41 protein-coding genes, 1 tRNA gene and 1 rRNA gene are annotated in these 53,426 nt (G+C 72.8%); 18 read left to right on the top strand and 25 right to left on the bottom strand.

Annotation, left to right across the window (positions count from 1 at the left end; translation table 11 throughout):
• Positions 1-61 precede the first annotated feature (61 nt).
• Positions 62-769 carry a class III extradiol dioxygenase subunit B-like domain-containing protein gene (locus ACS04_RS17405; protein ID WP_048477547.1) on the bottom strand — a complete coding sequence of 236 codons (708 nt, stop codon included), beginning with the start codon at positions 767-769 and terminating at the stop codon, positions 62-64.
• Between the two features lie 49 nt (positions 770-818).
• Positions 819-2,345 carry a tRNA (N6-isopentenyl adenosine(37)-C2)-methylthiotransferase MiaB gene (miaB, locus tag ACS04_RS17400; RefSeq protein ID WP_048477546.1) on the bottom strand — a complete coding sequence of 509 codons (1,527 nt, stop codon included), beginning with the start codon at positions 2,343-2,345 and terminating at the stop codon, positions 819-821.
• A gap of 93 nt (positions 2,346-2,438) precedes the next feature.
• Between miaB and ACS04_RS17395 the strand changes: the two genes are divergently transcribed.
• Complete coding sequence (locus tag ACS04_RS17395; RefSeq protein ID WP_048477545.1) at positions 2,439-3,434, top strand: TAXI family TRAP transporter solute-binding subunit; 996 nt, start codon at positions 2,439-2,441, stop codon at positions 3,432-3,434.
• 13 nt (positions 3,435-3,447) lie between these two features.
• Here the strand turns inward: ACS04_RS17395 and ACS04_RS17390 are convergent, their stop codons facing one another.
• Both ACS04_RS17390 and ACS04_RS17385 read right to left on the bottom strand, forming a co-directional pair.
• Complete coding sequence (locus ACS04_RS17390) at positions 3,448-4,389, bottom strand: ROK family protein (protein ID WP_048477718.1); 942 nt, start codon at positions 4,387-4,389, stop codon at positions 3,448-3,450.
• A 90-nt stretch (positions 4,390-4,479) separates the two neighbouring features.
• Entirely contained in the window at positions 4,480-5,538 is a 1,059-nt protein-coding gene (locus tag ACS04_RS17385; protein ID WP_107438629.1) for a LacI family DNA-binding transcriptional regulator, read from the bottom strand.
• A 212-nt stretch (positions 5,539-5,750) separates the two neighbouring features.
• Here ACS04_RS17385 and ACS04_RS17380 point away from each other — a divergent pair, with 212 nt between their 5' ends.
• Both ACS04_RS17380 and ACS04_RS17375 read left to right on the top strand, forming a co-directional pair.
• On the top strand, positions 5,751-7,031 hold the full coding sequence (locus ACS04_RS17380; RefSeq protein ID WP_048477543.1) for a glycoside hydrolase 5 family protein: 1,281 nt from the start codon (positions 5,751-5,753) through the stop codon (positions 7,029-7,031).
• Between the two features lie 47 nt (positions 7,032-7,078).
• Positions 7,079-9,232, top strand: a complete 2,154-nt coding sequence (locus tag ACS04_RS17375; RefSeq protein WP_048477542.1) for an endo-beta-N-acetylglucosaminidase — start codon at positions 7,079-7,081, stop codon at positions 9,230-9,232.
• A 33-nt stretch (positions 9,233-9,265) separates the two neighbouring features.
• Here ACS04_RS17375 and ACS04_RS17370 read toward each other — a convergent pair whose 3' ends face one another.
• A complete protein-coding gene (locus ACS04_RS17370) occupies positions 9,266-10,678 on the bottom strand; it encodes a sensor histidine kinase (RefSeq protein WP_048477541.1) in 1,413 nt (470 codons plus the stop codon).
• Between the two features lie 12 nt (positions 10,679-10,690).
• Positions 10,691-11,395, bottom strand: a complete 705-nt coding sequence (locus ACS04_RS17365; RefSeq protein ID WP_048477540.1) for a response regulator transcription factor — start codon at positions 11,393-11,395, stop codon at positions 10,691-10,693.
• Between the two features lie 279 nt (positions 11,396-11,674).
• Between ACS04_RS17365 and ACS04_RS17360 the strand changes: the two genes are divergently transcribed.
• The 8 genes from ACS04_RS17360 (at position 11,675) to ACS04_RS17330 (ending at position 17,983) form a co-directional block, all read left to right on the top strand.
• Positions 11,675-12,460 (top strand): amino acid ABC transporter ATP-binding protein, encoded by a 786-nt coding sequence (locus ACS04_RS17360; RefSeq protein ID WP_030859665.1) that lies wholly within the window; start codon positions 11,675-11,677, stop codon positions 12,458-12,460.
• Positions 12,461-12,549: 89 nt separating this feature from the next.
• Positions 12,550-13,404, top strand: coding sequence for a glutamate ABC transporter substrate-binding protein (locus tag ACS04_RS17355; protein ID WP_048477539.1), 855 nt, complete (start codon positions 12,550-12,552; stop codon positions 13,402-13,404).
• Between the two features lie 83 nt (positions 13,405-13,487).
• Entirely contained in the window at positions 13,488-14,162 is a 675-nt protein-coding gene (locus ACS04_RS17350) for an amino acid ABC transporter permease (protein ID WP_048477538.1), read from the top strand.
• Complete coding sequence (locus tag ACS04_RS17345) at positions 14,159-15,052, top strand: amino acid ABC transporter permease (protein ID WP_048477537.1); 894 nt, start codon at positions 14,159-14,161, stop codon at positions 15,050-15,052. The genes ACS04_RS17350 and ACS04_RS17345 overlap by 4 nt, the downstream gene beginning before the upstream one ends.
• Before the next feature lie 180 nt (positions 15,053-15,232).
• Positions 15,233-16,840: an FAD-dependent monooxygenase gene (locus ACS04_RS17340; protein ID WP_048477536.1), complete on the top strand. Its 1,608-nt coding sequence runs from the start codon at positions 15,233-15,235 to the stop codon at positions 16,838-16,840.
• A gap of 33 nt (positions 16,841-16,873) precedes the next feature.
• Entirely contained in the window at positions 16,874-16,960 is an 87-nt protein-coding gene (locus tag ACS04_RS40430; RefSeq protein WP_311318651.1) for a putative leader peptide, read from the top strand.
• A gap of 61 nt (positions 16,961-17,021) precedes the next feature.
• Positions 17,022-17,591, top strand: coding sequence for a cupin domain-containing protein (locus ACS04_RS17335; protein ID WP_048477535.1), 570 nt, complete (start codon positions 17,022-17,024; stop codon positions 17,589-17,591).
• Positions 17,582-17,983 (top strand): rhodanese-like domain-containing protein, encoded by a 402-nt coding sequence (locus ACS04_RS17330; protein ID WP_078864887.1) that lies wholly within the window; start codon positions 17,582-17,584, stop codon positions 17,981-17,983. The genes ACS04_RS17335 and ACS04_RS17330 overlap by 10 nt, the downstream gene beginning before the upstream one ends.
• Before the next feature lie 63 nt (positions 17,984-18,046).
• Here the strand turns inward: ACS04_RS17330 and ACS04_RS17325 are convergent, their stop codons facing one another.
• From ACS04_RS17325 to recA, 3 genes are all read right to left on the bottom strand, one after another.
• Positions 18,047-20,617 (bottom strand): FtsX-like permease family protein, encoded by a 2,571-nt coding sequence (locus ACS04_RS17325; RefSeq protein WP_048477533.1) that lies wholly within the window; start codon positions 20,615-20,617, stop codon positions 18,047-18,049.
• A gap of 148 nt (positions 20,618-20,765) precedes the next feature.
• On the bottom strand, positions 20,766-21,431 hold the full coding sequence (gene recX / locus ACS04_RS17320; protein WP_078864885.1) for a recombination regulator RecX: 666 nt from the start codon (positions 21,429-21,431) through the stop codon (positions 20,766-20,768).
• Positions 21,432-21,434: 3 nt separating this feature from the next.
• The gene (gene recA / locus ACS04_RS17315) at positions 21,435-22,544 is read right to left on the bottom strand and encodes a recombinase RecA (RefSeq protein WP_048477531.1); all 1,110 of its coding nucleotides are present in this window, start codon (positions 22,542-22,544) and stop codon (positions 21,435-21,437) included.
• Between the two features lie 202 nt (positions 22,545-22,746).
• Here recA and ACS04_RS17310 point away from each other — a divergent pair, with 202 nt between their 5' ends.
• Positions 22,747-23,511 (top strand): Clp protease N-terminal domain-containing protein, encoded by a 765-nt coding sequence (locus tag ACS04_RS17310; RefSeq protein ID WP_078864881.1) that lies wholly within the window; start codon positions 22,747-22,749, stop codon positions 23,509-23,511.
• Here ACS04_RS17310 and ACS04_RS17305 read toward each other — a convergent pair.
• Together ACS04_RS17305 and ACS04_RS17300 are read right to left on the bottom strand one after the other, a co-directional pair.
• Positions 23,459-24,559 carry an AI-2E family transporter gene (locus tag ACS04_RS17305; RefSeq protein ID WP_107438635.1) on the bottom strand — a complete coding sequence of 367 codons (1,101 nt, stop codon included), beginning with the start codon at positions 24,557-24,559 and terminating at the stop codon, positions 23,459-23,461. The genes ACS04_RS17310 and ACS04_RS17305 overlap by 53 nt on opposite strands.
• A 246-nt stretch (positions 24,560-24,805) precedes the next feature.
• The gene (locus ACS04_RS17300) at positions 24,806-25,000 is read right to left on the bottom strand and encodes a DUF3046 domain-containing protein (protein WP_048477528.1); all 195 of its coding nucleotides are present in this window, start codon (positions 24,998-25,000) and stop codon (positions 24,806-24,808) included.
• Positions 25,001-25,082: 82 nt separating this feature from the next.
• On the opposite strand from ACS04_RS17300, the gene ACS04_RS17295 reads away from it, so the two are divergent.
• Positions 25,083-26,057, top strand: a complete 975-nt coding sequence (locus ACS04_RS17295; protein WP_048477527.1) for a hypothetical protein — start codon at positions 25,083-25,085, stop codon at positions 26,055-26,057.
• Here ACS04_RS17295 and ACS04_RS17290 read toward each other — a convergent pair.
• The 3 genes from ACS04_RS17290 to ACS04_RS17280 form a co-directional block, all read right to left on the bottom strand.
• A complete protein-coding gene (locus tag ACS04_RS17290) occupies positions 26,054-26,362 on the bottom strand; it encodes an AzlD domain-containing protein (RefSeq protein WP_048477526.1) in 309 nt (102 codons plus the stop codon). The genes ACS04_RS17295 and ACS04_RS17290 overlap by 4 nt on opposite strands.
• The gene (locus ACS04_RS17285) at positions 26,359-27,057 is read right to left on the bottom strand and encodes an AzlC family ABC transporter permease (RefSeq protein WP_048477525.1); all 699 of its coding nucleotides are present in this window, start codon (positions 27,055-27,057) and stop codon (positions 26,359-26,361) included. Before ACS04_RS17285 ends, ACS04_RS17290 begins: the two co-directional genes overlap by 4 nt.
• A 125-nt stretch (positions 27,058-27,182) precedes the next feature.
• Positions 27,183-28,046, bottom strand: coding sequence for a helix-turn-helix transcriptional regulator (locus ACS04_RS17280; RefSeq protein WP_048477524.1), 864 nt, complete (start codon positions 28,044-28,046; stop codon positions 27,183-27,185).
• 80 nt (positions 28,047-28,126) lie between these two features.
• Here ACS04_RS17280 and ACS04_RS17275 point away from each other — a divergent pair, with 80 nt between their 5' ends.
• From ACS04_RS17275 to ACS04_RS17260, 4 genes are all read left to right on the top strand, one after another.
• Positions 28,127-32,743 carry an ATP-dependent helicase gene (locus ACS04_RS17275; protein ID WP_048477523.1) on the top strand — a complete coding sequence of 1,539 codons (4,617 nt, stop codon included), beginning with the start codon at positions 28,127-28,129 and terminating at the stop codon, positions 32,741-32,743.
• Between the two features lie 196 nt (positions 32,744-32,939).
• Entirely contained in the window at positions 32,940-33,623 is a 684-nt protein-coding gene (locus tag ACS04_RS17270) for a PDZ domain-containing protein (RefSeq protein ID WP_053080805.1), read from the top strand.
• Between the two features lie 111 nt (positions 33,624-33,734).
• Positions 33,735-34,586 carry an Fpg/Nei family DNA glycosylase gene (locus ACS04_RS17265; protein WP_048477522.1) on the top strand — a complete coding sequence of 284 codons (852 nt, stop codon included), beginning with the start codon at positions 33,735-33,737 and terminating at the stop codon, positions 34,584-34,586.
• Positions 34,587-34,618: 32 nt separating this feature from the next.
• Positions 34,619-35,389 carry an SDR family NAD(P)-dependent oxidoreductase gene (locus ACS04_RS17260; RefSeq protein ID WP_209441714.1) on the top strand — a complete coding sequence of 257 codons (771 nt, stop codon included), beginning with the start codon at positions 34,619-34,621 and terminating at the stop codon, positions 35,387-35,389.
• A 482-nt stretch (positions 35,390-35,871) separates the two neighbouring features.
• On the opposite strand, the gene ACS04_RS17255 is transcribed toward ACS04_RS17260, so the two are convergent.
• The 8 genes from ACS04_RS17255 to ACS04_RS17220 form a co-directional block, all read right to left on the bottom strand.
• A complete protein-coding gene (locus tag ACS04_RS17255; protein WP_048477521.1) occupies positions 35,872-36,252 on the bottom strand; it encodes a helix-turn-helix domain-containing protein in 381 nt (126 codons plus the stop codon).
• A gap of 109 nt (positions 36,253-36,361) precedes the next feature.
• Positions 36,362-36,862, bottom strand: a complete 501-nt coding sequence (locus ACS04_RS17250) for a CinA family protein (protein WP_048477715.1) — start codon at positions 36,860-36,862, stop codon at positions 36,362-36,364.
• Positions 36,863-36,948: 86 nt separating this feature from the next.
• On the bottom strand, positions 36,949-37,605 hold the full coding sequence (gene pgsA, locus ACS04_RS17245) for a CDP-diacylglycerol--glycerol-3-phosphate 3-phosphatidyltransferase (RefSeq protein WP_048477520.1): 657 nt from the start codon (positions 37,603-37,605) through the stop codon (positions 36,949-36,951).
• Positions 37,602-39,089: a 30S ribosomal protein S12 methylthiotransferase RimO gene (gene rimO, locus ACS04_RS17240; RefSeq protein ID WP_048477519.1), complete on the bottom strand. Its 1,488-nt coding sequence runs from the start codon at positions 39,087-39,089 to the stop codon at positions 37,602-37,604. The genes pgsA and rimO overlap by 4 nt, the downstream gene beginning before the upstream one ends.
• 115 nt (positions 39,090-39,204) lie before the next feature.
• Positions 39,205-40,101, bottom strand: coding sequence for a helix-turn-helix domain-containing protein (locus ACS04_RS17235; RefSeq protein WP_048477518.1), 897 nt, complete (start codon positions 40,099-40,101; stop codon positions 39,205-39,207).
• Positions 40,102-40,318: 217 nt separating this feature from the next.
• Entirely contained in the window at positions 40,319-43,153 is a 2,835-nt protein-coding gene (locus ACS04_RS17230) for a DNA translocase FtsK (protein WP_048477517.1), read from the bottom strand.
• A gap of 143 nt (positions 43,154-43,296) precedes the next feature.
• Positions 43,297-43,977 carry a response regulator gene (locus tag ACS04_RS17225; protein WP_048477516.1) on the bottom strand — a complete coding sequence of 227 codons (681 nt, stop codon included), beginning with the start codon at positions 43,975-43,977 and terminating at the stop codon, positions 43,297-43,299.
• A gap of 277 nt (positions 43,978-44,254) precedes the next feature.
• The gene (locus tag ACS04_RS17220) at positions 44,255-49,780 is read right to left on the bottom strand and encodes a HAMP domain-containing protein (RefSeq protein WP_209441713.1); all 5,526 of its coding nucleotides are present in this window, start codon (positions 49,778-49,780) and stop codon (positions 44,255-44,257) included.
• A gap of 168 nt (positions 49,781-49,948) precedes the next feature.
• Between ACS04_RS17220 and ACS04_RS17215 the strand changes: the two genes are divergently transcribed.
• Positions 49,949-52,534, top strand: coding sequence for a SpoIIE family protein phosphatase (locus tag ACS04_RS17215; protein ID WP_063839281.1), 2,586 nt, complete (start codon positions 49,949-49,951; stop codon positions 52,532-52,534).
• On the opposite strand, the gene ACS04_RS17210 is transcribed toward ACS04_RS17215, so the two are convergent.
• From ACS04_RS17210 to rrf, 3 genes are all read right to left on the bottom strand, one after another.
• Positions 52,531-53,130: an HdeD family acid-resistance protein gene (locus ACS04_RS17210; protein WP_048477514.1), complete on the bottom strand. Its 600-nt coding sequence runs from the start codon at positions 53,128-53,130 to the stop codon at positions 52,531-52,533. The genes ACS04_RS17215 and ACS04_RS17210 overlap by 4 nt on opposite strands.
• A gap of 129 nt (positions 53,131-53,259) precedes the next feature.
• Positions 53,260-53,335: transfer RNA gene (locus ACS04_RS17205), tRNA-Thr, on the bottom strand.
• A 5-nt stretch (positions 53,336-53,340) separates the two neighbouring features.
• Positions 53,341-53,426 (bottom strand): 5S ribosomal RNA (gene rrf / locus ACS04_RS17200); the annotation flags it as partial.

The following is a 53,426-nucleotide window of genomic DNA, read 5'->3' as shown; positions in this document are numbered from 1 at the left end:
CCCCGTGCCCGCCGGGGGGCCCGCCGACGGACCCGCCGATGGTTCGCCCGGGGTCCCGCCGTCAGGACCAGGCGGCCACGAAGTAGCCGACCCCGTACGGGGCGTCCTCGTACAGCAGCCGCCCGTCGAGCCCCGCCCCCTCGGCGGCCCCGGCCAGCACCTGCCAGGGCGCCCGGCCGGCGGCCTTGAGCTCGTACGCGAGCTCGGTGTCGAGGGCGGCGAGCGCGGCCACGTCGGCGGCGCCCAGCGCGCGGCCCGCCGCGGCGTCGAAGGCGACGGCGCGGTCGTCGAGGTAACCGGGGGCCTTCAGCGTGCGGCAGGCGCTGCCGTCGCCCATGACGAGGAGCGCGACGCGCTCCTCGCGCGCGGCGAGCCCCCGGCCGGCCTCCAGGCACCGCGCGGCTTCGAGGGGCTCCCCCACCCCGAGGCCCTCGACGGGGGAGGCGCCCCAGCGGGCGTGCCGCAGCAGCCAGGCGCCGACGGCCAGGGACGGCGGCAGCAGGCGCGGCCCCTCCTCGCCGTCCCCGAGCTGTACGCCGGCCTCGACGCCGAAGCCGTGGAAGCTGCCGCGGGACCCCTGGGGATAGGGCCCGCGGTGGTCCTCGTCGGCGGCACCGACGACGACGAGCAGGTCGGGTCGCGAGGCGGCGAGCACCGCGAGCGCGTCCGAGCAGGCGGTACGGGCGTCCGCAAGCTCGGGGGCGGCGCCCGCGGCGACCTCGGGCACGAGCAGGGGCGGGGCGGGACACACGGCGGCGGCTACAAGCATGATCCGACCCTAGCCCCCGCACCCCGCGGGCGGGGTCCCTGCCGGCCCGTCAGGAAGACGCGGGCAGCGCGCAGCCCGCGGCCGCCTCGGGGAGCGGGGCCGGGACGCCCAGGGTGGGGATGCCCAGCATGACGCCCTGCGGCTGCGCCGGGGCCGCGTTGCGCTTCTCCCAGGCGTCGCCCGCGCGGGTGCGGCGCACGGACAGGGTCGGGCCCTCCGCCAGGAGGTGGTGCGGGGCGGCGTACGTGATGTCCACGGTCACCACGTCGCCGGGACGGACCTCGTCCGCCGGCTTCGTGAAGTGCACCAGGCGGTTGTCGGGCGCCCGCCCGGACAGCCGGTGCGTCGCACCGTCCTTGCGGCCCTCGCCCTCGGCGACCATGACCTCCAGCGTCCGGCCGACCTGCTTCTTGTTCTCCTCCCAGGAGATCTCCTCCTGGAGGGCGACCAGGCGCATGTACCGCTCCTGGACGACCTCCTTGGGGATCTGCCCCTCCATGTCGGCCGCCGGCGTGCCGGGGCGCTTGGAGTACTGGAAGGTGAAGGCGTTGGCGAAGCGGGCCTCGCGGACGGCGTGCATGGTCTGCTCGAAGTCCTCCTCCGTCTCGCCGGGGAAGCCCACGATGATGTCGGTGGAGATCGCGGCGTGCGGAATCGCGGCGCGGACCTTCTCGATGATGCCGAGGAAGCGCTCCTGGCGGTACGAGCGGCGCATCGCGCGCAGGATGGTGTCCGAACCGGACTGCATCGGCATGTGCAGCTGCGGCATCACGTTGGGCGTCTCGGCCATCGCCGCGATGACGTCGTCCGTGAAGTCCCGGGGGTGCGGGGAGGTGAAGCGGACCCGCTCCAGCCCCTCGATCTGACCGCAGGCGCGCAGCAGCTTGCTGAAGGCCTCGCGGTCGCCCAGGTCGGACCCGTACGCGTTCACGTTCTGGCCGAGCAGGGTGATCTCGGATACGCCCTCGGCGACCAGCGCCTCCACCTCGGCGAGGATGTCGCCGGGCCGGCGGTCCTCCTCCTTGCCGCGCAGGGCCGGGACGATGCAGAAGGTGCAGGTGTTGTTGCAGCCGACGGAGATGGAGACCCACGCGGCGTACGCGGACTCGCGCCGGGTCGGCAGCGTGGAGGGGAACGCCTCCAGCGACTCGGCGATCTCGACCTGCGCCTCTTCCCGGACGCGGGCGCGCTCCAGCAGGACCGGCAGCTTGCCGATGTTGTGCGTGCCGAAGACCACATCGACCCAGGGGGCCCGCTTGACGATCGTGTCCCGGTCCTTCTGGGCGAGGCAGCCGCCGACGGCGATCTGCATGCCGGGGCGCTTCGTCTTCATCGGGGCGAGCCGGCCGAGGTTGCCGTACAGCTTGTTGTCGGCGTTCTCCCGCACGGCGCAGGTGTTGAACACCACGACGTCGGCGTCACCGTCGGACCCCTCGGGCGCCCGCGTGTAGCCCGCGCCCTCCAGCAGACCGGACAGCCGCTCGGAGTCGTGCACGTTCATCTGGCACCCGTAGGTGCGCACCTCGTATGTTCCCTTGACGTCCACTGCCGTGCTCCGGTCGCTGCTGCTGGTCATACGACAAGGGTAGGCGGTGCCCGGAACCCCTCCGGCCCCCCTGGTCGCGGGCGGGCCGTGACACCGGCCCCCGCCCGGTGGCAGGATCGCGGCATGGCTCACGTACCGCCCCGCATCCGCAGGCGCACCGCCCTGTGGGGGCTGGTGGCCGTACTGGCGGTGCTCGGGCTGCTCGCCTGGTGGCTCAGGCCCTTCGGGGAGCCGGAGCTGAGGGGCGAGCTGACCTTCAGCACGGGGGTCCGCACCGGCGTCTACCACCGCTACGGCCAGTTGCTGGAGCAGGCCCTCGCCCAGGACATGCCCGGCGTGAAGGTGCGGCTGCAGCCCAGCGAGGGCTCGCAGGAGAACCTCCAGCGGGTGGCCACCGGGAAGGCCGATTTCACGATCGCCACCGCGGACGCCGTCTCCAAGTACCGGGCGGACGGGAAGCCGGGCGCGGAGCGGCTGCGCGGTGTGGCCCGCCTCTACGACGACTACGTCCAGCTCGTGGTCCCGGCCGGGTCGGGCGTGCAGTCGGCGCGGGACCTGAAGGGCAAGCGGGTCGCGATCGGCCAGCCGGGATCCGGGGTGCGGCTGATCTCGGAGCGGCTGCTGAGGGCCGCCAAGCTGGACCCCGCGCGGGACATCACCCCTGTGTCGATAGGCATCGACACCATGCCGGCGGAGCTGGAGGCCGGCCGGATCGACGCGTTCTTCTGGTCCGGCGGACTGCCGACGCAGGCGGTGCGCGATCTGGCGGACCGGTACGAGATCCGGCTCGTGCAGCTCGGCGACCTGGTGCCCTCGCTCCAGGCGAGCGGGACCCCGGCGCGGTACTACCGGGCGGCGGTGATGCCGCAGGACGCGTACGCGCGGGCCCGCAACACCTCGTCGGTGGCCACCCTGGCCGTGCCGAACCTGCTGGTCACCACCGAGGAGACGGACCCGGAGCTGACCGAGCGGTTCACGCGCACGGTGATCTTCAGCCGCGACAGCATCGGGCACGAGGTGCACGCCGCGCAGCTGGTGGACCTGCGCACGGCGATCTACACGGACCCGCTGGACCTGCACGAGGGCGCCCAGCGCTACTACCGCTCGGTCAAGCCCTGAGGGATGTCCCCGGTCAGGTGCCCGGCAGCAGCATCGCCGCGGCCGCGGCCGCCCCGATCAGCCCCGCGTGCGTCCCCAGGGCCGCCGGGACCACCCGCAGGCCGCGCACGAACGAGAGCGTGGCGTAGTCGGCCAAGTGGGCGCGGATCGGCGCGAACAGCGTGTCCCCCGACGTGGCGACGCCCCCGCCGATGACCGCGATGTCCGTCTCCACGAGCGTCGCGGTGGCCGCGATCGCCGCGGCGAGCGCCCGCCCCGCCCGGTCGAAGGCGGCCACGGCGACCGGCTCCCCGGCCTCGGCGGCCGCGGCCACGCCCGCCGCTGAAGCGTCCCCGTGCGGATCCGCCGGGGTCCAGCCCTGGGCCCGGGCCCAGCGGGCGATGGCGGTACCGGAGGCGATGGACTCCACGCAGCCGCGGCTCCCGCAGACGCACGGCTCACCGTCGAATGCCACGCTGATGTGCCCGATGTGGCCCGCGTTGCCCGTGGGACCCGGGTGGAGCCGGTCGTTCAGGATCAGTCCGCCGCCCACCCCGGTGGAGACCACCATGCACAGGGCGTTCGCATGGCCCCGGGCCGCGCCCAGCCAGTGCTCGGCGGCGGTCATCGCGACGCCGTCACCAGCGAGTACGGTCGGCAGGGCCGCTCCGTGCCGGGCCAGTTCGGCCTCGATGCGGGCCTGCACCGGGAAGCCCCGCCAGGCCCCGATGTTCACCGGGCTCACCGTGCCGCGCGAGGTGTCCACGGGGCCCGCGCTGCCGATGCCGCAGCGGACCGCCGCGGACCACAGCGGGGAGCCCGCGAGCTCGGCGACGACCTCGGCGACGGCGGCGAAGACCCCGTCGCCGTCCGCTCCGCGCGGCGTCGGCCGGCGGGTGGTGGCCGTCATCGTGCCGTCGGGGTGCACCAGCGCCCCGGCGATCTTCGTACCGCCGATGTCGACGGCCACGGTCAGGCCCGCCGCCGGATCGGGGGCGGCGGCGTGTGGTGCGGGCTGGGCGGAGGTGGGACTCGTCACGGAAGCGGCTCCAGGAAGGGGTCCGGATCAGTATGCGGCCGCCGGCGGGGCCGTACTCTCCCGGGGCTCCAGCCGCGGCCGCTCGCTCTCCCGGGCCCTCGGGGGGCTTCCGGCCAGCACGGCGAGCAGCTCCTCGGCGGCGAGCCGTCCGAACCCCGCGGTGTCGCGCACGAGGGCGGTGAGGCGGGGGTGGGGGACCCGGCACAGCGCCGAGTCGTCCCACGCGACCACGGAGATCCGGCCGGGGACCGCGATGCCCAGCTCGGCGGCTACGGCGAGGCCGGCGACCGCCATCACGTCGTTGTCGTAGACGAGCGCGGTGGGCGGTTCGGGCTCGGCGAGGACCCTGCGGGTGGCGGCCGCCCCCTCGGTGTCGGAGTAGTCGGTGACCACCGAGCGCACGTGCTCCGGGTCGAGCCCGCGCGCCTTCGCATCGGCGCGCAGCGAGGCGATGCGGCGGGCGGTGTGGGCGAGGTCCGGCAGCCCGGCGATGTGGGTGATCCGCCGGTGGCCCAGGCCGTGCAGGTGGTCCACGACCTGGGCCATGGCCCGGGCGTCGTCGGCCCATACCGAGGACGCCTCGCCGCCCGTGCCCTCGGCTGAGCCGGCGCCGCCTGAGGCCGTCCCCCCGATGATCACGGCCGGGAGCCCGAGCAGCGCGAGGAGCTCCGGCCGCGGGTCCTGCGTCCGCGCGTCCACGACGAGGACCCCGTCCACGCGCCGCTCGGCCCACCAGCGGCGGTACACGGCGCATTCGGCGTCGATGCCGTCCACGACCTGGAAGAGCAGCGCGACCCGGTCCGCGGCGAGCACCTCCTGGATGCCGGAGACCAACTGGAGGAAGAAGGACTCGACGCCGAGGGTCTGCGCGGGCCGGGCGAGGACGAGTCCGACCGCGCCGGAGCGCTCGCCGGACAGCGCCCGCGCGGCGCTGTTGGGCTGCCAGCCCAGCTCCTCGGCGACGCGGCGGATCCGGGCGCGGGTGTCCTGGGAGACGCCGGGCCGGTCGTTGAGCGCGAAGGAGACGGCGCTTTCGGACACTCCGGCCCGGCGGGCGATGTCCTTGATGGTGGGCCTGCGGGCCATGACGTGCCTGCTCTTCCCCCGGGCCATTTCCGTACGCATTCGGAATGCCGGAACTAAACCGCATTAGTTCGACCAGCTTGAGAGGCCGAAACCCTTCTGTCAACGGTACTGAAGCGCTTAAGTACAGCCGTCCCAGGCCCTGTTGACTTCACTCCCCGCACCCGGCAGGTTGTGCCCCACCCGGCGAATTCCCGAGAACTCCAGGACGCCTCATGCCCGGCGAACCCGCCCCTCGTCCGCTCCGTTTCGGCGCCAACTACACCCCCTCCCGCGGCTGGTTCCACCACTGGCTCGACTTCGACCTCGACGAGGTCAGGGCCGACCTCGACTCGATATCCGCGCTCGGACTGGACCACGTACGGGTCTTCCCGCTGTGGCCCGTGTTCCAGCCGAACCGGACGCTCATCCGGCCGCGCGCCGTCGAACAGCTCGTCGCGCTCGCCGACGCGGCCGCCGAGCGCGGGCTCGACGTCAACGTGGACGGCCTGCAAGGGCACTTGTCGAGCTTCGACTTCCTGCCCGCGTGGACGGGGACCTGGCACCGGCGGAACCTCTTCACCGATCCGGACGTCGTCGCCGCGCAGGAGGAGTACCTGCGCACGCTGGCCGCCGCCCTCGCCGACCGGCCCAACTTCCTCGGCATGACGGTCGGCAACGAGGTCAACCAGTTCTCCGACGGCCCCCATCCGGATCCCGACCGGATCACCGGGGAGCAGGCCGGCCGCTGGCTGGAGCGGATGCTCGCGGCGTGCGGGAAGGGCGCGCCGGGCCGGCTCCACGTGCACGCCGAGTACGACGCCGCCTGGTACCGGGACGGCCACCCCTTCACTCCGGACCAGGCGGCCCGGCTGGGCGGGGCCACGGCCGTGCACTCCTGGGTGTTCAACGGCACCGCCCAGCTCCACGGCCGCACCGGTACGGCCACCGAGCACCACGCCGCGTACCTGGTCGAACTGTCGAAGGCGTGGGCGCGCGAGGCGCACCGGCCGGTGTGGCTCCAGGAGGTGGGGGCGCCCGCGCCGTCGATCCCGCCGGAGCACGCCGCCGCCTTCGCGGAGGCGACCGTGGCGAACGCGCTGGACTGCCCGGACCTGTGGGGCGTGACCTGGTGGTGCTCGCACGACGTGTCCCGGGAGCTCGCGGACTTCCCCGAGCTGGAGTACGGGCTCGGCCTGCTCACCAACGACCGCCGGGTCAAGCCCGCCGGCGCGGCCGTCGCCCGGATCGCGGCGCGGTGGCGGGGCCGGGAACACCGCCCGGCCGTACGGTCCACCGCGCTGGCGGTGGACGTCGGCGGGGCGCGGGCTGCGCCGCGGCGCTCGGTGTGCGCGCCGGGCGGCGCCTTCTTCGAGGCCTGGGCCTCGCTCACGGCCCAGGGGGTGCGCCCCGCGGTGGTCCTGGCCGAGCTGGCCGAGGACCCCGCCCATCTGTCGGCGCGCGGCATCACGCAGGTGCTGCGCGTACCCGAGGTCATCCGAACGCACGCCCGCTGACCGCCCGTCACCGCCACGGCCACCGCCACCGTCCCCGAGGAGCCCGCATGTCCGAGTCCGACAACGGCGCCGACCCTCGCACCGCCTGCCCCTCACGCCGGCCGGCCTCGCCCCCGCCGTCCCGTCGCCGCGTCCTCGCCGCCGGGGCCGGAGCGGGCGCCGCGGCGCTGCTCGGCGGCGTCGGCTCCGCCACCGAGGCACAGGCCGCGCCCCCGCTGCGGCCCCCGGCGGCGGAGGCCGCCCCCGACCTGGCCCCGTACGCCTCGTACTGGTTCCCCGACTCCCTCCCCCCGGGCGTCCCCGGCCCCGGCATCACCTGGCGCTCCCTCAGCCGGTGGACCCCCGAGTCCGATCCGGACCTCGCGTACAACACCGCGTCCGTGCCGCTCGCGCCCCGCTTCACGCCGGTGCCCCCGAACGCGGGGGCCCGGGCCGGCCAGGCCCGGATCTCCTCCCTGGTCTCCTTCGGGCCCACCGCCCGCAACCCCTCCCAGGGCTCCGCCACCGCCGACCACTACGCCCTCACGCACTGGGCGTACCTCGACGAGCTGGTGTTCTGGGGCGGCTCCTCGGGCGAGGGCATCGTGCTGGCCCCGAACGCGCCCGTCGTCGACGCCGCCCACCGCCACGGCGTCCCGGTGCTCGGCAACGTCTTCCTGCCGCCCGTCGTGTACGGCGGCGACCTCCAGTGGACCCGGGACCTCGTCCGGCAGGACTCCCAAGGCCGGTTCCCGATCGCCGAGAAGCTCGTACTGGTGGCGCGGACCCACGGGTTCGACGGCTGGTTCGTGAACGCCGAGACCGACGGCGGGGACAGCGCGCTCGCCGCGCGGATGCGGGCCTTCCTGCGCGCCCTGCGAGCGGCCGGCGCACCGTACGGGCTGCGGACCACCTGGTACGACGCCATGAACAGCACGGGCCGGGTCGGCTGGCAGGGCGCCCTCAACGCGCTCAACCAGGAGTTCTTCGAGGACCGTGCGGGCCGGGTCGCGGACACGATGTTCGTCGACTTCCGCTGGACCCCGCAGACCCTGGCCGCCTCCGGCGCGCTCGCCGACCGGCTGGGCCGCTCCCGTCACGAGCTGTGGGCGGCCCTGGACGTGGAGTCCGAGGGCTGGGACTCCGGCGTCCGCTGGGACGCGATCATCCCGCGCGAGCGCGCCCACGTCGTCAGCTTCGGCTTCTACCGGCCCGAGTGGACCCTGGGCCACCTCACCGACCGCTCCCCCGGCGCCTTCCACCGCGCCGACGAGCGGTTCTGGACCGGCGAGTCCCTCGACCCCGCACACCCGGCCCCCGAGGGCACCTGGCGGGCGCCCGCCACCGCCGTCGCGGACCGGTCCACCGTCACCGCGCTGCCCTTCGCCTGCGCCTTCAACACCGGGCACGGGGAGCGCTGGTACGAGGACGGCAGGGTCACCGGCGACACCCCGTGGAACCACCTCGGGCTCCAGGACCGGCTGCCGGGCCGCCGCTGGGCCGTCGAGACCACCGGAGCGCGGCCCTCCGTCACGCTGGACTTCGCGCGGGCCTGGCGCGGCGGATCCAGCCTCCTCGTGTCCGGCTCCCTGACCGCCCCCGCCGCCGTCGGACTGCACTGCACCCGGCTGCCGCTGACCGCGTCCGCGGTGCTGGAACTGGTGCACGCGACCGAGTCGGGGACGGTCACCGTCGAGGTGGGCGTGGCCACGCGCGAGCCGGCCGCCCCGGGCGAGCCGGTCCCGTACACCTGGATGAAGGCCCCTGCAAAGGCCTCCGCCGCCGGCGTCTGGCGCACCTCCCGGATCGCCTTGGCGGCCCTGGGCGGCAGGACCGCGTACGGGATCGCCGTACGGATCACGGCACGCGGGGGCGGGGCCGTGTCCTGGCGGCTCGGCGCCGTGTCGGTACGCGAGGACACCGCGCGGCGGCGCCCGGCGGCTCCGGGCGCCCTGACCGTCGACGCCTCGGCCCAGCAGGACGGCACGGCCGCCGTACGGCTGTCCTGGCGGCGGGCGGCCGGACCGGTCCGCCACTACGAACTGCACCGGCTGCTCCCGGACGGCACCCGCCGCTTCCTCGGCGGCACCTGCGGAACGGCCCTGTACCTCCCGGCCGTCACACGGGCCGGGCGGGAGCCCGCGGTCCGCTTCGAGGTCCGGTCCGTGGACGAGCTGTACGTGGCCTCCGTCCCGGCCGCCACCGCGCTCCCCTGGACCTGACGGCCCGAGGGCCGCTGTCGGGGCTCCCGGCCCTCAGGCCGAGTGCGGATCGCTGCGCGGGACGGCCACCGTCACCCGCAGCCCGTGCGGCGGGTTCTTCTCGTAGGCGAGGGACCCGCCGCCCGCGGCGAGCAGCGCCCGGGAGATCGACAGGCCGAGCCCGGAGCCCTTGACGTTCTGGTGGCGGCCGCTGCGCCAGAACCGGTCGCCGACGCGGAGCAGCTCCTCGTCGGTGAGACCGGGCCCGCGGTCGGCGACGACGACGTGCACGAAGGACCCGGCCGCGGCGACCGACACCTCGACCTCCTCGCCCTCCGGGGTGAACTTGAGGGCGTTGTCGATGACGGCGTCGAGCGCGCTGGAGAGCGCGATCGGATCGGCCCAGCCCGTGACGGCGGTCCGGCCCGTCTCGGTGAGCCGTACGCCCTTCTCCTCGGCGTACGAGCGCCAGGAGGCGACGCGCTCCGCGGTCAGCGCGCCGATGTCGGTGAGGCTGAGCTCGGCGGAGGTGTGCTCGGCCAGCGCCAGGTCCAGCAGGTCGTCCAGGACCTGGGTCAGGCGCTTTCCCTCGGCCCGCACGGAGGCGATCTCCTCGTTGCCCTCGGGCAGTTCCAGGGCGAGCAGCTCGATCCGCAGGAGCAGTGCCGCGAGCGGGTTGCGCAGCTGGTGGGAGGCGTCGGCGACGAACGCCCGCTGCTGCTCCAGGACCTCTTCCACGTTGTCGGCCATCTCGTTGAACGAATGCGCCAGGCGTTGGAGTTCCGGGGGCCCGCCGGCCGCCGCGACCCGGGAGTTCATCCGCCCGGTGGCGATGCCGTGGGCGGCCGCGTCGAGGGTCCGCACCGGCTTGAGCACCCAGCGGGTGAGCACGAGGGCGGCGCCGAAGGCCACGAGCATCGCCGCGGCGAGCCCGGCGACGATGATCAGCCAGCCTTCCAGGATGCGGGCCCGCATCTGGTCGGTGGGCGACTCGGTGACGACGACCGCGACCACGTCGCCGTCGAGGACGACCGGGGAGGCGACGAGCAGCTTGCCGCGCGTCTGCCAGGGCCACACCTGGGCCGGGTCGTGGCTGCGGCGCCCGGCGAGGGCCTCGGAGAAGGCGCGGCGGCCCTCGCCCGCCTCCGGGAGCTCCCACCAGCCGGGGGCGCGGGCCATGGCGTTGTCGTCGCGCAGGAAGATGCCGACGCGGATGCCGTACAGCTGCTGGTAGCGGGCGAGTTCCAGCTGGAGCGTCTCCAGGCGCTCGGTGGCGCCGGCGGAGCCGGAACCCTCGGCGTCGATGACGAACTGGGCGAGGGCGGCGAATCGGGCGCTGTCGTCGATCCGGTCGACCACCACGCGCTGCTGCTGCCCCGCGGCCAGGCTCACGGCGAGCGGGAACCCGAGGGCGAGGAGCACGCCCGCCATCAGGACGACGAGCAGGGGGAGCAGACGGGCGCGCACGAGGACACTCCCCTAGGGCGCGGCCGGGGTGACGAGCCGGTAGCCCACCCCGCGGACGGTCTCGATGAGGGCGGGCATGCGCAGCTTGGAGCGCAGCGAGGCCACGTGGACCTCCAGGGTCCGGCCGGTCCCCTCCCAGCTGGTGCGCCACACCTCACTGATGATCTGCTCGCGCCGGAAGACGACCCCGGGGCGCTGGGCGAGCAGCGCGAGCAGGTCGAACTCCTTGCGGGTGAGGGGCACGTCGACTCCGTCCACGCTGACGCGGCGGGTCGGCAGTTCGATGCTGACCGGGCCGATGCGGACCACGTCGGGGGAGCCCGTCCCGGTCGCGGCGGCCTCTTCGGAGGCGCCGGTGCGCCGGGCGACGGCGTGGATGCGTGCGAGGAGTTCACCGGTGTCGTACGGCTTGGTGACGTAGTCGTCCGCGCCCATGTTGAGGCCGTGGATGCGCGAGCGGACGTCGGCGCGCGCCGTCACCATGATCACGGGCGTCGAGGTGCGCTTGCGGATCTTGCCGCACACCTCGTACCCGTCCTGGTCGGGCAGGCCGAGGTCCAGGAGGACGACGCCGAAGGGGGGAGCTCCGGCCGGCAGCAGGGCCTGCAGGGCCTCCTCGCCGCTGCGGGCGTGGGTCACCTGGAAGCCGTGCCGGGCGAGGATCGCGGACAGGGCGGCGGCGACGTGGTCGTCGTCCTCGACGAGCAGCAGTCTCATGGCGTCCCCCTTTCCTGTTTCCTGTTTTCCTGATCAGGGCCCGCGGTGGGGCCACCCTGCATCCACGCCGATGAAGAGGCCCACGTCAAGGGGGTTCCGCTCCGGCGAGTCTTCCGTTATGCACCCGGTACGGGCGATCCGCACCCGAGAGCCCGGTGCGCACGGAGCGTATCGGAGCGAGGCCGTTTCGTTATGCTCAATTCTCCCTCAGATGTGGTGACGGTGTGCGCGCCACGTCACTACTGTCCTCCCAACCGAGGAGGACGGAGCAAGAAGCCGATGAGCGGAGTATCAGTGACCAAGGACGCGCAGGATGCGGCCCCGGCCGCGGACGACCTGGTCGTACTGAGCAACGTCAACAAGCACTTCGGCGCGCTGCACGTGCTTCAGGACATCGATCTGAGCATTGCCCGCGGTGAGGTCGTGGTCGTCATCGGTCCTTCGGGATCGGGCAAGTCCACGCTGTGCCGGACCATCAACCGCCTGGAGACGATCGACTCGGGCACCATCACGGTCGACGGCAAGGAACTGCCGTCGGAGGGGCGGGAACTGGCCCGGCTGCGCGCCGATGTGGGCATGGTCTTCCAGTCCTTCAACCTGTTCGCGCACAAGACGGTGCTGCAGAACGTGATGCTCGGTCAGCTCAAGGTCCGCAAGACGGACTCGGCCGCCGCGCTGGAGAAGGCCAAGTCCCTGCTGGACCGGGTGGGTGTCGGCTCGCAGGCCGACAAGTACCCGGCGCAGCTGTCCGGCGGTCAGCAGCAGCGCGTGGCGATCGCCCGCGCGCTGGCGATGGACCCGAAGGTGATGCTGTTCGACGAGCCGACCTCGGCGCTCGACCCGGAGATGATCAACGAGGTGCTGGAGGTCATGCAGCAGCTCGCCCGGGAGGGCATGACGATGGTGGTCGTCACGCACGAGATGGGCTTCGCCCGGTCCGCGGCCAATCGCGTCGTCTTCATGGCCGATGGCAAGATCGTCGAAGAGGCCGCACCCGAGCAGTTCTTCAGCAATCCGCGCAGTGACCGTGCGAAGGACTTCCTTTCGAAGATCCTGCACCACTGACGGTCTTGCTCTGGTAGTGATCCCGTGGCAGCGCGACTGACCTGTCGCCGCTCGTCGCCCAACAACGTCTCATCCGAGGGAAGTTCATCATGAAGGTTTTCAAGGCCGGTGCGGCCGCAGCCGTTGCCGCGGTCCTCGCCCTGACGGCGACCGCCTGCGGCGGCAGCAGCGACAAGGCGAGCAGTGACGGCGGCGCGTCCGCCGGCGCCAAGAAGGACAAGATCGTCATCGGCATCAAGTTCGACCAGCCGGGTCTCGGCCTCAAGACCCCGGACGGCAAGTACAGCGGCTTCGACGTGGACGTGGCGACCTACGTCGCCAAGGAGCTCGGCTACCAGCCCGACCAGATCGAGTTCAAGCAGGCCGTCAGCGCCGAGCGCGAGAACCTGATCGCCAACGGTGACGTGAAGCTGGTCGTCGCGACCTACACGATCAACGACAAGCGCAAGGCGAAGGTCGACTTCGCCGGCCCGTACTTCCTGGCCCACCAGGACCTGCTGGTCCGCGCCGACGACACCTCGATCACCAAGGCCGAGGACCTCAACAAGAAGAAGCTCTGCTCGGTGGCCGGTTCCACCTCGGCGCAGAACGTCAAGACCAAGCTGGCGCCCGAGGCGGACCTCAAGGAGAACCCCGGCTACTCCGAGTGCCTGACGGGCCTGGAGAACAAGGCCGTCGACGCCCTGACCACGGACAACTCGATCCTCGCCGGCTACGCCGCGCAGGAGAAGAACAAGGGCAAGTTCAAGCTCGCCGGTCTGAACCTGAGCAACGAGCCCTACGGCATCGGCCTGAAGAAGGGCGACAAGGACCTGCAGACCAAGGTCAACGCCGCGCTCAAGAAGATGGTCGACGACGGCTCCTGGCAGAAGGCCGTGGACGCGAACCTCGGCCCCGCCGGCTACAAGGCCGAGCCGGCCCCGCAGATCACCGAAGGCAGCTGATTCTCCGGTGAGGGTGCCGCTGCCCGCCTGCTGCGGGCGGCGGCACACCTCACCGGCCATCTCTGGGGAGAGCGCAGGGCAACGTGTTCGACTTTCTTGATTCCGGGCAGTACGACGTGCTCGGAGCCTTCTGGGTGACGGTTCAGCTCACCCTCTACTCGGCGGTCGGATCCCTCATATGGGGCCTGATGCTCGCCGGAATGCGAGTCAGCCCGGTTCCGCTGATGCGGGCCTTCGGCACCTCGTACGTCAATATCGTGCGCAACACGCCGCTGACGCTGCTCGTCCTCGGCTGCTCACTCGGGCTGGACCAGACCCTGGGCATCTCGCTGGCCGGCGGGACCTCCAAGGAGATCGGCTTCCGCCTCGCGATCCTCGGACTGATCGCCTACACCGGAACGTTCGTCTGCGAGGCGCTGCGCTCGGGCATCAACACCGTCCCCGTGGGACAGGCCGAGGCCGCTCGCGCCCTCGGGCTGAGCTTCTTCCAGGTGCTCACCCTGATCGTGCTCCCCCAGGCCTTCCGGGCGGTCATCGCACCTCTCGCGAACGTGCTGATCGCCCTCACCAAGAACACCACGGTGGCTGCGACCATCGGCGTGGCCGAGGCTGCCCTGCTGATGAAGGAAATGCTGGAGAACGAGTCCGACGCGCTCTTCGCGGTCTTCGCGGGCTTCGCCTTCGGCTTCGTCCTGCTGACCCTGCCTACCGGCCTGCTGCTGGGCTGGGTGGCCAAGCGAGTGGCGGTGAAGCGATGAGCTCCGTTCTGTACGACACCCCCGGCCCCAAGGCCAAGGCCCGCAACTGGATATACACGGGCGTCTTCCTCGCGCTCGTCGCTCTGGTGCTGTGGTGGGCCCTGTCGCTCATGGCCGAGAAGAACCAGCTCGACGCCGACAAGTGGAGCCCGTTCCTCACTGACAGCCAGATCTGGACGACGTTCTTGCTGCCCGGCCTCGGCGAGACACTCAAGGCCGGCCTGATCGCCATGGTGATCGCGCTGCCACTGGGCGCGCTCCTCGGTATCGCCCGGCTCTCCGACCACGCGTGGGTACGCGTTCCGGTCGGCACGGTCGTCGAGTTCTTCCGCGCCATCCCGGTCCTGATGCTGATGGTCTTCAGCTCGGCCCTGTACGTCATGCTCGGCACCGTCAGCTCCGATCTGCGGCCGCTGTACGCGGTGGTGACCGGTCTGGTCCTGTACAACGCCTCGGTCATCGCCGAGATCGTCCGCGCGGGCATCCATTCGCTGCCCCGCGGCCAGACCGACGCGGCCAAGGCGATCGGCATGCGCAAGGGCCAGACCATGACCCACGTCCTGCTCCCGCAGGCCGTCACGGCGATGCTGCCCGCGCTGGTGAGCCAGCTCGTGGTGATCCTCAAGGACACCGCGCTCGGAGGCGCCATCCTGGGCTTCGCCGATCTGATGTCGATGAACCGGCAGATCTCCGCCAATTACAGCAACACCATCGCGACGATGGTCGTGATCGCCCTCATCTACATCGCGGTGAACTTCGCGCTCACCACCTTCGCCTCCCGGCTCGAACGGCGCCTGCGGAAGTCGGACAAGGGCTCCGGCGCGGTCGTCGCCGGGGACGTGGCCGAGGTCGACGCGGGCGGCGCCGCCGGCGTGGGCCAGGCTCCCTGACGGGTCTCCCCGGTTCGGGTGGCTGACGCCCGGTCAGTACACTTGTGTGACACCTGTGGTGCGGCGGAACTCATCCGCCGCACCACACGGCGTTGGCGGGGCCGGGTGTCACTTGACGCAGGCACCTCCAGTGGGTTGCATACGTTCTGTGATCACATACCGGACATCGGGAGCCGCATCATGGACCCGGTGATCGTCGTCGGCGCGGGACCCGTCGGACTGTCGCTGGCCCTGGCCCTGGCCGGCTCGGGCGTGCCCAGCGTCGTGCTCGACGAGGGGCCGGGCAAGGACCTGCCCCGGCCCGCCCGTACGGTCGTCCTGCACGAGGACACCTCGGCCATGGTCCACCGGCTCGGCTGTACGACCCTGCGCGACGAGGGGGCGCTGTACGCCGCCTGGCGCACCCTGCGCCGCCGCGGCCGGGCCGACGACGCCCCGCGCACCACCTTCGAGGACCGCCAGGCCCCCCTGCACCTGCCGCAGCACGCCCTCGCGCGCGGGCTGCGCGACTCCGCGGGCACGCATCCGCTGATCCAGCTGGTCACCGACAGCAAACTGGACTCCCTCGAACAGGACGACGGCGGGATCACCGCCCACACCCGGGGCGCCGAGACCACCTGGTGGCGCGGGAGTTACCTGGTCGGCTGCGACGGGGCCCGCTCCACCGTGCGCAAGCTGCTCGGCATCCGCTTCCCGGGCCGCACCGCCGTGGAACGCCACGCCGTCGCCGCGCTGCGCACCGAACTCCCCTGGCCCGGCGAGGCCCTGCTGCACCGCGACCCCCCGCGGGAGACCACCGCCCGGCCGCTGCCCGACGGGGTGTGGCGGCTGGACTGGCTGCTCCCGGCCTGCGGGGAGCTGGTCACGCCCGACGCGCTCGTCACCCTGATCCGGGACACGCTGGCCGCGTGGTGCGGGGGCACGACACCTCCGTACGAACTCCTCGACACCGGGGTGCACACCCTGCACCACCGGCTGGCCCGGCGCTGGCGCGAGCGGCGCGCCTTCCTCGCCGGGGACGCCGCCCACCTGCTGGGCGCGCTCGGCACGCAGGGGGTCGACGAGGGGCTGCGGGACGCCGAGAACCTCGCCTGGAAGTTGTCCCTTGCCTGGCACCAGGGCGGTTCCGAGGCCCTCCTCGACAGCTACGAGGACGAGCGCCGCACGGCGGTCGCGGCCCGGCTGCGCGCCGCCGACCAGGCGATGCCCGTACTGCGCGGGGGCGGCGGGCTGCGGACGTACCTGCCCGGTGCCACCCGCTCCGGTGAACTGCTGCTGACCGACGGCCACTTGGGCCGGGGACCGCTGGGTGCGGCGCCGACGTACGCCCCGCCGGTCGCCGTACGCGAGGTGCCCACCGACACGGAGCCGGGCGGCCAGGTCGCCAACGTTCCCGTCACCGCGCCCGACGGATCGACGGTGCCGCTGCGCGACCTGCTGGGGCGGGGCCGGCCGCTGGTGGTCCTGGTCGCCCCGGGCACCGGGGTCTGGGACCGGCGGCACTGGCTGGGCGCCGGGCTGATGCCGCGGCTCGCGGCGGCGGTGAGCGCGCTGCCGGTCCGCACCGAACTGCTGGTCGCGGACGGCTACCCGGGGGCGCCCGCGCACACGGTCCTGCTGATCAGGCCGGACGGACATCTGGCGGCGACCTTCGCGGGCGTACGGCCGGCCGAGCTGTACGAGGCGGCGGACGCGCTTCGCTGCGGGGCGCCCGAAAGCGCTCGCGCGGAGCTCGATCCGCCGTCCACGACGCCTACGACCCCGACACATCCGGCCGTGATCGATTGACCGGTCTCCGGTGCACGTGCTTCACTCGCGGACATGACCGGCAATGACGTACGCCTGTGGCGGAGGGTCCATATGGACCTGCTCCGCTACGCGGGCTGCGTATGTCGTCCTTCCTGCTGATTCGCCTTCCCTCGCGCGCTCCGCGCGCACTTTCGCGAACCCCCAGGACGGTCACGCCCCCATGTCTGCGCCCCTTGCCCCCAGTGCATCCGCCGCGCCCCTCGCACCTCCGCACGCCCCCGTACGCGCCGCCGCGCCCTCGGTGACGGCGGCGGAACTCCTCGCCTTCGCCCTGCGCACCGCCGCCGATCCGGCGGTCGTCGACTCCCTCCCCCTCGACCCCGAGGGCCGCACCTGGATCCGCCTCGACGGACCGGGCGGCAGCGAGGCCTGGGTGATCGGCTGGCCGCCGGGCACCGGCACCGGCTGGCACGACCACGCCGAGTCGCAGGGCGCGTTCGCCACCGCCCGGGGCCGGCTGACGGAGCACTCGCTGGCGGTCCGGCTCCCCTCGGAAGGCTGGCGGAGCCTGGAACTCGCCCCGGACCTCGACCGCAGCCGCAGCCTGGGACCGGGGACGGGCCGGGCGTTCGGCGAGCACCACGTCCACGAGGTGCTCAACGACTCCCCGACGGAGCACGCGGTCTCGGTGCACGCGTACTACCCGCCGCTGCCCCTGATCCGCCGCTTCAGCCGCACCGGTCAGGTGCTCACGCTGGAGCAGGTCGAGCGTCCGGCGGACTGGCAGTGAGCGCCCCGGTCGGCATCGACGCCCTGCTGGAGCGGGTCCGGTCGACGTACACGCGGATCGGCCCGGCGCAGGCGTACGAAGCGTTCCTGGCCGGGGACGCACTGCTGGTGGACATCCGCTACCAGGCGCTGCGCGAGCGGGACGGCCTGATCCCGGGGGCGCTGGTGGTGGAGCGCAACGAACTGGAGTGGCGCCTGGACCCGCAGGGCTCCCACCGCGCCGCCGAAGCCACCTCGCACGACCTGCGGGTGGTGGTGATCTGCAACGAGGGTTACGCCTCCTCCCTGGCGGCGGCCTCCCTCCACGCCCTGGGCCTGCACCGCGCCACGGACCTGACGGGCGGCTTCCAGTCCTGGAAGTCCGCCGGGCTCCCCGTCGCCCCCGCCTCGTAGCCATCCGGGCCCGGGGCACCCGCTTCGGCGGGGGTGCCCCGGGCCACGGGCGGCGGTGGGCCGCTATCGCGAGGTGGCCACCTCGACCGGCGGCACGCGCAGCGCGACCCGACCCGGCAGGGCGGTCGCAGCGAGCGCCAGCAGCCCCGCCACGCCCACCACCCCCACGTACACCACCGGCAGCAACGCCGGCGCGGCCGCCCCGGTCATCCCCACGCTGAACGCGGTCAGCACGGCCAGCGCGATCCCCGACCCGAGCGCCGTCCCGATCAGCACCACGGCCACCGCCTCCATCCGCAGCATCCGCAGCACCTGCCGCCGCTTCGCCCCCGCCAGCCTCAGCATCGCGAACTCCCTCAGCCGCTCCGACGTCGACATGGCGAGGGTGTTGACCACCGCGATCGCGGTGAACGCCAGGACCAGTCCCATCGCCAGCAGATTGATCTCGGCGCCCGCCGGCTGCCCCTCCGCCCGCACCGCGTCCGCGTCCCGTGCCGACACCACCCCGACCCCCGGGAACCCGGCGACCGCCGCGGCCAGCTGCTCCCGCCCCGTACCCGGCTCCGCCGCCACCAGCACACTGTCCGCGAGGGGGTTGTCCACGTGTGCGGCGACGAGATCGTGCGCGAGCGTCAGGTCGCCGAAGCCCAGCCCCCGCGCGTACACGGCCGAGACGGTCACGGTGACGGGCGTCCCGTCCCCCAGCGCGAGCTCCAGCGGGCTTCCCGGCTTCAGCCCCAGCTGATCGGCGGCCAGTTCGCTCACCGCCACGCTCTTCTCGCCGAAACCGTCCAGGCTCCCGGCCGTCACGCCGGGGTTCCAGGTCCGCGTCAGCCCGGTCGGGGTGACCCCCTGCGCGCCGTACTTCGTCAGCCCCACCCGTACGGAGGTGTGCACGATCTCGGTGGCCGCCGTGACCCCGGGGGTCCGTCGGATCCGCTCCGCGGCGCCGCCGGTGACCCCCGGGCCCTGCGCGGCCAGCATCCAGCCGGCCCGGACCCCGTCGCGGGCCTGGGTTCGGGCGGCGTCGCCGAGCGTCGGCGTGATGAACAGAACGGTGCAGGTCATACCGATCAACAGCGCGATCGGGGTGACGGCGGACGCCATGCGGGTGGCGTTGCCGCGCAGGTTCGCGGTGGCCAGGTACCCGCCCGGGCCGGCCGGCCCCAGCGGCCCGGCGAGCACCGCGGCCGCGCCCCGGACCAGCAGCGGGCCGAGCAGCGAGACCGCGGCGGCGAGGACGACGACCGCGAGGAAGGTCACGGGGGTCGACGCGGGCTCGGTGCGCAGCGCGCTGAGTACGGCGACCAGCACCGCCCCGCCGGCCAGCAGCAGCACCCCGACCGCGACCCGGATCCACGCGGGGCGCCCCCGCTCCACGGCGGCTTCCGCGAGCGCCTCGGCCGGGCGGATCCGGGCGATCCGCCGCCCGGTGATCCGGGCCGCGGCCCAGGCTCCGAGCAGGCTCGCTCCCACGGCGGCGAACATCGGGAAGACACCGGCGGTGCGCTCCAGGTTGGCGGGGACGACACCGCTCGCGACGAACCGGCCGTGGAGCCAGGCGGCGAGCGGGAGTCCGGCGAGGGCCCCCGCGACACCGGCGGCCAGCCCCACGAGCAGGGCCTCGCGGCCGATCATGCGGCGCAGCTGCTTCGGCGTGGCGGCGATGGCCCGCAGCAGGGCGAGCTCGCGGTAGCGCTGCTGGACGGAGAGGGCGAAGGTGCCGACGACCACGAGGATCGCGACGAGGAGCGAGGTGCCGCCCATGGCCCCGCCCATGGAGACGAGCTTGATGCGCGCGCCGGCCGCGTCGAGGAACTCCACGGGCCCGCGGGCGTCGCCCACGGCGACCTGCGCGCCGCTGCCCCCGCCGTCGGCCTGGCCGCTGCCCGCGCCCTGGAGCGCCTGCCGGAGCCGCCCGGCCAGTTCACCCGGGTCAATCCCGGGAGCCGGCAGGACCCCGATGGCGGTGACCTGTCCGTCGCGGGCGGCCAGCCGCCGCGCCTCGGAGTCGGCGAAGAACAGCGCGCTCTGCCGGGCGAGGTCGCCGCGGGCGCTCTGCGCGATCCCGCTCACCGTGTACGTCCTGGGCTCGCCGGTGGCCTGCACGGTCAGGGGGACGCCGGTCCTCAGCCCCGCGCGGGCGGCCAGTTCGCGGTCGACGACGACCTCGCCGCCGTTCTGGGGCGCGCGGCCCTCGGCGAGCGTGAAGGGGATGAGCGCGGCGGAGGCCCAGGCGTGCCCGTACGAGGGCTTCGCGGCGGCCGGGGTCTTGACGAGCGGGACGGCCTGGAAGCTGAGCTCCGGCACCACCCGCTCGACGCCCGGCACGGACCGGACGGTGTCCACGGTGGCGGCGGGCAGCCAGGCCCGTTCGGTCACGGGCTTGGCCTTGTGCTTCGTCTTGGTCTTGCCCTTCTTCTCCGTGACCGTGGTCCGGTGGACGTTCTGGTCGGCGGAGACGACGACCGGCGTGGCCGCGTAGCGCTCGGTGGCGATCTTTCCGCGGAGTCCGGTTTCCAGGAGCGTGCCGCAGGCGGTGACGAGGGTGGCCGCACACAGCAGTGCGACGAAGGCGCCGAGGAAGCCGGCCTTGCGGTCCCTGACGGTCTGGAGGGCGTAACGCAGCATCATGCGGCCAACTCTGCCGCCGGGCCCACTGGTTGGCAGTGAAGGACCCCGGCGTCTCGGCCCGGGGGCTATCCCCACCCCCCGGGCCCTGCCGGCGGCCCCGCGGCCCGGGGCCGGCCTCAGAACCCGCCTGCCTCAGAACCCGCGTGCCTCAGAACCCCGCATACCCCGGGCCGTCTTCGTCCTCGTCCACGCCTTCCTGCTCCAGCGCGCGCCGGACCACCCGCAGGGCCATGCCCTCGGGGTACCCCTTGCGGGCGAGCATCCCGGCGAGGCGCCGGAGCCGCTTGTCCCGCTCCAGGCCCCGGGTGGTGCGGAGCTTGCGCTCCACGAGCTCCCGGGCGGTCTGCTCCTCCTGGTCGGGGTCCAGCTGTTCCAGGGCCTCCTGGACGAGGGTGGCGTGCACCCCCTTGGTACGGAGCTCCTGCGCGAGCGCCCGGCGGGCGAGGCCGCGGCCGCGGTGCCGGGACTCGACCCAGGCCCCGGCGAACGCGGCGTCGTCGATCAGGCCGACCTCTTCGTACCGGGAGAGGACCTCCTGCGACACCTCCTCGGGGATGCCCCGCTTCTCCAGGGCGTCCGCGAGCTGCCGCCGGGTGCGCGGCATCCCGGTGAGCAGGCGCAGGCAGATCGCCCGTGCCTGCTCCTCGGGACTCTGGGGCGGCAGTTCCTGGCGGTCTTCCCGCCCACCGCCACGACGGCCTTCGGGGTCCTCTTCACGAAGCCCCTCCCGGCCGCCGTCACGCCGGCGTGCGCGACCGCCCCCGCGACGGCCCTCCCGGCCGCCGCTCCCGCCGCCCCCTTCCTGCTCCCGCACGGGTCAGCTCTTGGCGACGGCGGCCTTGGCCGTCGTCTTGGCCTTCGACGCGGGGGCGGGCACGGCCGCTGCCTCGGCGGCAGGCGCACCGGCCGCCGTCTCGGCGGCGGCGTCCTTGCGCACGCCCACGCCCAGCTTCTCCTTGATCTTCCGCTCGATCTCGTTGGCGAGATCGGGGTTGTCCTTCAGGAAGTTGCGGGCGTTCTCCTTGCCCTGGCCGAGCTGGTCGCCCTCGTACGTGTACCAGGCGCCGGCCTTGCGCACGAAGCCGTGCTCCACGCCCATGTCGATCAGGCCGCCCTCACGGCTGATGCCCTGGCCGTAGAGGATGTCGAACTCGGCCTGCTTGAACGGCGGCGCGACCTTGTTCTTGACGACCTTGACGCGGGTCCGGTTGCCGACCGCGTCGGTGCCGTCCTTCAGGGTCTCGATACGGCGGATGTCGAGGCGCACGGAGGCGTAGAACTTCAGCGCGCGGCCACCGGTGGTGGTCTCCGGCGAGCCGAACATCACACCGATCTTCTCGCGGAGCTGGTTGATGAAGATCGCTGTGGTCTTGGACTGGTTGAGCGCACCGGTGATCTTCCGGAGGGCCTGGCTCATCAGCCGGGCCTGGAGACCGACGTGCGAGTCGCCCATCTCGCCCTCGATCTCCGCGCGCGGCACGAGCGCGGCGACGGAGTCGATGACGATCAGGTCGAGGGCGCCGGAGCGGACCAACATGTCCACGATCTCCAGCGCCTGCTCACCGGTGTCCGGCTGCGACAGGATGAGGTTGTCGGTGTCGACGCCGAGGGCCTTCGCGTACTCGGGGTCGAGCGCGTGCTCGGCGTCCACGAAGGCGACGGTGCCGCCGGCCTTCTGTGCGTTGGCCACGGCGTGCAGGGTCAGGGTCGTCTTGCCGGAGGACTCCGGGCCGTACACCTCGATGACGCGGCCGCGGGGCAGCCCGCCGACGCCGAGCGCGATGTCCAGCGCGGTCGACCCGGTCGGGATGACCTCGATGGGGTCGTTCGGCTTGTCGCCGAGGCGCATGACCGCACCCTTGCCGAATTGCCGTTCAATCTGTGCGAGCGCGGCGTCGAGAGCCTTCTCGCGGTCGGTGCCTGCCATGGGTTCCACCCGGTTTGCTTGAGTCGATCGCTTCACGCCATTGACGCTAACGCCTGCCACTGACAATGCGCTTCCACACCCGTTTCGGCTGTGGATAACTCATCAGAATGGATGTTCGATTTCCCTGTCAAGCGGGCTCGCCGGGCACCCAACTGACAACCAACGGTTGACACCTCTGGGGTGTCAACCTAGGGTTGCACCTATGACGAACCCTTCCGTGGAACCCGTCCGCATGACCAACCCGGTACGCCTCGACGACCTCATCGAGGCCATCAAGAAGGTCCACACCGACACCCTGGAGCAGCTCAGCGGCGCCGTCGTCGCCGCCGAGTCGCTGGGCGACGTCGCGGACCACCTCATCGGCCACTTCGTGGACCAGGCCCGCCGCTCCGGCGCCTCCTGGACCGACATCGGCCGCAGCATGGGCGTCACCCGCCAGGCCGCCCAGAAGCGCTTCGTCCCCAAGGCCGGCAAGGAGGGCGAGGGCGGCATGGACCCCAACCAGGGCTTCGGCCGCTTCACACCGCGCGCCCGCAACGTCGTCGTCACCGCCCAGAACGAGACCCGCGCCGCCGGCAACTCCGAGATCCGCACCGAGCACCTCGTCCTCGGCCTGCTCGCCGAGCCGGAAGGCCTCGCCTGCCTCGCCCTGCGCGCCCAGCAGGTCTCCGCGCAGGACGTGCGCGCCGCTGCGCGGGCCGCCCTGCCCCCGGCCGCCGACGCGGAGCTCCCTGCCCTCATCCCCTTCGACGCGTCCGCCAAGAAGGCCCTGGAGCTCACCTTCCGCGAGGCCCTGCGCCTGGGCCACAACTACGTCGGCACCGAGCACATCCTCCTCGCCCTCCTCGAACTGGAGAACGGCGAAGGCCTGCTCAGCGGCCTCGGCGTCGACAAGGCCACCGCCGAGGCGACCGTCAACGAGGCCCTGGCAGCCTTCCTCGACCAGGCCGAGGCCGGGAAGGAGTAGCGGAGCCGTCGGCAGCCCGCTCGGTCAGCTCGTACCGCTTCACGTACGCGCCGAGGAAGGCCTGGAGCGTGGCGACGGCCGGGATCGCGATGAGCGCCCCGACCGCGCCCAGCAGGGCGGTGCCCGCGATGACGGACCCGAAGGCCACCGCCGGGTGGATGTCGACCGTCTTCGAGGTCAGCTTCGGCTGCAGGACGTAGTTCTCGAACTGCTGGTAGATCACCACGAAACCGAGGACGTACAGCGCGTACCAGGGCGAGTCCGGGAAGGCGATCAGCATCGGCAGCGCGCCCGCCAGGTAGGTGCCGATGGTGGGGATGAACTGGGAGACCAGCCCCACCCACACCGCCAGCGCGGGCGCGTACGGCACGTCGAGGATCGCGAAGACCACGTAGTGGGCGATGCCGGAGACCAGGGCCATCAGCCCCCGCGAGTACAGGTAGCCGCCCGTCTTGGCGACGGCGATCTCCCAGGCGCGCAGCACCTCCGACTGCTTCGCGGGGGGCAGTACGGAGCACAGCGCGCGCCGCAGCCGCGGCCCGTCCGCGGCGAAGTAGAACGAGAAGAGCCCGACCGTCAGCAGCCGGAAGAGCCCGCCGAGCACGGTGGCGGACACGTCGAGCACGCCGGTCGCGCTGTTCTGCACGTACTTCTGGAGCCAGTCGGAGTGCAGCAGGCTGTCCTGGATCTCCAGCCGGGACAGCTTGGTGTGGAAGGTGGTGTTGATCGCGGCGATCACCGAGTCGAGGTAGCGCGGGAAGCCCCCCGCCATCTCGACGATCTGCCCGGCGAGCATCGAGCCGAGCAGGACGACGAAGCCGGCGGCGGCGGCGAACACGCCCAGGAACACCAGGAAGGTGGCGAGCCCGCGCCGCATGCCGCGGGCCGCCATCCGGGACACCGCGGGCTCGACGGCGAGCGCGAGGAAGAACGCGATCAGGATGTTGACGAGCAGCCCGGTCAGCTGGTGGAAGGCCCAGCTGCCGAGCTGGAAGCAGGCGATGAGGGCGAGTACGAGGACGACGGCGCGCGGCAGCCAGCGCGGCATCCGGGCCCCGGCTCCTCCCGGCGGCGCGGTGGCGCCGCCGGGAGGAGCCGCCGATCCCGCGGGCCCGGGTTCCTCGCCCGCGCCGGCGGTGCCGTTGCTCGTCCCGGACGTCCGGGACGCGTCCGTCGTGTCGGTCGTGTCGGTCGGGTGGGACGTGTCGGTCGTCGTCACGGTCGTCTCATCGGTGGCTGCCACGCCGCCCAGTCTGTCCCACCCGCCCCGCGTACGGGCAAACGGACGCCCCCGTCAGCGCAGCGAGGCGGGCACTTCCATCGCCGCGCACACGGCGCGCCACACGTCCTTGGCCTCCCAGCCCGCGTCCAGCGCCTGGTGGACGGTGCGTCCGCCGAGCTCCGTCATGACGTGGTCCCGCGCGAAGGAGTCCGCGTAGCCCGCGCCGAAGTGCTCGGCCATCCGCTCCCAGAAAATCGTCAACCGCATGCCCCCAGTATCCCGCCCCGGGAGAGTGCACCGGCGGCGTTCGCCCCCCGCCCGCGCCGCGGCGCGCCCTACGGTTTCACGCATGCCTGGAGACGACGCTTCCTCGCCGGCCCCACCGCACTCGCCGACCCCACCGGCCCCACCGACCCCACTGGCCCGCGCCGAGCGGTTCATCTGGCTCACGGCCCGGGTCCTGGAGCAGCGGCGGTTCGCGTTCCACTTCCTCGGCGGGGAAGCCGACGCGGTGGACACCGCCCTCGGCTCGTACCTCAACGCCGACGGCGGCTACGGCCACGCCCTCGATCCGGACCTGCGCGGTCCGCTCAGCCATCCGCTGCACACCGCCCACGCCCTGCGGATCCTGGACGGCCTGGGCCGCTGCGCCGGTCAGCGGATCGAGCGGCTCTGCCGCCACCTGACCCGGGTCTCCACCTCGGACGGCGCGCTTCCGGTGGTCCTCCCGGCGCCGCACGACTATCCCGGGGCCCCGTACCACCCGGTGCACGACGATCCGCCGGGCGCGCTGCTGACCACGGGCCCGGTGGTCGGCCTGCTGCACCGCAACCGGATCTGGCACGCATGGCTGTTCCGGGCCACCGACTTCTGCTGGGAGCGGGTCGAGAACCTGCGCCGCACGGACCCGTACGAGGTCCAGAGCGCCGTGACGTTCCTCGACGGCGCACCCGACCGGGCGCGGGCGGTGGCCGCCGCCGACCGGCTGGGACGGCTGGTACGCGAGCAGCGGCTGGTGGTGCTCGACCCGCGCCGGCGCCGCGAGTACCCGCCGTACCCCGGCTGCGCTCCGGGCGAGCAGCTGTTCCCGCACGACGTCGCCCGGCGGCCGGAGTCGCTGGCGCGCGGCTGGTTCACCGACGAGGAGCTGCGGCGTTCGCTGGACTTCCTGGCGGCCGGGCAGCAGCAGGACGGCGGCTGGCCGGTCCGGCGCCTGGCGTGGGCACCGGGCAGCTCGCTGGAGCGGCGCCCGATCGCGACCCTGGAGGCCCTGCTGACCCTGCGCGCGTACGGCCGCCCGCTGACCGGCGACCCCCCTGCCTAACCGCCCAGGGCCCGGACCCCCGCGGTGACGACCACCGCGGCGGCGACCACGAGCAGGAACGGCGCCCGCAGCAGCAGGGCGAGCCCGGCGGCGGCCAACCCGGCGGCGCGGGCGTCGAGCACGAGCGCGTGGCCGGTGCTGAAGGTCTGCTGGGCGGTGAGCGCGGCGAGCAGCGCGACCGGCAGCAGGGCGGCGAGCCGGCGCACCGCCGGCCGCTCCAGCACCCCGGCGGGCACGAGCAGCCCGGCCAGCTTGACGGCGTAGCAGCCGACGACGGTGAGCGCGATGGCGATCCAGACGGTCACGAGCGGCGTCCCTTCAGCCAGAGGACCGCGGGGGCGGCGAGGGCGGCGACGAGTACCGGCAGCCCGGCGGGCAGTACGGGCAGCAGGCCCAGCCCGAGGACGAGGGCGAGGGCGGCGACGGCCCGCTCGGTGGCGGTCTTCAGCATCGGCGCGAGCAGGGCCAGGAAGACGGCCGGCCCGGCGGCGTCCAGCCCCCACGCGGCGGTGTCGCCGAGGGCCTCGGCGCCGAGGGCGCCGAGCAGGGTGGTGAGGTTCCACAGGAGGTACAGGCTCAGCCCGGTCACGGTGAACCCGAGCCGAGCCGACCTGCGGCCCGGCTGGGCCAGCGCCACGGCGGTGGTCTCGTCGATCACCCAGTGGGCGGCGAGCGGACGCACGGCCCGGGGCAGGGCGAGCAGCTGCGACAGCCGCAGCCCGTAGAAGGCGTTGCGCGTACCGAGGAAGAAGGCCCCGGCGGCGGCGGTGAAGGGGTTGCCGCCCGCGGCCAGCGCTCCGACGAGCGCGAACTGCGAGGCCCCGGTGAACACGAGCAGGCTCAGCGCGCAGGCCTGGAGCACGCTGATCCCGGCCCCGGCGGCGGTCACCCCGAACGCGAACCCGGACAGCCCGACGGCCACCCCGACCCCGAGCGCGTCGCGGACGACGGCCGTGCGCGGCCGCTCCACGGCCCCGCCGGGGCTCTCCTGCCTCACCATCTGTCGTTCTCCCACCCCGCGACCGTACGCAGCCGGGCCGGACCGGGTCTTGTACGTTCTTGCACGCCACGGCGCCGGCCGGCGCCGGGCGGGGCTCGTCCGCCCGGCCCGGCGTCCCGCCCGGCTCAGGGCCCCGCCGCGGACCCGCCCCCCGACCGTTCCCGGCGGTACGCGCCCGGGGGGACGCCCACGATGCGGGTGAAGTGGCGGTTCAGGTGGGGCTGGTCGGTGAAGCCGACGGCCACGGCCGCCTCCGCCGGCGTGGTGCCCTCGTCCAGCAGCGCCCGGGCCCGGCGGACCCGGGCGTCGGTGAGCCAGGTGTGCGGCGGCATGCCGTACCGCTCCCGGAAGGCCCGCAGCAGGGCGAACGGGCTGGTTCCCAGCTCCCCGGCGAGCTGTTCCAGCGAGGGCGGGCGCGCCATCCGCTCCAGGAGCACCGCCCGGGCCGCCGCCGCGTCGACCGCGCCCGCGCCGCGGACCGTACGGGCGGGCAGCGGCCCCGCGTGCCGGGTCAGCATCCGCGCGACCGCCCCGCGCAGCAGCGTGTCGGCGGCGAGCGCGTTGCCCTCCTCGGCGGCCCGGTGCACCTCGGTGATCACGTACGAGGTCTGCGGATCGGTGACGTGGTCGGTGGTGAACCCGGGGGTCCCGCGCAGGCCGCCGATCTCCGCGGCCACCTCGGCGATCAGCTCCCGGGAGGGGTAGAGGGTCGCGTACGCCCAGCCCTCCGGGACCCCGGCGCGGGCGGTGTGCGCCACCTCGGGGTTGATCAGGACCACGCTGCCCGGCCCGGCCCGCACGATGCCGCCGGGCAGGCCGACCTCCTCGACGCCGCCGGTGACGGCCGCGATGACGTACCCGTCGTGGGCGTGGCGCGGAAAGGTGTGGCGTACGTAATGGGCGCGCAGCAGGTCCAGGCCGGGCAGTTCCGCGTACTGCCAGTGCCGGGCCCACTCCCGCCCGGCCGCCTCCTGCGCCCTGTCCGTCATTCCCCCATTCTGCGCCCCGCCCGGCCCGGGCGTTTGCCCAGGTCCGGGCCGTTGTCGGTGGCCGGGTGCAGGATGGGGGCATGGCCGGCTCCGCGCTCGACGCGTTCTCCCCCGCGACCCGCTCCTGGTTCACGGGGGCCTTCGTCTCGCCCACCTCCGCGCAGGAGGGTGCCTGGCGGGCCATCCGCGAGGGGTCCGACGTGCTCGTCGTGGCGCCGACCGGATCCGGCAAGACCCTGGCGGCCTTCCTCGCCGCTCTCGACCAGCTCGCCTCCACCCCGCCGCCCGCCGAGCCGAAGAAGCGCTGCCGCGTGCTGTACGTGTCCCCGCTGAAGGCCCTCGCCGTCGACGTCGAGCGGAATCTGCGCAGTCCGCTCACCGGGATCCGCCAGGAGTCGGTCCGCCTGGGCCTGCCCGAGCCGGAGATCCGGGTCGGGATCCGCTCCGGGGACACCCCGCCGGCCGAGCGGCGGGCGCTGGCCACCCGGCCGCCGGACATCCTGATCACCACGCCCGAGTCGCTGTTCCTGATGCTGACCTCGGCGGCGCGCGAGGCGCTGGCCGGGATCGAGACGGTGATCCTGGACGAGGTGCACGCGGTAGCGGGGACCAAGCGCGGGGCGCACCTGGCCCTGTCCCTGGAGCGGCTGGACGAGCTGCTGCCCCGCCCCGCCCGCCGGATCGGGCTGTCGGCGACGGTCCGGCCGGTGGACGAGGTGGCCCGCTACCTCGCGCCGCGCGGCAAGGCCGAGATCGTCCAGCCGCCCTCGGCGAAGGAGTTCGACCTGTCGGTGGTCGTCCCCGTGGAGGACATGGGCGAGTTGGGGGTCCCCCCGGCGCAGACGGGGGGAGGACCGCCGGCCACCGGCGGCCGGGAGGGCGGGGACAAGCCCTCGATCTGGCCGCACGTGGAGGAGCGGATCGCGGATCTGGTCCAGGCCCACCGCTCGACGATCGTGTTCGTCAACTCCCGCCGCCTCGCCGAGCGCCTCTGCAACCGGTTGAACGAGATCGCGTACGAGCGCGCCACCGGCGAGCAGCTCGCCGAGGGGGCGCCGCCGCCGGCCGAGATCATGGCCCAGGCGGGGGCCGCCCAGGGAGCCCCGCCGCTGCTGGCGCGGGCGCACCACGGCTCGGTCTCCAAGGAGCAGCGGGCGCTGGTGGAGGAGGATCTGAAGGCGGGCCGGCTGCCCGCCGTCGTCGCCACCTCCAGTCTGGAGCTGGGCATCGACATGGGCGCGGTGGACCTCGTGGTGCAGGTGGAGTCCCCGCCCTCGGTGGCCTCCGGGCTCCAGCGCGTGGGCCGCGCCGGGCACCAGGTGGGGGCGGTCTCGACGGGGGTCGTGTTCCCCAAGTACCGCGGGGACCTGGTCCAGGCGGCCGTGGTCACCGAGCGGATGCGCAGCGGGTCGATCGAGTCCCTGCGCATCCCCTCGAACCCGCTGGACGTGCTCGCGCAGCAGCTGGTCGCGATGACCGCGATGGACACCTGGCAGCTGGACGAGCTGCTGGCCCTCGTACGGCGGGCGGCGCCTTTCGCGGCGCTGCCGGAGTCGGCGTTCACGGCGGTGCTGGACATGCTGGCGGGCCGGTACCCCTCCGACGCGTTCGCGGAGCTCAGGCCGCGGGTCGTGTGGGACCGGGTGGCGGGGACGATCACCGGGCGGCCGGGGGCGCAGCGCCTGGCGGTCACCTCCGGCGGCACCATCCCCGACCGGGGCCTGTTCGGCGTGTTCCTCGCGGGGGCCGACCCGAAGAAGGGCGGCGGCCGGGTCGGCGAGCTCGACGAGGAAATGGTCTACGAGTCCCGCGTGGGCGACGTGTTCACGCTCGGCACCACCTCCTGGCGGATCGAGGACATCACCCGGGACCGGGTCCTGGTCTCCCCCGCCCCCGGGGTCCCGGGCCGGCTGCCGTTCTGGAAGGGCGACCAGCTGGGCAGGCCCCTCGAACTGGGCCGTGCGGTCGGCGCGTTCCTGCGCGAGCTGGGCGGCCTGACCGGGGCGGACGCCCGGCTGCGCCTGCTGGCGGCCGGGCTCGACGCCTGGGCCGCGGAGAACGTCCTCGCGTACCTGGCGGAGCAGCGCGAGGCCTGCGGCCACGTCCCGGACGACCGGACGATCGTGGTGGAGCGGTTCCGTGACGAGCTGGGCGACTGGCGGGTCGTGGTCCACTCCCCCTTTGGCGCCCAGGTGCACGCCCCGTGGGCACTGGCCCTCGGCGCCCGCCTCGCCGAGAAGTACGGCATGGACGCGCAGGTCATGCACGCCGACGACGGGATCGTGCTGCGTCTGCCGGACGCGGACCTGCTCTCCATGGATCTCCTGGACCACGATCCCGCGGCCTCGCGCGCCTTCGAGTTCGACGACGAGCAGGCCCCGCTGGGCGCGGCGGACGTCGCCTTCGACCAGGGCGAGGTCAACCGGATCGTCACCGACCAGGTCGGCGGCTCCGCCCTGTTCGCCTCCCGCTTCCGCGAGTGCGCGGCGCGCGCCCTGCTGCTGCCGCGCCGCAGTCCCGGCAAGCGGACCCCGCTGTGGCAGCAGCGCCAGCGCGCCTCCCAGCTGCTCCAGGTGGCCTCGGAGTTCGGTTCGTTCCCGATCGTGCTGGAAGCCGTACGGGAATGCCTCCAGGACGTCTTCGACGTGCCGGGCCTGACGGAGCTGATGGGGGACATCGAGGCGCGCAGGGTCCGCCTGGTCGAGGTCACCACCCCCGAGCCCTCCCCCTTCGCCCGCTCGCTGCTCTTCGGGTACGTCGCCCAGTTCCTGTACGAGGGGGACTCGCCCCTCGCCGAGCGCAGGGCGGCCGCGCTGTCGCTGGACTCACGCCTGCTGGCGGAGCTGCTGGGCCAGGCGGAGCTGCGCGAACTGCTCGACGCGGAGGTGCTGGAGGAGCTGGAGCGGGAGCTCCAGTGGCTGACGGAGGACCGGCGGGCCAAGGACGCCGAGTCGGTGGCGGACCTGCTGCGCCTGCTCGGCCCGCTGACCACGGCCGAGCTGGTCGAGCGGGGCGCCGATCCGGCCTGGCCCCAGGCCCTGGCCCGGGCCCGCCGGGCCATCGTGGTCCGGATCGGCGGCGCGGACCACTGGGCGGCGATCGAGGACGCGGGCCGGCTGCGCGACGCGCTGGGCACGGCGCTCCCGGTCGGGGTCCCGGAGGCGTTCACCGAGCCGGTCAAGGACCCGCTCGGCGACCTCCTGGCCCGTTACGCCCGCACCCACGGGCCGTTCACCACGGCCGCCGTCGCCGCCCGTGTCGGCCTGGGCGCGGCCGTGACCGAGGGCGCCCTGCACCGGCTCGCGGCGGCGGGCCGGGTGGTGCAGGGCGAGTTCCACCCGGCCGGCATCGGCCAGGAGTGGTGCGACGCGACCGTGCTGCGCAGGCTGCGCCGCCGCTCGCTGGCGGCGCTGCGCCAGGAGCTGGAGCCGGTCCCGCCGACCTCCCTGGCCACCTTCCTGCCGCAGTGGCAGCACCTGGGCGGCTCCCTGCGCGGCATCGACGGCCTGGCCAGGGCGATCGAGCAGCTCCAGGGCGCCCCGGTGCCCGCCTCGGCGCTGGAGCGGCTGGTCCTCCCCTCGCGGGTCGCGGGGTACTCCCCGACCCTGCTGGACGAGCTCACCACCAGCGGGGAGGTGGTCTGGGCGGGCGCCGGGGCCCTGCCGGGCAAGGACGGCTGGGTCTCGCTCTACCTGGCGGACGCGGCCCCGCTGCTGCTGCCCCCGGCGCACCCACTGGAGCTGACGCCCCTTCACCAGTCGATCCTCGACACCCTCTCCGGCGGGTACGGGCTGTTCTTCCGCCAGCTCGCGGAGTCGGTGCGCGCCAAGTGGTCCGAGGCGAGCGACCTCGAACTGTCCGACGCCGTCTGGGACCTGGCCTGGTCGGGGCGGCTCACCAATGACACGCTCTCCCCGCTGCGCTCCCTGCTCGGTTCGGGCCGCACGGCGGGTGCCACCGCCCACCGGGCCCGGCGCACCGTCCCGCGCGGCCGGTACGGGACGCTGAGCGCCCAGGTGTCGCGTCCGGGTCCGCCCACGGTCTCGGGCCGCTGGTCCCTGCTGCCCGCCCAGGCCCCCGACCCCACGCACCGGGCGCACGCGCTGGCCCGGACCCTGCTGGACCGGCACGGGGTGGTCACGCGGGGCGCGGTGGCCGCCGAGGGCGTGGAGGGCGGTTTCAGCGCCGTGTACCGGGTCCTGTCGGCCTTCGAGGACAGCGGTCAGGCCCGCCGCGGCTACGTGGTGGAGGGCCTGGGCGCCGCCCAGTTCGCGATGGACGGCGCGGTGGACCGGCTGCGCTCGGCCGAGCGGAACCCGCCCCCGCTGGCGGCGGTGGTCCTGGCGGCCGCCGATCCGGCGAACGCGTACGGGGCGGCCCTGCCCTGGCCGGAGCCCCCGGCCGGGGCCGCGCAGAGGCCCGGCCGCAAGGCGGGCTCGCTGGTGGTGCTGGTCGACGGCGAGCTCGTCCTGTACCTGGAGCGGGGGGGCAAGACGCTGCTGGCCTGGCCCCCGGCGGAGGACCCCCGGCTCGCGGCCGCCACCGCGGCCCTCGCGGCGGCCTCCCGGGCGGGCACGCTCCCGGCGCTCACGGTGGAACGGATCAATGCCGCCTCCGCGCTGACCTCCCCGCTGGGCCAGTCACTGGAGGCGGCCGGCTTCCACGCCACGCCCCGGGGGCTGCGCATGCGCCCGTGAACCCGGTGCGGGGATCCTGTGGCGGAATCCGGCATTCCGGCCCCGGTCATCGCGCTTATGTTCCGCTTATGTCTTGAGCACGTCACGAAGCCCTTCTCGGCTGGCACTCCGGCCCCCTGTGGACTATCAAGATCACCGCAGGCATCAATCCTGACGATGCCCCGACAAAAGATCACACTCATGGGGGACCTGAAAAGTGAGCACCAACACCATGCGGCGAGCGGCAACGGGCGTCATCGGCCTGGCGGTTGCCGGCACCCTGACCCTCACCGGCTGCAAGAGCGGCAACGAAGAGGCCGCCCCCGCGCAGTCGAGCGCGCCGGCCGCCCAGCCCAGCCAGGGCGGGCAGGACTCCGCGCAGCCGAGCACCCCGGCCAGCCCCTCCACCGGCGGCGGCCAGGCCCCCGCGGCGGGCCAGGCGAAGCCGGGCCAGACCTTCAAGATCGGCGAGACCGCGCAGGTGCCGTTCAGCTACGGCAGCACCAAGGGCGGCACCCTCGCCCTCACCGTCACCGCCGTCGAGCAGGGCCAGCCGGCCGACCTGGACTCGCTCAAGCTGGGCGACAAGGTCAAGGGGATGATCCCCTACTACATCCGCTACTCGGTCAAGAACATCGGCACCGTGGACCTCTCGTACGCCTCCGTGGGGCACATGAAGGGCCTGCTCCCCGACGGCTCCGAGGCCCAGGGCGTCTCCGTCATCGGCAAGTTCGAGAAGTGCAAGGACGAGACGCTGCCGAAGGGCTTCACCAACGGCCAGACGCAGACCAGCTGCGCCATCGCCCTGGCCCCCTCCGCCCAGACGAAGGTGGTCGGCGCCGAGTACTGGGGCGACCCGTACAACAACCTGAGCGACGGCAAGGGCCTCTTCTGGAAGTAGGGCCCGGGAAGCAGGGCCCCGCCCTCCCCGCAGCAGGAGCCCCCGCCCGCGCCACGGCGCGGCGGGGGCTCCGGCCGTCCCGCCCCGGCCCCGCGGGGCGACAATGGCGCCATGCCCGAAGGAGACAGCATCTGGCGCGCCGCGGCCCGGCTGCACGCCGCCCTGGCCGGCCGCGAGCTGACGCGCAGCGATCTGCGGGTCCCCCGCTTCGCCACCGCCGACCTCACCGGCCGCACCACCCTGGATGTCACGCCTCGCGGCAAACACCTCCTCGCCCGCTTCGAGGGCGGCCTCACCCTCCACACCCACCTGGGCATGGACGGCTCCTGGCGGGTCTTCGGCCCGGACGAGAAGTGGCACGGCGGACCCTCGTACGAGATCCGCGCCATCCTCGGCACCACCGGGCAGACGGCCGTCGGCTACCGCCTCCCCGTCGTCGAGCTGCTGCGCACCGCCGAGGAGGACCGGGCCGTAGGCCACCTCGGCCCCGACCTCCTCGGCCCGGACTGGGACGCGCACAAGGCGGCGGCCAACCTCCTCGCCAGTCCCGAGCGCCCGCTCGGCGAGGCCCTCCTCGACCAGCGGAACCTGGCCGGCATCGGCAACATCTTCAAGTGCGAGCTCTGCTTCCTCGCCCAGGCCACCCCCTGGACCCCGGTCGGCGACCTCCCGGACCCCGAGACCACCGTGCTCCGCCTCGCCGGCGCCGCCCACCGCCTGCTGCGTGCCAACACCGGGGCCGGCGAGACCCGCAACACCACAGGACTGCGCCGCCGCGGACAGGAGCTGTTCGTGTACGGCCGCACCCGCCGCCCCTGCCTGCGCTGCGGAACCCCCGTCCGCGAGGTATGGCAGGAGGACCGCCCGACGTACTGGTGCCCCCACTGCCAGTCCGGGCCGGTCCCGCCGACCCGTCCGAACCCGCCCGGCCGTCCGAACCGCGGAACGCCTCCGCCTGGTTGACGCTCCGTCAGATCCGGTCGTACCGTCCCGGCATGCCCACACCCAGAGCCCCGTACGACCTCACCGGCCGGACCGCCCTGATCACCGGCGCCGCGAGCGGCATAGGACGCGCCACAGCCGTCCTCCTCGCCGAGGCGGGCGCCGCCGTGCACTGCGCGGACCGCGACGAGCAGGGCCTCGCCGAGACGGCGGACCTCGTCGCCAAGGCCGGCGGATCCGCCACCGTCCACGCCCTCGACGTCACCGACCGGGCCGCCCTGCGCGCCGCCGCGGCAGCCGCCGGGCCGCTCGACATCACCGCCGCCATCGCCGGGGTCATGCACACCAGCAGTGTCCTGGACACCACCGACGAGGACCTCGACCGGGTCCTGGACGTCAACTTCAAGGGGGTCCTGCGCACCTGCCAGGAGGCCGCCCGCGCCATGATCGCGGCCGGCCGCCCCGGATCGATCGTCACGATGGCCTCCGGCGCCGTGGACGCGGCCCAGCCCGGCCTGCTCTGCTACAGCGCGGCCAAGGCCGCCGTCGTCCAGCTGACCAAGACGCTCGCCACCGAGGCCGGACCCCACGGCATCCGCGTCAACGCCGTCGCCCCGGGATGGATCCGCACCCCCATGACCGGCCGGCACGGCCCCGAGGTCCAGGAGCAGACCGAGGCCGCGATGGTCCGGATGTCCCCCCTGCGCCGGGTCGGCGAGCCCGAGGACGTCGCCCGCGCGGTGCTCTACCTCGCCTCGGACGCCTCGTCCTTCATGACGGGCCAGATCTTGCGCCCGAACGGCGGAGTGTCAATGCCCTGGTAAGCGGCTCACCCTCCGCCGTGACGTCCGCCGGCGGCCCGGCCCCGGCCCCGGCCCCGTCGGCCGGCTCGGCCTGCTCCGCCGCCGCCCGCCGGGCCCTGCGCGCAGGCCCCGGCGTGCAGTGCACCGGCAGCAGCCCCAGCCCCCAGCCACCCACGGCCACGGCGCCCTCCACCGGGCCCGAGTCGCCCGGCGCCAGCGCCAGCCGCAGCACCGCCCACCACCACAGCGCGCCCAGCGCCACCGCGAGGGCCGCCGCCGGGGGTATGCCCCGTACCGGGGGTATGCGTAGGTGACGCCGCACGGCTGCCTCCCGGGATCAGGGCCGCGATCCGGACTCCGCCGGAGCCCCCATCCTCCCGTACACCCTGCGACCGCGCATCAGCGCATCAGCGCACCCGGAACGGCCCGGAGCCCCGGCCGGTGCGCAGTGCACCGGCCGGGGCTCCGGCCACGCTCATTTCTTCACAGCTCGCGCATGGGGCTCACGCGGCTACGACATTCACCGCTTCCGCGGGCGCCTTGATGGTCACCCGCTCCGGGCCACCCGTGACCGAGGCCACGGAGACGGAATTGAGCATCGGGCGGACCGGCACCGTGACCGGTTCGCTTGCCGCGGCCGACTGCGCCAGCTCAGCCAGCGACAGCTCGTCGCTGACCTCGCGCATCAGCTCGGACATCCGTACGTCCAACGCGTCGCAGATCGCGGAGAGCAGCTCGGAGGATGCCTCCTTCTGCCCCCGCTCCACCTCGGAGAGATAGCCGAGAGAAACTCGGGCGGACGAGGAGACTTCGCGCAGAGTACGGCCCTGGCGCTGGCGCTGCCGACGCAGCACGTCACCCAGCAGGCGACGGAGCAGAATCATCGGTGGCTCCCTCCTCTGACCGTGTAGCCGCATCCTTCACGCCCCACCGTACCGCCTCGCGCCGCGGCCGTGCGGGGAGCTATGTCGTGTTCACTCAGGGCTGCAAACATCAAATCCCCCCGTTCTGTTCCGTATCCTGCCCCCGCGCATTCTCGCGCAGTTCGCTCGAGAGGAGTTCGAGCACTGTCCGTGCACTCTCCCTACGAATTTCCGTACGGGAGCCGTTCAACCTCAGCGGGACGGTTTTCCTGCCCGCCGGACCCGCCACGGCGATGAAAACGGTGCCCACCGGCTGCCCGTCCTGCGGGTCCGGACCGGCCACCCCGGTGGTCGCGATCCCCCACGATGCCCCCAGCACGCGCCGGACGCCCTCCGCCATCTCGGCCGCGACCTGCGCGTTCACCGCGCCTTCCGCGGCCAGCAGCCCGGCGTCCACTCCCAGGACCCGGTGCTTGAGCTCGGTGGCGTACGCGGTGACCGAGCCGCGGAAGGACCGGGAGGCCCCGGCGACGCCCGCGAGCTCCGCGGCGACCATCCCACCGGTCAGCGACTCCGCGACGGCAAGGGTCTGGTCACTCTCCGCAAGCAGGCGCAGCGCCTCTGCGGCCAGTGCGGCGGTGGTCCCCGTCTCCGGCGCCGGCTTCCCGGCGCCCGAAGCCGCCCCACCGACCTCCGGAGATTCACCCACCGGGTATGTCACCTCGCGGCCCGCTCCGCTTCCAGACCCAGGCGGCGCAGCACCACGGCCTGGCGGATGTAATCCAAACCGGTGACCACGGTCAGCACGACAGCGGCAGCCATCACCCAGAAGCGCAGGGAGGCCAGCGGCCCGGTCAGCGCGAGCACGTACATCCCCACCGCCGTTCCCTGGACCAGGGTTTTGAGCTTGCCGCCCCGGCTGGCGGGAATCACTCCGTACCTGATGACCCAGAAACGCATGAGCGTGATCCCGAGTTCCCGCCCGAGGATCACCCCGGTCACCCACCAGGGCAGGTCGCCCAGCCAGGAGAGACAGATCAACGCCGACCCCATGATCGCCTTGTCGGCGATGGGGTCGGCGATCTTCCCGAAGTCGGTGACCAGGTTGTACGTACGGGCCAGGTGCCCGTCGAAGATGTCCGTGATCATGGCGACGGCGAACGCCGCCCACGCCCACGCCCGCCAGACGGGGTCGTAGCCCCCGTCGGCGAGCAGCAGCAGGACGAAGCCCGGCACCAGGACGAGCCGGACCATCGTCAGGATGTTCGCGATGTTCCACAGGCTGGCCTGATTGACCGCCGCGGCTCCCAGCTTCGCGCCGGGCGCGGGCCGGCGGCCGGTCCCGCCCGCCGCAGATGCCGGGGCTCCGGTCATCCGGCCGCCTCCTCGTCGTCGTGCAGGGGCTCGGCCACCAGGTCCACGCCGAGCGTGCCGACCACCTTCGCCCGCACGATGCGGCCGGGCACCAGGCCCGTGCTGTCCGTGAAGACGACCTGGCCGTCGGTCTCGGGCGCCTGGTGGGCGGCGCGCCCGTAGGCGCCGTCGCCCTCTTCGTCGACCGTTTCCACGGACTCGACGAGTACCTCCAGGATCTCTCCGATGCGCTCCTCCGCGCGCTGCGAGGTGAGCTCCTCGGCGAGCCGCTGCATGTGCGCGAGGCGCTCGGCGATCGTGTCCTCGTCCAGCTTGTTGTCGTAGGTGACGGCCTCGGTGCCGTCCTCGTCCGAGTAGCCGAACACGCCGATCGCGTCGAGCCGCGCGTTGGTGAGGAAGCGCTCCAGCTCCTTGAAGTCGGCCTCCGTCTCGCCGGGGAAGCCGACGATGAAGTTGGACCGGACGCCGGCCTGAGGGGCCTTGGAGCGGATGGTGTCCAGCAGCTCCAGGAAGCGGTCGGTGTCACCGAAGCGGCGCATGGAGCGCAGCACGTCGGGGGCCGAGTGCTGGAAGGAGAGGTCGAAGTACGGCACGACCTTGGGGGTCGAGGTCAGTACGTCGATCAGGCCGGGCCGCATCTCGGCGGGCTGGAGGTAGCTGACGCGGACGCGCTCGATGCCGTCCACCTCGGCCAGCTCGGGCAGCAGGGTCTCCAGCAGGCGGATGTCGCCGAGGTCCTTGCCGTACGAGGTGTTGTTCTCGGAGACCAGCATGATCTCCTTGACGCCCTGCTCGGCGAGCCAGCGCGTCTCGCCCAGCACGTCGCTGGGGCGGCGCGAGATGAAGGAGCCGCGGAAGGACGGGATGGCGCAGAAGGAGCAGCGGCGGTCGCAGCCGGAGGCGAGCTTGACCGAGGCGACCGGGCTCTTGTCCAGGCGGCGGCGCAGCGGCGCGCGCGGCCCGGAGGCGGGCGCGACCCCGTCCGGCAGGTCGGCGGGGGCCTCGGCCACCGGCTCCTGCGCGTGGCCGGGCAGCGCGACCGCGCTGTCCTGGCGGTCCGCGGGGCTGATCGGCAGCAGCTTGCGCCGGTCGCGCGGGGTGTGGGAGGCGTGGATGCCGCCGTTCAGAATGGTCTGGAGGCGGTCGGAGATGTCGGCGTAGTCGTCGAAGCCGAGCACGCCGTCGGCTTCGGGGAGCGCCTCGGCGAGCTCCTTGCCGTAGCGCTCGGCCATGCAGCCGACGGCGACGACGGCCTGGGTCTTGCCGTGATCCTTGAGATCGTTGGCTTCCAGCAGGGCGTCTACGGAGTCCTTTTTGGCGGCTTCGACGAAGCCACAGGTGTTGACGACGGCGACGTCCGCGTCGGCGGCGTCCTCGACGAGCTCCCAGCCATCCGCCGCCAAGCGGCCTGCGAGCTCCTCCGAGTCCACCTCGTTACGGGCGCAGCCAAGAGTGACAAGGGCGACGGTACGGCGTTCGGGCATGGACTCAAGACTACTTTGTCCAAACGGCGCCCCCCGCCCCAAGTCCCGGTAAACCAAGATCCCCGGGGTGCGGCGCAGCACCCCGGGGACCCGGAATCAAGGATTCAGCGCTGTATCAGCCTGCCTGGGCCGGTCCCTGGCGGGGGTCGTCCTTGGTGTATGTGAGGCGTTCCACCTGACCCGGCTGGAAGTCGCCCTTGATCTCCTTGCCGTTCACGAAGAGCTTCACGACCCCCGCGTCACCGAGGACGAGGTCGATGGACTCCTTGTCCGTGAACGTCTTGGACTGGCCGGGGGTCAGCGTCCCGTCGAACAGCAGCCGGCCGCTGTGGTCCTTCGCGGAGATCCAGCTCTCGCCGTCGTTGGCCGTCAGGACGACCGTGACGACGTCCTTGGGCGCGGCGGCGATCGCGCTGTCCGAGGGCTCCGGCTTGGCGGCCTTCGGGGGCTGCTGCGGCTGGGCGGCCGGCTTTCCGGCCGACTGCTTGGGCGCCGCCTGGGGGGCGGCGGAGGCGTCCGCCACCGGCCGCTTCTCCTTGGCGTCCCCACCGCCGAAGGCGGTGAAGCCCACGAAGCCGATCACGGCGACGATGGCGGCGACCATGGCGGCGGTCCAGTTGGGCCGCTGCCGCTCGGGACGGATGCGCTCGGCGTCGAACATCGGCGCGGCGGGCGTGGGGGCCGGCCGGCCGCCGTGGGCCGCGTCGTACGCGTCGACCAGGGGTTCCGGATCGATGTGGACGGCGCGGGCGAGCGTACGGATGTGGCCGCGGGCGTAGACGTCGCCGCCGCACCGCGTGAAATCGTCAGCTTCGATCGCGTGCACGATCGGGATGCGCACGCGGGTGGTGGAACTGACCTCGTCGACAGTGAGCCCGGCGGCGATACGGGCCTTCTTCAGGACCGTCCCGATGGACGGCCCTTCGGCCTTGCGTTCGATGATGCGGTCCTCGGACCGGTCGTCGGTCGAAGGACGCTCATCTTCGGGGGAGTTGGAGTTGCCGATGGACACGAGGGCGCCTTTCGAGCGTGTAGCCACCTGCTGGATGTCCAGTCTAGGGGGGTGACGAAAGGGTGGAGCAACCGGAGGGTGGACTTCCTACGCCATCCGAATGGCAAACCGAACAGTGTGGGAAGTCCGGGTGCTGTGGCGGCCCCGCGCGGGGCGCGGCGCCGCCATCTCCCTCAACTTGACGCGGGCCCGGGGGAAACGGTTGCCCGCCCGTGAATCACGGTTGGGTCTCTCCCCGGATGACGGCGAGGACCCCGTCCAGCTCGTCCGCCTTCACCAGGACGTCGCGCGCCTTCGACCCCTCGCTGGGACCGACGACGCCCCGCGACTCCATCAGGTCCATGAGCCGGCCCGCCTTCGCGAAGCCCACCCGCAGCTTGCGCTGGAGCATCGAGGTCGACCCGAACTGGGTGGAGACCACCAGTTCGGCCGCCTGGCACAGCAGGTCCAGGTCGTCGCCGATCTCCTCGTCGATCTCCTTCTTCTGCTTCTGCCCGACGGTGACGTCGTCCCGGAAGACGGGCGCCATCTGGTCCTTGCAGTGCTGCACGATTCCGGCGATCTCGTCCTCGGTGACGAAGGCGCCCTGGAGGCGCACCGGCTTGTTCGCGCCCATCGGCAGGAACAGCCCGTCGCCCTTGCCGATCAGCTTCTCGGCGCCCGGCTGGTCGAGGATGACCCGGCTGTCGGCGAGCGAGGAGGTGGCGAAGGCGAGCCGCGAGGGGACGTTCGCCTTGATCAGCCCGGTGACCACGTCCACCGAGGGGCGCTGGGTGGCGAGCACCAGGTGGATGCCGGCCGCGCGGGCCAGCTGGGTGATGCGCACGATCGAGTCCTCGACGTCGCGCGGGGCCACCATCATCAGGTCGGCGAGCTCGTCGACGATCACGAGCAGGTACGGGTACGGGCTGAGCTCCCGCTCGCTGCCCGGCGGCAGTTTGATCTTGCCGTCCCGGATGGCCTGGTTGAAGTCGTCGATGTGCCGGTATCCGAAGGCGGCCAGGTCGTCGTAGCGCAGGTCCATCTCGCGCACGACCCACTGGAGCGCCTCGGCGGCCCGCTTGGGATTGGTGATGATCGGCGTGATCAGGTGCGGGATGCCCTCGTACGCGGTCAGCTCGACGCGCTTGGGGTCCACGAGCACCATCCGGACGTCCTCCGGGGTGGCCCGCACCATGACCGAGGTGATGAGGCAGTTGATGCAGGAGGACTTGCCGGAGCCGGTGGCGCCGGCGACCAGCACGTGCGGCATCTTCGCGAGGTTGGCCATGACGTAGCCGCCCTCGACGTCCTTTCCGAGCGCCACCAGCATCGGGTGGTCGTCCTCGGCCGCGTCGGCCAGCCGCAGGACGTCACCCAGGTTGACCATCTCACGGTCGGTGTTGGGGATCTCGATGCCGACGGCCGACTTGCCGGGGATCGGGCTGATGATCCGGACGTCCGGGGAGGCCACGGCGTACGCGATGTTCTTGGTCAGGGCCGTGATCCGCTCGACCTTGACGGCGGCGCCCAGCGTGACCTCGTACCGGGTGACCGTCGGGCCCCGGGTGAAGCCGGTGACGTCCGCGTCGACCTTGAACTCGGTGAACACGTTGCGCAGCGAGGCGACGACCGCGTCGTTGGCGGCGCTGCGGGTCTTGCCGGGGCCGCCCTTCTCCAGCAGGTCGAGCGAGGGGAGGGCGTACGTGATGTCCCCGCGCAGCTGGAGCTGCTCGGCGCGGGGCGGCAGCGCCTGGGGCGCCGGCGGGGCCTTGGTCAGGTCCGGGACGGACAGGGTGCCGGAGGCCGCGGCGGTGGTGTCGTGCGGGGCTGCGGCCGGCTCGGCCGCCGGCTCGGCACCCGCACCCGCAGCCAGGTCGGGGTCCGCGGCCTTGGTCCGCTCCGCCCGCGCGGGCGGCACCGGAGCGGTGATCTCCACGCCCTCGCGCCCCTCGCACTCCGCCGAGATGCCCTGCGTCAGGTCGGCCACCAGCGGGGAGGGCGGCATTCCGCCGTAGACCACCCCGTCCAGCGCGGCGGCCGCGGCCGCGGCCACGTCGACGGCGTCCATCTCCCGCTCGGCGGCCGGCCGGGCCGGGGTCCGGCGCGGGCGCCGCCGCCGGGCGAGCGCCTGCTCCTCGGCGGCGTCGGCGGGACCCCCGGAACCGGCGGGATCCGCCGGGCCACCCGCGCGCGCACCGGCCCCGCCCGACCGGGCCCGCCACTGCTCGGGGTCGTGCCGTTCGGCGGCGCCGCCCTCCCCGTAACCCTCGTCGTACTCGTTCGGGGCGATGATCCCCAGCCGGATCCCGAGCCGCCGCAGCCGCTGCGGGATCGCGTTCACCGGGGTCGCCGTGACCACCAGCAGCCCGAAGATCGTCAGCAGCACCAGCATCGGCACGGCGAGCGGCGCGCCCATGGTGAAGATCAGCGGCTTCGAGGCGGCCCAGCCGATCAGCCCGCCCGCGTTCTGCATGGCGGTGGTGCCCTCGTCGCGGCCCGGCGCCCCGCAGGCGATGTGCACGAGGCCGAGGACGCCGATGGCGAGCGCGGTAAGGCCGACGCCGATCCGGCCGTTGGCGTCGGGCTGCTCGGGATGGCGGATGAAACGGACCGCCATGACGCCCAGCAGGATCGGCACGAGCAGATCCAGTCGTCCGAAGGCACCGGTGACCAGCATCGTGACCAGATCCCCGACCGGACCGCTCAGGTTCGACCAGGTACCGGCCGCGACGATCAGCGCGAGGGCGAGGAGCAGCAGCGCGACGCCGTCCTTGCGATGGGCGGGGTCGAGGTTCTTGGCCCCCTGACCCATCCCGCGGAACACCGCGCCCACCGCGTGCGCGCAGCCCAGCCACACGGCGCGCACCAGCCGCACCACGCCCCCGGTGGGGGACGGCGCGGGCTTCGGCGGCGCCTTCCGGACGGGGGCGCGCCGGGGCGCGGCGGCCTTCTTCGCGGCGGAACCGCGCGCGGCGGCCGCCTTCTTCGCCGGCGCCGTCGTCCGGCCGGTGCGGCCCTTCGCGGTGCCCGCTGTGCTCTGGGAACCCTTGCCGGACGTACGTGAGGCCATGGGCCTGAGGTTACCGGTGCGCGCGCCGGTGGACACGCGTGCCCACCCCTTCACCCGTTCGTGTCGCGCGCCGTGTCGGTGCTTTGACGCACCGCCAGACACCGCTCTGTGACGAACGGCCCGGCCGGCGCCCCTCGTCGGGCTCAGCCCTGCGCGGGCAGTACCGGCGTACCCCCGCCGGTCCCGGGCTCCAGCGCGTCGAGCGCCCGCCGCAGTCCGGTGAGCTTGCGCTCCAGATGGGCCGCGGTCGCCACGACCGCCGCGTCGGCCGACTCCTCGCCGAGCTGCTTGGTCAGCGCCTCCGCCTGCTCCTCGACCGCGGCGAGCCGCGCGGAGAGCTCGGCCAGCAGACCGGCCGTCTCCTTGCTGCCCTCGCCGCCCGAGCCGCCGCCCTCCAGCTGGAGCCGCAGCAGCGCCGCCTGCTCCCGCAGCTGGCAGTTCTTCGTGTAGAGCTCCACGAACACCGAGACCTTGGCCCGCAGCACCCACGGGTCGAAGGGCTTGGAGATGTAGTCCACCGCGCCCGCGGCGTAGCCGCGGAAGGTGTGGTGCGGACCGTGGTTGATCGCGGTGAGGAAGATGATCGGGATGTCCCGGGTCCGTTCGCGCCGCTTGATGTGCGCGGCGGTCTCGAAGCCGTCCATTCCGGGCATCTGCACATCCAGCAGGATGACCGCGAAATCGTCCGTCAGCAGCGCCTTGAGCGCTTCCTCCCCCGACGACGCCCGGACGAGTGTCTGATCGAGCGCGGAGAGGATGGCCTCCAGCGCCAGCAGATTCTCCGGCCGGTCGTCGACCAGGAGGATCTTGGCCTTCTGCACCATGCCCTGTCCTCCTCGCCCCGGCATGGGGCCTCCCCGGCTCCTGGCACCGGCCTGTACGCCGGGCCCCGCCCCAGAAGAGGACGGCATCCTTGCGCCGTCCGTCCTTGTGCCGGTCATCGTAGCCCCAGTCCCGAGATCGCCACACCCTGTCACCAGGATGTCACTGTGCACGAAGCAGAAACGGTGTGGGGGAGCAGAAGGTTCCCCGTCCCCCGCCCTTTCACACCGTTTTCGCCACAGTCAGTCAGCAATTGGTATCAGAGTGCACGCCCGCCGATCACTTGCCCCGCATCCACTGTTCCATGACCGACAGCAGATAGTCGGGGTCGACCGGCTTGGTGACATAGTCGGAGGCACCGGAGTCGATCGCCTTCTCCCGGTCCCCCTTCATCGCCTTCGCCGTCAGCGCGATGATCGGCAGTCCCGCGAACTGCGGCATCCGCCGGATCGCCGAGGTCGTCGCGTACCCGTCCATCTCGGGCATCATGATGTCCATCAGTACGACCGTCACATCGTCGTGCTGCTCCAGGACTTCGATGCCCTCGCGGCCGTTCTCCGCGTACAGCACCGCCAGTCCGTGCTGCTCCAGCACGCTCGTCAGCGCGAACACGTTCCGCACGTCGTCGTCCACGATGAGCACCTTCTCGCCGTGGAAGTCGTACGACCGCGGCAGCACCGGGAGTTCCTCCTCCGGGTTGGCCCAGTCGCCCTCGGACCCCTGCGCGTGCGGCTGTCCCGGAACCGCCGTACGCGGCTCCAGGTCGCTCAGCGCCTTGCGCCGCCGCCGGAACAGCGCGGCCCCGCCCTGCCCCTGACCGGCCGGCTCGGCGGCCGGCGGGGCGGGCGTCACGTGCTGCGCCTGCTGCGGCTGCGCCTCCGGGGCCGGGGCCGCCGGAAGCGCGGGGCGCGCCCCGTCGGCCTGCCTGCGGTACACCTCGCCGCGCCCGCCGCCGGGCGTGGGCGGCGCGTACCCCTGCGGCGGCAGCTCGCTCGGGTGCAGCGGCAGGTACAGCGTGAACGTGGAGCCGCGGCCCGGCTCGCTGGCCGCGTGGATCTCACCGCCCAGCAGCCGGGCGATCTCCCGGCTGATGGACAGCCCGAGCCCGGTGCCGCCGTACTTCCTGCTGGTCGTTCCGTCGGCCTGCTTGAACGCCTCGAAGATCACCAACATCTTGCTCGCCGCGATCCCGATTCCGGTGTCCGTCACCGAGAAGGCGATCAGGTCGGCGTCCGCCTCTCGCAGCGAACCGGCCTCCAGCAGCTGCTCCCGGATCGCCGTCGGCACGTCGGAGCCCGCGGGCCGGATCACCAGCTCCACGGCCCCGGTGTCGGTGAACTTCACCGCGTTCGACAGCAGGTTGCGCAGCACCTGGAGCAGCCGCTGCTCGTCCGTGTGCAGGGTCGCGGGCAGCTCCGGCGAGACCCGTACCGAGAAGTCCAGGCCCTTCTCCGCGGTCAGCGGCCGGAAGGTGGCCTCCACGTAGTCCACGAGCTGCACGAGCGCGATCCGCGTCGGCGAGACGTCCATCTTCCCGGCCTCGACCTTCGACAGGTCCAGGATGTCGTTGATCAGCTGGAGCAGGTCCGAGCCCGCCCCGTGGATGGTCTCCGCGAACTCCACCTGCTTCGGCGACAGGTTCTCGTCCGCGTTGTCGGCGAGGAGCTTGGCCAGGATCAGCAGCGAATTGAGCGGCGTGCGCAGCTCGTGCGACATGTTCGCCAGGAACTCGGACTTGTAGCGCATCGAGACCGCGAGCTGCTCGGCACGCTCCTCCAGGACCTGCCGTGCCTCCTCGATCTCGGTGTTCTTCACCTCGATGTCCCGGTTCTGCTGGGCCAGCAGCTCCGCCTTCTCCTCCAGCTCGGCATTGGCGGCCTGGAGGGCCTTCTGCCGGTTCTCCAGCTCGTCGGAGCGCTCCCGGAGCTGCTCGGTCATCTCCTGCGACTGCTTGAGCAGCGTCTCCGTGCGGGAGTTGACGCTGATCGTGTTGACGCTCGTGCCGATCATCTCGGCGATCTGGCTCAGGAAGTCCTTCTGGATCTGCGTGAAGGGCTGGAACGACGCCAGCTCGATGACGCCGAGCACCTTCCCCTCGAACAGCACCGGCAGCACGATCACATGGGCCGGCGGCGCCTCCCCCAGCCCCGAGGAGATCTTCAGGTAGCCCGGCGGGGTGTTCTCCACCAGGATCGTCCGCTTCTCCTCGGCGACGGTCCCGATCAGCCCCTCCCCCGGCCGGAAGGAGGTGGGCACCGCGCCGCCCGCGTACGCGTAACTCCCGCGCATCCGCAGCTCGTACGAACCGTCGGGACCGCCCTCGGTCCCGAACTCCGCGGTGCCGCCCGAAGGCAGCGCCAGGAAGAACGCCCCGTGCTGCGCGGAGACCACCGGCGTCAGCTCGCTCATGATCAGCGAGGCCACGTCGTCCAGCTCGCGGCGGCCCTGCATCAGGGCGGAGATCCGGGCGAGATTGCCCTTGAGCCAGTCCTGCTCCTTGTTGGCCAAGGTGGTGTCGCGCAGGTTCGCGATCATCGTGTTGATGTTGTCCTGGAGGACCTGGATCTCGCCCGACGCGTCCACGTCGATCTTCAGGTTGAGGTCACCGCGGGTCACCGCGGTGGCCACGGCCGCGATCGCACGCACCTGCCGGGTCAGGTTCCCCGCCATCTCGTTCACGGACTCGGTCAGGTCGCGCCAGGTGCCGTCCACGTCCCGCACCCGCGCCTGGCCGCCCAGGATCCCCTCGGTACCCACCTCACGGGCCACCCGCGTGACCTGGTCGGCAAAGGAGGACAGCTGGTCGACCATCGTGTTGATCGTCGTCTTGAGCGCCAGGATCTCCCCGCGCGCGTCGATGTCGATCTTCTTGGTCATGTCGCCCTTGGCGATGGCGGTCGTGACCATGGCGATCTGCCGCACCTGTCCGGTGAGGTTGGAGGCCATGAAGTTCACCGAATCGGTCAGGTCCTTCCACGTACCCGACACACCCGGCACGTGCGCCTGGCCGCCGAGGCGGCCCTCCGTACCCACCTCGCGGGCCACGCGCGTGACCTCGTCCGCGAACGAGGACAGCGTCTTCACCATCGTGTTGACCGTGTCGGCGAGCTGCGCGACCTCGCCGCGCGCCTCCACCGTGACCTTCTTCGTCAGGTCGCCGTTGGCCACCGCGGCCGAGACCTGCGAGATGTTGCGCACCTGCGAGGTCAGGTTGTTGGCCATCAGGTTGACGTTGTCGGTCAGGTCCTTCCAGATGCCCGTCACCCCGCGGACCCGGGCCTGACCACCCAGGATCCCCTCGGAACCCACCTCACGGGCGACCCGCGTCACCTGCTCCGCGAAGGAGGACAGCTGGTCCACCATCGTGTTGACGGTGGTGACGAGTTCGAGGATCTCGCCCTTCGCGTCCACGGTGATCTTCTTGGAGAGGTCGCCCATCGCGACCGCCGTCGTCACCTCGGCGATGTTGCGCACCTGCGAGGTCAGGTTGTTCGCCATGAAGTTGACGGACTGCGTGAGGTCCTTCCAGGTGCCGGAGACCCCCTTCACCTCCGCCTGACCGCCCAGGATGCCCTCGGTGCCCACCTCGCGGGCCACCCGGGTCACCTGCTCCGCGAAGTTCGAGAGCTGGTCCACCATCGTGTTGAGGGTGTTCTTCAGCTCCAGGATCTCGCCGCGCGCGTCCACGTCGATCTTCTGCGACAGGTCGCCGCGCGCCACCGCCGTCGCGACCTGGGCGATGTTGCGCACCTGCGAGGTCAGGTTCCCGGCCATGCCGTTCACCGAGTCGGTCAGGTCGCGCCATACGCCGGCCACACCGGGCACCTGCGCCTGGCCGCCGAGGCGACCCTCCGTACCCACGTCCCGGGCCACCCGGGTCACCTGCTCGGCGAAGGCCGAGAGCTGGTCCACCATCGTGTTGATGGTGTTCTTCAGCTCCAGGATCTCGCCGCGCGCGTCCACGTCGATCTTCTGGGACAGGTCGCCGCGGGCCACCGCGGTGGTCACCTGGGCGATCTGGCGCACCTGGGAGGTCAGGTTGCCGGCCATGAAGTTGACGGAGTCGGTGAGCTCCTTCCACGTCCCGGACACCCCCTCGACGCGGGCCTGGCCGCCGAGGCGGCCCTCCGTACCCACGTCCCGGGCCATCCGCGTGACCTGGTCGGCGAAGCTGGAGAGCTGGTCCACCATCGTGTTCACGGTGTTCTTCAGCTGGAGCATCTCGCCCGAGACGTCCACGGTGACCTTCTGCGACAGGTCGCCGTTGGCCACCGCCGTCGTCACCTGCGCGATGTTGCGCACCTGGCCGGTGAGGTTGCGGAAGGCGGTGTTCACCGAATCGGTGAGGTCCTTCCACGTACCCGCCGCACCCGGCACCTGCGCCTGACCGCCCAGCTCACCCTCGACGCCGACCTCACGGGCCACCCGCGTCACTTCCGCGCCGAAGGACTGGAGCTGGTCCACCATCGTGTTGACGGTGTTCTTCAGCTCCAGCATCTCGCCGGCCACGTCGACCGTGACCTTCTGCGACAGGTCGCCGTTGGCCACCGCGGTCGTCACCTGCGCGATGTCCCGCACCTGCGTGGTCAGGTTCCGGAAGACCGTGTTGACCGAATCGGTGAGGTCCTTCCACGTGCCCGCCGCACCCGGCACCTGCGCCTGACCGCCGAGCAGGCCCTTGGCCCCGACCTCGCTGGCCACCCGCGTGACCTCGTCCGCGAAGGTCCGCAGCGTCTCCGTCATCTGGTTGATCGTTTCGGCCAGCTGCGCCACCTCGCCGCGCGCGCTGACCCGTACCTTCTGCGACAGGTCACCGTTGGCCACCGCCGTCGTGACCTGCGCGATCCCCCGCACCTGGGCCGTCAGGTTGCCCGCCATCGTGTTGACGGAGTCGGTCAGGTCCTTCCAGACACCCGCGACCCCGGGCACCTTCGCCTGGCCGCCGAGCTCACCCTCCGTACCCACCTCGCGCGCTACCCGCGTCACCTCCGAGGAGAACGACGACAGCTGGTCCACCATCGTGTTCACGGTGTTCTTCAGCTGGAGCATCTCGCCGGCCACGTGCACCGTGACCTTGCGCGACAGATCGCCCTTGGCCACGGCCGTCGTGACGAGAGCGATGTCACGCACCTGGGCGGTGAGCCGGTACGCCATCGTGTTGACGGAGTCGGTCAGGTCCTTCCAGGAACCCGACATCCCGCGGACCTGGGCCTGACCGCCCAGCTTGCCCTCGGTACCCACCTCCAGCGCGACCCGCGTCACCTCGTCGGTGAACGCGGACAGCTGGTCGACCAGGTTGTTGACCGTACGCCCGACCTTCAGGAACTCACCGCGCAGCGGATGCCCGGCCCCCTCCGCGGCCTGCGTCCGCAGGTCCATCCGCTGGTCCAGATCGCCCTCGGCGACCGCCGACAGCACCCGGCCCACCTCGGACACCGGCCGGGCCAGATCGTCGACCAACTGGTTCGAGGCGTCGATCGCGGCGGCCCAGGAGCCCTCACAGGCGCCTGTTTCCAGCCGTTCGCTCAGCTTCCCCTCGCGGCCGACCATCCGCCGCACCCGCGAGAGCTCTCCCGTCAGATGGAGGTTGCGATCGGCCACCTCGTTGTAGACGGCGGCGATCTCCGCCATCACGCCGTCGCCGGAGACCGTCAGCCGCTTGCGGAAGTTCCCGTCCCGCATCGACACCAGGGCCGTGAGCAGCCGGTTCAGGGCCGCGGTATCGACTTCCGTCGTACCGCCCCGACGGGACCTCCCGCCCTTCGGGCGCGTTCCCGTACGCCGCACCGCCGCGCCAGACTCCACCGTGTCCCTCCCGAAAGGGTCGACCGCTGTTCCACCGACACCCGGCGAGTCGCACGCCCGGCTATCCCATCCTGCCCAGTGTTTCACCCTGGCCGAACCCGGCCATAACACTTCGGCACCATCGCACACCGGCCGCACCCTGCGGGTGGAATCCCGGACGAGGGCACCATGCCGACCGCGAAGGTAAGTAACCTGGCACCCGATGTCCAACCGCGTCGAAGGAGATTCGTGATCACGGCTCGGGCGGCTGCCAGCTTCGACCCCCTCGGGCGCTCGGTCGCCGCGGCCCGGGCGTTCGTCCGCGACACCCTGCAGGGATGGGGCTTCGCGGACATCGTCGACGACGCCGTGGTGCTCACCAGCGAACTCGTCACCAACGCCGTGGTCCACGCCGGCACCAAGGCCGAGGTCCTGTGCCTGCGCTCCGGGGACGGCGTACGGGTCGAGATCGCCGACCGGTACCCGGAACGTGAGCTTCCTCTCCAACACCCCGGCGAGCGCCCGTACGCCGACCCCGACCGCGAGAACGGCCGCGGGCTGATGCTCTGCGCCGCCCTCGCCACCCGCTGGGGCGTCGAGTACACCGCCACCCACAAGCACGTGTGGTTCCGGCTCGACCTCCCGGACCGGCCGGTCGGTACCCGCTCCGCCGGACCCGTCGTACCGGACCGCCTCCTGCCGCTGGCCGACAGCCGCGTGCGCGTCGCCGTCCTCCAGATCGACGCCTCCGACGCGATCTCCGCCTGGAACGAGGATGCCGAGCACGTCTTCGGCTACGCCGCCGAGAAGGTCCTCGGCCGCCCCCTCGCCGAGCTCGCCGCCTGGCCCCAGACCCCCGGCACCGGCACCGGCATCGCCGAGGCCCTGCGCCTGTCCCGCTGGGAGGGCAGCTACGGCATCCGCGGCGCCGACGGCCGCGTGATCCCCGTGTACGCCTCCCACCTGCGGGTACGCGACGCCCACGGAGAGCCGTCCATCGTCTGCCTGCTGGTCCACGACGACGAGCGGGCCCTGCTCCAGACCCCCGTGCGGGCCCCCTCCGCCGACAGCCTCCAGCTCACCGAGCCCCGCCCCGCGGACCCCTTCGAGGTCTTCATCGGCTCCCCCGCCCCCGACGACCTCGACGGACTCCTCCAGCGCACCGTCGAGCGCGCCCGCGACATGCTGGACGCCGACTCCGCCTTCCTGCTGCTCGCCACCGACGACGAGACCGAGCTGGAAGTCCGCGCGACGACGGGGCTCCCCTCCACCCGCCAGCGCTTCGCCCGCGTCCCCGTCGAAGCCGGCACCAACCGGTACGGCTCCGCCCGCATGCCCGCCGTCCACGACGACCTCGCCGCAGTCCCCGGAGCCGTACCGCTCCTGGAGGCCACCGGCATGCGCTCGGTGATCACCGTCCCGCTCAAGGTCGAGGGCCGGCTCACCGGCTCCCTCGGCGTCGCCGCCGAGATGCCCGGCCGCTATTCGAACGCCGAGGCCCTGCGCCTCCAGTTCGCCGCCGACCGCATCGCCCTCGCCGTCGAATCCGCCCGCCTCGGCGAGCTGGAACGACTGCGACGCGGCTCCCTCTCCTTCCTCGTCGAGGCCTCCGACCTGCTCGCCGGCACCCTCGACCGGGACCAGACCCTGGCCCTGATGGCCCAGATGACCGTCCCGACCCTGGCCACCTGGTGCGCCGTCTACACGATCGCCGACCAGTCCTCGGACCCGTACCTCGCGTACGTGCTGCACGAGGACGAGGAGCGCATCGACGGCCTCAAGGCCCTGCTCTCCCGCGTCAGCCCGCCCGACCCGGTCCGTGAGGCGGGAGCCCGCCCCTGGCCGGTGACGGCCCAGGCGGTCGGCGGCGAGACCGTCGTCCTGCCGCTCCTGGCCCGCAACCGCGTCATCGGCATGCTGACCCTCGGCAAGCCCTCCGAGGAGCACTTCCGCCAGGAGATCCTCGAACTCGCCGAGGACCTCTCCCGCCGGGCCGCCCTCGCCCTCGACAACGCCCGCCTCTACTCCGAACGCACGGCGATCAGCCGCTCCCTGCAGCGCAGCCTGCTGCCGCCCGGCTCCCCGGCCATCCCCGGCATGGAGGTCGAGGTCATCTACCGCGCGGCCGGCGAGGGCAACGAGGTGGGCGGCGACTTCTACGACGTCTTCCCGATCCGCGACGGCGCGTACGGCTTCGCCATCGGCGACGTCTGCGGTACGGGCCCCGAGGCGGCCGCCGTCACCGGCCTGGCCCGGCACGCCCTGCGCCTGCTGGCGCGCGAGGGCCTCGGCGGTCCGGCCGTCCTGGAACGGCTGAACGCGGCCATCCTCGACGAGGGCGCCCGCAGCCGGTTCCTGACCCTCCTGTACGGGGAACTCCACCCGCAGCCGGACGGCGGCGCCCTGATGAAGGTCGTCTGCGCCGGTCACCCGCTGCCGCTGCGCCTGCGCCCCGACGGCCGGGTCACCCCGGCCGCGGACCCGCAGCCCCTGCTCGGCGTGATCGACGACCTCGACCTCTACGAGCAGACCCTCACCCTGGATCCGGGCGACGTGCTGCTCTGCGTCACGGACGGCGTCACGGAACGCCGCGAGGGCACCCGCATGCTGGGCGACGACGGCCTCGCGGAACTCCTCACCACCTGTACGGGCCTCACAGCCGGAGCCGTCGCCGCCCGCGTCCTGCGCGCGGTGGAACGCTTCGCGGCCGAGCCCGCCTCGGACGACATGGCGATCTTGGCCTTCCGCGTCCCCCAGCTGCGCTCAGGGGACTAGCCCGCAGGCCGGCGGGTGGCGGAGCGCAGCGCGAAGGCCATCACGACTTCGAACACGCCCAGCAGGACCAGCCAGAGCCCGAGCAGCCGCGTCAGCGCGACCGCGGAATCCACCGGGAAGCAGAGCACGACGATGCCGGCGACGGTGGCGAGTGCGCCCAGGCCGAAGAACAGGCCCCGGTGCACGAGGGTGTGGTCCGCGATCGCGGTGTAGGCCGTGAGTACTCCGGACACCAGCCAGAACATCCCGAGGATCAGCGACAGCGCGCCGATGGTCTGCATCGGATGCCGCAGGACGAGGACGCCGGCCAAGAGCGCCAGCACGGCCACCAGGACGCCCGCCAGTCTGCTGCTGCCGTCGTTGCCGTGCGAGAAGGCGGTGACGAACCGGAAGACGCCCGCCACGAGCAGCTGGAGGCCGATGATGACGGCCAGGATGTGCAGCGTCTCGTCGGGCCACACCAGGATCAGGATGCCGGGAATCAGGGTCGCGAGGGCGAAGCCGAGAGCCCAGCGCCAGGAGCCTCCGACCTGCCGGAGGACGTCTTCGGGGTCGCTCTGCGGGTGCTTCGGCGCCGCGTCGAAGGGTACGGTCATCACGCCTCCCAGGGGTTCACCCCTTGCCGCCCATGTTAGGGAGTCCTGGCGCGGCCCGCCCGTCCGGCGATGGAGCCGACTCCCGGAAACGCAAAAAGGCCCCCGCCAAGAGGCGGGGGCCTTTCTGTTTGGAGCCCTTTAACGGAATCGAACCGTTGACCTTCTCCTTACCATGGAGACGCTCTACCGACTGAGCTAAAAGGGCGGGTTGTTCGGCGGCGTCCTACTCTCCCACAGGGTCCCCCCTGCAGTACCATCGGCGCTGAAAGGCTTAGCTTCCGGGTTCGGAATGTAAC

The organism is Streptomyces roseus, from assembly GCF_001044425.1.
GTDB lineage: Bacteria > Actinomycetota > Actinomycetes > Streptomycetales > Streptomycetaceae > Streptomyces > Streptomyces roseus.
Note: the sequence above shows the minus strand (reverse complement) of the source record. Positions and strands in the feature narration are given on the sequence as shown.

Excerpts from the sequence above, each read along its gene's own strand:
- miaB (WP_048477546.1), bottom strand. The coding sequence starts at position 2,345 with ATGACCAGCAGCAGCGACCGGAGCACGGCAGTGGACGTCAAGGGAACA.
- ACS04_RS17380 (WP_048477543.1), top strand. The coding sequence starts at position 5,751 with ATGCCCGGCGAACCCGCCCCTCGTCCGCTCCGTTTCGGCGCCAACTAC.
- ACS04_RS17305 (WP_107438635.1), bottom strand. The coding sequence starts at position 24,559 with ATGCCGCGCTGGCTGCCGCGCGCCGTCGTCCTCGTACTCGCCCTCATC.
- ACS04_RS17340 (WP_048477536.1), top strand. The coding sequence starts at position 15,233 with ATGGACCCGGTGATCGTCGTCGGCGCGGGACCCGTCGGACTGTCGCTG.
- ACS04_RS17355 (WP_048477539.1), top strand. The coding sequence starts at position 12,550 with ATGAAGGTTTTCAAGGCCGGTGCGGCCGCAGCCGTTGCCGCGGTCCTC.
- ACS04_RS17280 (WP_048477524.1), bottom strand. The coding sequence starts at position 28,046 with ATGACGGACAGGGCGCAGGAGGCGGCCGGGCGGGAGTGGGCCCGGCAC.
- ACS04_RS17365 (WP_048477540.1), bottom strand. The coding sequence starts at position 11,395 with ATGAGACTGCTGCTCGTCGAGGACGACGACCACGTCGCCGCCGCCCTG.
- ACS04_RS17230 (WP_048477517.1), bottom strand. The coding sequence starts at position 43,153 with ATGGCCTCACGTACGTCCGGCAAGGGTTCCCAGAGCACAGCGGGCACC.
- ACS04_RS17395 (WP_048477545.1), top strand. The coding sequence starts at position 2,439 with ATGGCTCACGTACCGCCCCGCATCCGCAGGCGCACCGCCCTGTGGGGG.
- ACS04_RS17210 (WP_048477514.1), bottom strand. The coding sequence starts at position 53,130 with ATGACCGTACCCTTCGACGCGGCGCCGAAGCACCCGCAGAGCGACCCC.
- ACS04_RS17275 (WP_048477523.1), top strand. The coding sequence starts at position 28,127 with ATGGCCGGCTCCGCGCTCGACGCGTTCTCCCCCGCGACCCGCTCCTGG.
- ACS04_RS17405 (WP_048477547.1), bottom strand. The coding sequence starts at position 769 with ATGCTTGTAGCCGCCGCCGTGTGTCCCGCCCCGCCCCTGCTCGTGCCC.
- ACS04_RS17385 (WP_107438629.1), bottom strand. The coding sequence starts at position 5,538 with ATGGCCCGCAGGCCCACCATCAAGGACATCGCCCGCCGGGCCGGAGTG.
- ACS04_RS17375 (WP_048477542.1), top strand. The coding sequence starts at position 7,079 with ATGTCCGAGTCCGACAACGGCGCCGACCCTCGCACCGCCTGCCCCTCA.
- pgsA (WP_048477520.1), bottom strand. The coding sequence starts at position 37,605 with ATGACCGGAGCCCCGGCATCTGCGGCGGGCGGGACCGGCCGCCGGCCC.
- ACS04_RS17360 (WP_030859665.1), top strand. The coding sequence starts at position 11,675 with ATGAGCGGAGTATCAGTGACCAAGGACGCGCAGGATGCGGCCCCGGCC.
- ACS04_RS17255 (WP_048477521.1), bottom strand. The coding sequence starts at position 36,252 with ATGATTCTGCTCCGTCGCCTGCTGGGTGACGTGCTGCGTCGGCAGCGC.
- ACS04_RS17285 (WP_048477525.1), bottom strand. The coding sequence starts at position 27,057 with ATGGTGAGGCAGGAGAGCCCCGGCGGGGCCGTGGAGCGGCCGCGCACG.
- ACS04_RS17335 (WP_048477535.1), top strand. The coding sequence starts at position 17,022 with ATGTCTGCGCCCCTTGCCCCCAGTGCATCCGCCGCGCCCCTCGCACCT.
- ACS04_RS17265 (WP_048477522.1), top strand. The coding sequence starts at position 33,735 with ATGCCCGAAGGAGACAGCATCTGGCGCGCCGCGGCCCGGCTGCACGCC.
- ACS04_RS17225 (WP_048477516.1), bottom strand. The coding sequence starts at position 43,977 with ATGGTGCAGAAGGCCAAGATCCTCCTGGTCGACGACCGGCCGGAGAAT.
- ACS04_RS17215 (WP_063839281.1), top strand. The coding sequence starts at position 49,949 with ATGCCGACCGCGAAGGTAAGTAACCTGGCACCCGATGTCCAACCGCGT.
- ACS04_RS17260 (WP_209441714.1), top strand. The coding sequence starts at position 34,619 with ATGCCCACACCCAGAGCCCCGTACGACCTCACCGGCCGGACCGCCCTG.
- ACS04_RS17345 (WP_048477537.1), top strand. The coding sequence starts at position 14,159 with ATGAGCTCCGTTCTGTACGACACCCCCGGCCCCAAGGCCAAGGCCCGC.
- rimO (WP_048477519.1), bottom strand. The coding sequence starts at position 39,089 with ATGCCCGAACGCCGTACCGTCGCCCTTGTCACTCTTGGCTGCGCCCGT.
- ACS04_RS17325 (WP_048477533.1), bottom strand. The coding sequence starts at position 20,617 with ATGATGCTGCGTTACGCCCTCCAGACCGTCAGGGACCGCAAGGCCGGC.
- recA (WP_048477531.1), bottom strand. The coding sequence starts at position 22,544 with ATGGCAGGCACCGACCGCGAGAAGGCTCTCGACGCCGCGCTCGCACAG.
- ACS04_RS17295 (WP_048477527.1), top strand. The coding sequence starts at position 25,083 with ATGCCTGGAGACGACGCTTCCTCGCCGGCCCCACCGCACTCGCCGACC.
- ACS04_RS40430 (WP_311318651.1), top strand. The coding sequence starts at position 16,874 with ATGACCGGCAATGACGTACGCCTGTGGCGGAGGGTCCATATGGACCTG.
- ACS04_RS17310 (WP_078864881.1), top strand. The coding sequence starts at position 22,747 with ATGACGAACCCTTCCGTGGAACCCGTCCGCATGACCAACCCGGTACGC.
- ACS04_RS17300 (WP_048477528.1), bottom strand. The coding sequence starts at position 25,000 with ATGCGGTTGACGATTTTCTGGGAGCGGATGGCCGAGCACTTCGGCGCG.